Below are 57,671 nucleotides of genomic sequence, written 5' to 3' on the forward strand. Positions count from 1 at the left end.
CGGGGCCCCAGATGCCGACTCGGCAGTACTTCAGATGCCGGCTCGCCGGCGCGAATCGATGACCCCGGTGTCAAAGCCCGCCAGATGCAGTCCGCCGTGAAAGCGCGCATGTTCGATCTTGACGCACCGGTCCATCACCACGGTCAGACCCGCGTCCTGGGCGCGCCGAGCCACCGTTTCGTGCCACAACCCCAGCTGCAGCCAGATCGTCTGCGCGCCCACCGCGATGGTGTCGTCCAGCACGTCGGGAAGATCGTCGTGGCGGCGAAAGACATCGACCATGTCCGGACGCTCGGGCAGGTCGACCAGCGTGGGGTAGACCGCCGTGCCCTCCACCTCGGTGATCGTCGGATTCACCAGATACACGCGGTAGTCGGAGGTCGACGACAGGTATTTGGTGACGAAGTAGCTGGCCCGGGCGGGGTTGGCCGACGCGCCGAGGATGGCGATCGATCGGGTACTCCGCAGGATCTCGCGGCGTCGCTGCGCCGAGGGACCCACCCAGGTGCGCTCGGAACCACCCGCTGACACGGCCATCACCGCACTCCGTCCGTACCGGTCGCCACGCGCAGGGCCTGGTCCAGATCCCACAGGATGTCGTCAACGTCCTCGATGCCGACGCTGATCCGCACCAGCTCCGCGCCCACCCCCGCGTCGCGGAGTTGATCGTCGGTCAGCTGCCGATGGGTGGTGCTGGCGGGGTGGATGACCAGGGTGCGCACATCACCGATGTTGGCCACATGGCTGGCCAGCTGCACGCTTTCGACCAACTTCTGTCCGGCGTCGCGGCCACCGCGCACCCCGAACGCGAACACCGCACCCGGTCCGGCCGGCAGATACTTCGCGGCACGATCGTGGTGCGGGTGATCCGGCAGCCCCGCCCACCGGACGTACTCGATCCGCGGGTCGGAGTTCAGCCACTGCGCCACCACCCGCGCGTTGCCGACGTGGGCGTCCATCCGCTGGGGCAACGTCTCGACACCCTGCACCAGTTGAAACGCCGAGGTCGGTGACAGGCTGGCTCCGAGATCACGCAGCTGCTCGCTGCGCAGCTTGGTCAAGAACCCGTACTCACCGAAGTTGCCCCACCAGGTCAACCCGCCGTACGAGGCCACTGGTTCGGTCATGGCGGGAAACCGCGACGATCCCCAGTGGAAGCGGCCCGCCTCCACCACCACCCCGCCCAGGGTGGTGCCGTGACCGCCGAGAAACTTGGTCGCCGAATGAACCACCACGTCGGCACCGAACTCGATGGGACGGCACAGCCACGGGGTGGCCATCGTCGAGTCGACCACCAGCGGGAGACCATGTGCGTGGGCCATCTCCGCCAGACCCTCGAGGTCGGCGATCTCGCCCGATGGGTTGCCGATCACCTCGGCGTAGATCAGCTTGGTCTCGTCGGTGATGGCGGCGGCGTAGTCGTCGGGATCAGAACCTCGAACAAAGGTGGTCTGCACCCCGAAGCGCCGCAGGGTGACGTCGAGCTGAGTGACCGTGCCGCCGTACAGCCCGGCTGCGGACACGATGTGATCACCAGCCCCGGCGAGGGTGGCGAACACTGCGAACTCGGCCGACAAACCGCTCGCGGTGGCCACCGCCCCGATGCCACCTTCGAGGCTGGCCATCTTCTCCTCGAACGCGGCCACCGTCGGATTGCCGATCCGGCTGTAGATGTTGCCGTACTTCTGCAGGGCGAACAGGTCACCGGCATCCGCCGAATCGTCGAAGACGAAGCTGGTGGTCTGATAGATCGGCAGTGCACGCGCCCCGGTCTGCGGATCGGGGCGAGTTCCCGCGTGGATTGCTTTGGTACGCAATCCGAATTCGTGTTCGCTCACCTGCGCGACACTAGTCGATCTGCGGCACCGACCTCGCAGGGCCGAACGGAGCATCTCGACTGCCACGTCGACCCGTTCGCGGGCGGGAGCCCGGGCGCCTCACCTGACTTTCCGGGCTGCGGTGAGCAGAATGTCATCGCGCCCACACCACGGCGTAACCGCTCTCCACCCAGACTCGCCCATCCTGGGACACATGGTCCGATCGGTGTGTGCCTACTGCGGCGTGGGATGTGGCCTGCTGCTGCAGATCGGTCGGCGTCCCGACGGATCAACGCATGTGGCCCGGACCATCGGCGATCCCGAGCACCCGAGCAACCGCGGTCGGTTGTGCACCAAGGGCGCCACCACCGCCGACATGCTGGCCGCGCCCGGACGTCTGACCACCGCATTGCTGCGGACCGATCGCACCGGCGACGCCCACCCGGTCGACACCGACACCGCCGTGGCCGAGGCCGCCCAACGGATCCGTGCCGTCATCGACGAGCACGGCCCGCAGGCCTTCGCCATGTACGTCAGCGGCCAGATGTCGATGGAGGCGCAGTACCTGGCCACCAAGTTGGTCAAGGGATTCATCGGCACCAACCAGATCGAGTCGAACTCACGGTTGTGCATGGCCAGCGCCGGCACCGGCTACAAGCAGTCACTCGGCGCCGACGGTCCACCCGGCTCCTATGACGATTTCGATCACGCCGATCTGTTCTTCGTCATCGGCTCCAACATGGCCGATTGTCACCCGATCCTGCACCTGCGGATGCTCGACCGGATGGCGGCCGGGGCCCGGCTGATCGTCGTCGACCCCCGCCGTACCGCCACCGCGGACAAGGCAGATCTGTTCCTGCAGATCGCCTCGGGTACCGATCTGATGTTGCTCAACGGCATCCTTGCGCTGCTGGTGGCGGCGGGCACCATCGACGAGGAGTTCATCGCGGCCCACACCGAGGGCTGGGAACAGATGCCTGCGTTCCTGACCGAGTTCACACCCGAGCGGGTGAGCGCCACCTGCAGGATCGATGAGGCGGATCTGCGGACCGCGGCGCGGTGGATCGGGGAGTCCGGCAACTGGATGAGCTGCTGGACCATGGGCCTCAACCAGTCCACGCACGGCACCTGGAACACCAACGCGGTGTGCAACTTGCACCTGGCCACCGGCGCGATCTGCCGCACCGGTAGCGGACCGTTCTCGCTCACCGGCCAGCCGAACGCGATGGGCGGGCGCGAGATGGGCTACATGGGCGCGGGGCTGCCGGGGCAACGGTCGGTCACCGACCCCGCCGACCGTGCCTTCGTCGAACAGGTCTGGCGGCGCCCGGCAGGCACCATCAGCACCGATGTGGGCGGTGGGACCATCGACATGTTCACGCGGATGGCCACCGGGCAGATCCGCGCCTGCTGGATCGTGTGCACCAACCCTGTTGCCAGCGTGGCCAATCGTTCCACCGTCCTGGCCGCCCTGGCCGCCGCCGACGTGGTGGTCGTCCAGGATGCGTTCGTCGACACCGAGACCAACGCGCACGCCGACATCGTGCTGCCCGCGGCCATCTGGACCGAGACCGAGGGGGTGATGGTCAACTCCGAACGCACTGTCACGCTGTGCACCCCGGCTCTCGCGCCACCGGGTCAGGCACGCGCCGATTGGCAGTTGATCGCCGAGATCGCCTGTGCACTGGGCTATTCCGATGACTTCACCTATGCGTGCGCGGAAGAGGTCTTCACCGAGATCCAGCAGTTCGCCAACGTGACCACCGGATACGACCTGCGTGGGATGAGCTACGCAGCGTTGCACACCGGACCCATCCAATGGCCCTGCCCAACGCGTTCGGGGTCGCCGGCCGAGCCGAGACCGACGCGCACGCCAATCAGATACCTGCACAACGGATCTCCACGTTTCCCCACCCCGAGCGGCCGGGCGCGGTTCCTCGCCCGCCCCGCACTGGACCCCGCCGAGATGCCCGACGACGACCACCCGTTCCTGCTCAACACCGGTCGGCTGCCGCACCAGTGGCACACGATGACCAAGACCGGACGCGTCGCGAAACTCAACCGGCTCAACCCCGCACCGTTCGTCGAGGTGCATCCCGACGACGCCGACGCGTTGGGGCTCACCGCCGATCACCTCGTCGACATCACCTCGCGGCGCGGGCGGGCGCGACTGCCGGTGTCCATCACCGATCGGGTGCGGCCGGGAACGTGTTTCGCGCCGATGCATTTCGCGGACAGCTTCGGACCCGATCTCGCCATCAACGCGGTCACCAACGATGCCGTCGACCCCGAATCGGCCCAACCGGAGTTCAAGGTGTGCGCCGTGGCCCTCACCGCTGTGGCTGCGGCTCCGATGGCCCCGAGGCTCGGTCAGGACGCAACCGACCACGACACCCCGCTGGACCCGCGAACACACGGCGCACAGACACCAAGCGCACCGACGGACAGCCCAGAGCTTGTCGACCGATCAGACGATCACATCGATGCGCTGCGGGCCGCGGCGCGGATCGAGGCGCGCCTCCCTGCGTTCGACGCACACCACCGTGCCTACCTCGACGGGTTCTTCACCGGACTGCAGACCGCACCGCCGCAGCCCGGCGAGACCCCATGTCTGCCTGCGCAGGCCCCGTTCCCACCCGATCAGCGAGCGTGGGTTGATGGACTGTTGGCCGCGACGTACGGTCCGCGTCGGCGCGCGATCAACCCCGACCTCGGGTCGTCACCGGCGGTGTCGATTCTGTGCGCTTCCCAGACCGGCACTGCCGAAGAGTTCGCCACCCTCACCGCGCAGCGCCTGGGGGCCGCAGGCATCGCCGCCACGGTCCGCGAGATGAACGAGGTGGCGGTGGCCGAGCTGCATGCACACTCGCCGCTCCTGGTCGTCACCAGCACCACCGGCGACGGGGAGGCCCCCGACAACGGCCGTAGATTCTGGGCCGAGCTCGCCGCTGCCGATGCGCCCGCCCTCGATGGCCTCCAGTTCGCGGTGTTGGCCTTCGGCGACTCCAACTACGCCGACTTCTGCGCGCACGGCCGCAATCTCGACGCTCGCCTCGCGGAGTTGGGCGCGCAGCGCTTGATCGATCGGATCGACTGCGAACCCGACTTCGAGCCCGCAGCGAACCGCTGGCTCGATGCGGTCACCACCGCGTTGTCCTACGTCCACACCGATCCCGCCGGCACCGATCCCGGACCCGACCATCGCGGCTCCACGGGCAGCGCCCCTGCTGTCGCCAGCGGAGCCGCCATCACTTCGGTCACCCCCGAATCGTGGGGACGGAATCGCACGACGCCACTGACGACGCGGGTGTGCCGCAACGAGTTGTTGTCCGCGCCAGGCTCGAACAAGGAGGTGCGACAGATCGGCTTCGAGCTGCCCGAGGCAATCGACTACCGGGCCGGCGACGCTCTTGGAATCTGGCCGCGCAACCGGATCGAGCTGGTCGAGGAGTGGCTGCAGGTCACTGGACTCGACGGCGACACCGAGGTGCACACCACCCGCGCCGACACGACGCTGCTCGACGCCCTGACTCGCGACCTGGAGATCGCACGCATCACGCCTAGGTTGATGGAGTTCGTGGTCCACCGCACGGCCGATGTGGACCTCGAGGCCCTGTTGTTGCCTGGCAACGTCGAACGTCGCACCCAGTGGATGTGGGGGCGCCAGAGCGTGGACGTGCTGCGCGAGTATCCGACTCGTGCGTCCGCGCAGGAATGGGTTGATGTCCTGAGCGCACTGAGCCCGCGTCTCTACTCGATCTCCTCGAGCCCGCACACCAGTCCGGGCGAAGTTCAGATCACGATGTCGACGGTGCGCCATCGGGTGCATGGGGTGGCTCGGTTCGGGGTGTGTTCGTCCTACCTGGCCGACATCGCCCGTGAGGTGGAGGTGTTCGTCAAACCCACGACCCACTTCCGTCCGCCGTCCGACCCCGGCGCCGCAGCCATCATGGTCGGGCCCGGCACCGGGATCGCACCGTTTCGAGCGTTCCTGCACGAACGTCGGGCGCTGGGGCACACGGGCGCGAACTGGTTGTTCTTCGGTGAACAGCACGCGGCGACCGACTTCTATTACCGTGCTGAGCTCGAGTCGATGGTCGCCGAGGGTCTGCTGCGACTCGACACCGCGTTCTCTCGCGATGGGAATCGGGTGTACGTGCAGGACCGGATGCGCGAGCACGGCTCTGAGCTGGCGCGGTGGTTGCGCGACGGTGCGTCGCTGTTCGTGTGCGGGGCGCAGCAGATGGCACGCGAGGTCGATCTCGCGGTCACCGGCATCATCGCCGAGCACGCGCAGTTGGCACCGCACAGCGCTCAGAGTCACCTCGCCGCGCTGGCCGCCGATCATCGTTACCTGCGTGACGTCTACTGATCGCCGATTCGCGTCGGCCGAATCCGACTGACGGCCAACGATTGTGTGGCCGTCGGCTCGGGTTCACCCCGGAGACTACGATGGGTCATGTGTCGGTCTTCGTGTCGCTGGTCCTGATCGCGAGCGATCTCGCGATAGTCGGCGGCTGGATCTGGTCTCTGACGCGCGGCTGGACCGCAGCCGACGACCCCGACTTCGAGTTGGCCATCGAGGCCGCCCGCCAACTGGGCGTGGACCCCGACGGAGTACCCACCGGTGAGAGTGCTGCGAAGATGCGCGAGGACGCGGTCGCCTGGAAGCACCGGCTGGAGAACCGTGCCTCGCTTCCGGCGTTTGGATCGGCGGTGCTCAGCGGCACCGCCATGGGATTCAGCGGCAACGCCTACGGCCACGGCGTGGGGTTGACCGACACCTGGATCATCAGCTTCTTGGCGCTGATCGTGTCGCTGATCATCGCATTCGCCAGCCGACTCATGGTGGCCAAACGCATCCAGCGGCGGCTGCCTCGGCTGTTCGGTCACCTCCCGTCCTGAACCGCGCCGCGCGGGTCGCACTGTCATTTCCCGCACGAGTCCGACAGAGTGGTGTGGTGGGAAAACTCATCATCGTCGCTGCGGTTGTCTTCGCGCTGATCGTGCTGGCCGGTGGCCTGTGGTTTGCTTTCGATTCCTCAGCGCGGATCCGCCGGTTCGCACGGTCCACCGACCTGATCCCCGGCCGGCCTGGGCGCGCTCCCAAAGAATGGGCCACCTCCGACACCCGCGAAGCGATCCTGCATCGGCGGATTCGCTACGCGATCGCCACCGTGCACGAGAATCCTGCCGTCCACGCAGACGATGTCGTCGGTCGCGCCCGGGAGCGCCTCGATGAGGCGGTGTTCGCGCTCGACGATCGCTTGATCGCCGCAGCCGCCGCCGCCGACGACAAGGAGTTGACCCGCGTCGGTTACGCCGTGGACAACCTCGAGTCGTTGGCGGGCAAACTGATCTACGCCACGCCTGACGATGCGGCGTCGGCCGTCGACGCGAGCATCGCCTTCCTCGAGGACCCGCGAAAGCCGGTAGAGCCGGACGCCGACGAATCAGACTGAGTTCCACCATCACGCGCGGATGTGGTGCGCCTCCCATTTGCATCCATCACTCTATGCATTAGCCTCGCTAAGGAAAGGGTATGCCACGGCCCCACCAGGGCCACGACGAGGAGCGCGCGAATGACCGAGACGATCTCCACCCCCACTGCATCGCCCGTGCAACACCGCCCGAGTTCGCGTGAGCAGCGCAGTCAGCGCAGTCGGCGGCGCCTGGCCGAACTCATGGCCACCGATCCCCAGGTCCGTGACAGCACTCCACTGCCGGAGGTGACCCGCCGATTCGGCGACAACCGCCCGCTCAGTGAGATCATCATCGCGCTGATGACCGACTATGCCGATCGGCCGGCGCTGGGCCGTCGCAGCACACGCCCGGTCGCCGACTCGGCCACTGGCCGCACCACCCGCCGCCTGCAACCCGACTTCGAGACGATCACCTACCGCGAACTCGCCGACCGGGCCACGGCATTGTGCGCCCACTGGTTCGACAGCGGCCTGCGGGTCGGCGACATGGTGGCCACTTTGGGATTCAGCAGTGTGGACTACGCGGTGGTCGAAGTGGCAAGCACCCTTCTCGGGGTGGTGGGCGTTCCCCTGCAGACCAGCGCGTCGGCGGCTCGCTTGGCGCCCATCCTCGACGAGGTCGCGCCCCGGTCGATCGCAGTGTCGGTCGATCATCTCGCTGACATGGTCGCTCTCATCGCCTCGGGTCCACGCCCGATCAGCGTGATCGTCTTCGATCACGACGGCGCCGACGACGATCACCGGCAGACGATCACCGAGGCGCACGAGGTTCTCGACGCGCTCGGCGTGGACCTCATCACACTCGCCGACGCCATCGCCCACGGCGCTGAGTGCCCAGCGGCTCCGCTGCATCAGGCAACAGCTCGCTCGTCGGAGCTCGCCGGACTCCTCTACACCTCGGGCAGCACGGGCACACCCAAGGGCGCGATCTACACCGTCGGGCATGCGGCACGCCTGTGGGCGGGCAACTTCATGTCGACCTCCGCGGTACCCGAGATCACGATCAACTATCTGCCGTTGAGCCACTTGGCCGGTCGGGCAGCACTGATGCACACGCTCTCGCGCGGTGGCACAGCCTATTTCGTGGCTCGCGCCGATCTGTCGACACTCTTCGACGACATCGCGGCTGTGCGACCAACCGACCTGATGCTGGTGCCACGGGTGTGCGACATGATCTTTCAACGCTTCCGTGGCGAGCTCGATCGGGCCCAGACCTCCGGGGCTGCCGACAACATTCACGATCCCGACCACCTCGCACGCACGGTCAAAGAGTCGTTACGCACCAGCGTGTTCGGTGGGCGGGTCGTGTCAGCGCTGTGTGGGACCGCGCCACTGACCGACGACATCGCCGAATTCATGGCCGACTGCTTGGACACACCCATCGCCGACGGCTACGGCTCGACCGAGGCCGGGGCGGTCACCATCAACGGCAGACTGGCGGCCGCGGTCACCGAGGCCAAGCTGGTCGACGTGCCAGAACTGGGGTATCACACCACCGATTCACCGCATCCCCGCGGCGAATTGCTGGTCAAATCGGAGGCGGTGATCCCGGGCTACTACAAGCGGCCCGATCTCAACGCCGAAGTGTTCGACGCCGACGGCTTTTACCGCACCGGCGATGTGATGGCCCAGGTCGGCGATGACCAGTTCGTCTACCTCGATCGCCGCAAAAATGTCATCAAACTCTCGCAGGGTGAGTTCGTGGCGGTCGCCCAGCTCGAAGCCACCTACAGCGCCGCACCCGGCGTGCACCAGATCTTCGTGTACGGCAACAGCTCCCGCGCCTACCTGCTGGCTGTGGTGGTTCCGACCACCAAGGCAGTCGCGGCCGCAGGCGGGGACAATGCCCGCCTGCGGGCACAGCTGAGCGCAGCCATCGCCGACACCGCACGCAGCGCCGGGCTGAACTCCTATGAGATTCCGCGCGAGATTCTCGTCGAGAGGCAGCCGTTCACCGCCGAGGCCGGGCTGCTTTCCGGCGTGGGAAAACTGTTGCGGCCCAAGCTCACCGAGCACTACGGGCAGCGGCTCGAAGCCCTCTACGACGAGATCACCCGAGCTCAGGACGACGAGTTGTCCGGGCTGCGCGCCCACCTGGCGGATCGCGCCACCGTCGATACCGTCACCCGGGCGGTCGCCGCGACCCTCGGCGTGACGATCGATGCGGTGGCCCCCGAGGCCCGGTTCGCCGATCTCGGCGGTGACTCGCTGTCGGCGCTGTCGGTGTCCACACTGCTCACCGACCTGTTCGAGGTCGACATCGAGGTCGGGATGTTGATGAGCGCAGGCTCCGACCTACAGGCGATCGCAGATCACATCGATGCTCGACGCGGTGGCGCCGCACCCCGTCCGGTGTTCGCATCGGTGCACACCTCCTCGGCCACCGAGGTCACCGCGGCCGAGCTCACCTTGGACCGGTTCATCGACGAAGCCACCCTGGCCGCAGCCCCCACCCTGGCCCGAGCGTCGACATCGGTGTCGACCGTCCTGTTGACCGGAGCCAACGGCTACCTCGGTCGGTTCCTGTGCCTGGAGTGGCTCGAGCGGATGGCTGCGGTGGACGGCACCGTGGTGTGCATCGTCCGCGGCCGCGACGAGGCCGACGCCCGCGCCCGGCTGACGGCGGCCTTCGACACCGACTCCACACTGTTGCAACGGTTCCACGACCTGGCCGCCGGTCATCTCGACGTGCTGGCCGGCGACATCGCCGAGCCAGACCTTGGATTGTCGCGCGAGCGCTGGCAGCAGCTCGCCGACACGGTCGATCTCGTGGTGCACCCGGCTGCCCTGGTCAACCATGTGCTGCCATATCGACAGTTGTTCGGCCCCAACGTGGTCGGCACCGCCGAGCTCATCCGGTTGGCCCTCACCTCGACCGTCAAGCCGATCACCTACCTGTCCACCGTGGCGGTGGCCGGCGGGGCCGGTCCGCAGGTGCTCGGCGAAGACCTCGACATCCGCACCGCGTCGGCCACCCGCGCCATCGACGAGTCGTACGCCAACGGGTACGGGACCAGCAAGTGGGCGGGGGAGGTGCTGCTGCGCGAGGCCAACGACCTGTGTGGCCTGCCTGCGGCCATCTTCCGATCGGACATGATCCTCGCGCACAGCACATTCGCCGGGCAGCTCAACGCGCCTGACATCTTCAGCCGTCTGCTGCTCAGTCTCATCGAAACCGGGATCGCACCGGAAACCTTCTATGCCACCGACGCATCCGGCGCTCGACCACGAGCACACTACGACGGGCTGCCCGCAGACTTCACCGCCGCATCCATCGCCACGATCGGCGCATCGGTCACCTCCGGCGTGCACACGTTCAACGTGGTCAACCCACACGACGACGGCATATCCCTCGACGTGATCGTCGACTGGCTGATCGAGGCCGGAGTGACCATCACCAGGATCGGCCGCCACGGCGAGTGGGTGGACCGCTTCGAGCGCAGCCTGCGGGCGCTTCCCGAGCAGCAGCGGCAGGCGTCGGTGTTGCCGCTGCTACACGCCTACTCCCGACCTCAGCCCGCCGACGCGGGCTCACCATTCCCCGCGCAGCGCTTCGCGGCGGCGGTGGCCGCGACCGGGGTCGGCGACGATGGGCGCATCCCACACCTGACCGCCGACCTGATCACCAAGTATGTTCGGGATCTCGCCGCACTCGGTTTGACCACCCGCACCGGGTGATCCGGTTCAGCTGACGGCGCGCTGATCTGTCGACCGACCGAGGTGAACCGGCAACGAAGCCCAGCCGTTGAGGACACGGGTGTCGCGGCGCACCCCGCCACCAGCGAGCGAGAGATCAGGGAATCGGTCGAACAGCGACCGCAACCCCACCTCGGTTTCGGCACGCGCCAACGCCGCACCGAGACAGAAGTGGCGGCCCCCGGAAAACGACAGATGCCGTGCCGCGTTGGCACGGGTCACGTCGAAACGGTCGGGGTCGTCGAACACCTTCGGGTCGCGGTTGGCACCGGCGAGCACCAACACCATCACCTCCCCGGCCTGAAAGTGGTGCCCGCGCACGGTCACTGCGCGCCGAGCCACCCGCGCGGTCAGCTGCACCGGCGCCTGCAGCCGCAACAACTCGTCGGCGGCGTTGGGCCACCACGACGGGTCGGCCTCGAGCACCGCGAGCTGATCGGGGTGGCGGACGAACTGTTCGATCCCACTGCCCAGGATGTTCACTGTCGTCTCGAACCCGGCCGCCAGCACCAACCCGGCGATCCCGCGCAGTTCGGTGTCGCTGAGTCCCACCCCGTCCTCGGTGGCATGGATGAGTTGACTCATCAGGTCGTCACCGGGATGGCGGCGCAGGGTGGCGATGTGGTCGGTCAGCCACTCGTCGAAGGTGCGTAGACCGGACTCGACCATCTGGAACTGCGCCCAGGTCAACCCGATGTCGAGCGACGGCGCAGCCGCTTCCCCGAACGCGAGCACAGCCGGACGGTCAGCGTCGGGGACACCGAGGATATCGCCGATGACCGCCACCGGAAGCTGGGCGCAGTACCGCTCGATGATGTCGACCGGTCCTGTCTCGGTGGACAATTCGTCAAGCAGTCGATCAGCCACCAGCTGCACGTTGTCGCGCATCCCGGCCACCGCTCGCGCGGTGAACACCGACGACACCAGCTTGCGGTAACCGGTGTGTTCGGGCGGTTCGACCGCGAGCAGCGACGGTGGTCGAAGCGGGTGCAACGTCTGCGAACGGGTGAGGCTGTCGATCAGGCGCAGCGGCCCGGGCAACCTGGACCCGAGCACGATGCTGCGGAAGTCGTCTGAGCGCAGCGTCTCGTGCACGATGTCGTGTTCGACCGTCATCGACGAGATCATCGTCGACACCAGCGGACCGGCCGCGCGCAGTTCGGCGTAGACGGGCAGCGGATCGGCCTTGACTGCCGGATCGGCGATCAGCCGGGCCTGCGGGTCACCACGTGTGGCGGCGCGGGCAGCCAACACGCGGATGAAACCGTGCATCGCCGCCCAGCGCAGGCGCAGACGGAGCTGTTCGCGAGCGGAGGCGAGGAGTGTACGTAGCGAGCCCGATGCCATGGCGCTCACGCCCCAATGCGGTCGAGAACGGCCAGGTCATCCTCGGGCAGGTGCAACCCGGCCGCTGCGATGTTGTCGCGCAGATGCTTCGGCGACGACGTGCCGGGAATGAGCAAGATGTTCGGCGACCGCGCCAACAGCCACGCCAACGCCACTGTGCGGCTGGAGGTCTCCAGGCGAGCTGCGACCGCGTCGAGTTCGCCCGACTGCATCGGAGTGAATCCGCCGAGCGGGAAATAGGGGACGAACGCAATGCCCTCGGCCGCCAGATCGTCGACGATCTGGTCGTCCACCCGATGCACCACGCTGTAGTTGTTCTGAACGCAGACGATCGGCGCGATCGAGCGCGCCTCGGCGATCTGATCGGCGTCGACGTTGCTGACACCGAGGTGCTTGATCAGGCCATCTTGTTGCAGCTGCGCCAATGCGGTGAACGGCTCGGCGATGGAACCTGCTGTTGCGGAGTCGAATCCGCCGACCCGCAGATTCACCACGTCGATGGCATCGATTCCGAGGTTGCGCAGGTTGTCGTGCACCGCCGATCGCAACTCGTCGCTGGAGAGCGCCTGCGGCCAATTGCCGTCGGCGTCGCGACGCGCACCCACCTTGGTGACGATGCACAAACCAGCAGGGTAGGGGTGCAGGGCCTCACGGATGATCTGGTTGGTGATGTGTGGGCCGTAGAAGTCGCTGGTGTCGATGTGGTCGACGCCCAGTTCGACCGCCTCGCGCAGGACGGCGACCGCAGCGTCACGGTCAGCGGGCGGCCCGAACACGTGCGGGCCGGCCAGCTGCATGGCGCCGTATCCCATTCGGTTGACCACGAGGTCAGGCGCGAGGGCATAGGTGCCGGCGGCGGCAGCCGTGACGTTCATGTGGACTCCTGTCGGCGGGTGCAGGCTCACGGTTGACAGCCCTGCGATGGACTGCGCTACTTCTCAGCATGCCCTACGCCGTCAGTCACAGGTCTCGGCCAGCCGCTTGATGTTGCGCAGCTGCTGGCGCGCCATCATCAGATCGCCGATCGCCAGCAGCGGCGCGCCCACGCGTCCGACTCGGTCGGTGACGATCTTGAGCAGCAGCCGGGTGGACTCCTCCTGCGGGACAAGCACATAGGACATGATCGCGCCGAGGATCTCACCGGTGAACGCGCGCTGGGGCTCGACGGCGCGGATCGGTCCGAACCGTCGAGCCATGGCGGTCATGAACGGTTCGCCGACCTTCGGCTCGGGTAGTCCGAGAAGCCGCTGCGGCGACCGCCGTCCGAGGTTGTCCACAAGGTCATACGAGTACGGCGCCACCCGAACCTGGGTCACCCAGGGCCACAGCCGCTCTGGGGTGGTCGCGACGGTGATGCCGCGCCATGCCTGCAGGGTGGGTCGGGCGACCAGGTCATCGCAGGGGTAGCGGCGCGCCACCTCAGCGTCGGTCACGTTCCACCGATCACCGATCACCGTCGGGCCCACGCTGCGATCAACTCGAGTTCCTCAGATCGGGTGAGACCCGAGACCCGGTCGCGGTCGAGACCGCGAGCCTGCTCGTCGGCGAGGGTGTCACGCAACGTCTCGCGCAGGGGGCGCTCCTGCCCACCGGCGGCGCGGTAGGCAGTGTTGGCGCGGCGGGCAAAGCCGACCATCTCCCGCGGCAACCACAGCGGCAACGAACGCGGCCCGCCCCAGTAGGCGACGTCATGCGCGACCAACCAATCGTCATCGGCCACCACCCGCGGCCGCCGGTGACCAGCCACCTCGGCGGCGGCGTCGATCACCTCACCGAGCGGAACCGGGGTGCCCACCACGTCGACGACTCCGGTTGTCTGTGTGGCTGCGGCGTGGACCAACCACTGCGCGGCATCGCGCACGTCGATGACCTGTGCCCACAGGTCGTCGACCCGAGGGATCAGGACCTCTTCGTGCTCGGCATCGCCCGCCTGAGCCGCGAGAGCACAGCGTGCCACCCAGTAGCCGAAGCGGTCACTGCGGTCGCCGGGACCGACGATCAACCCAGGTCGCGCGATCAACAGTCGGTCGCCGAGTGCGTCCGCAGTTGCGCGTTCAGCGGCCACCTTCGCCTGCCCGTAGTCGGAGAGGTCGTCAGGCTGAACCGTCGAGGCCGTCTCGTCTGCGCCGATCGTCGTGTCGTCGTCGTACACCGAGATGGTCGAGACCAGCGTCCAGTGACGGGCGCGCGAAGCCAGCGCGGCCAACGCACCTGTCACCAACGCGAGTTCGTGGGACAGCTCGATCACGCTGTCCCACTCGTGTTCTCGGACGCTTGCGTACGCATTCGGCATGGTGCGATCGGCGTGTACAGCGGTAACGCCCGGCGGCATGGGACCCGCCTGTCCACGCGCCAGGCACGTCACGTCGTCGCCGCGTCGCAGCAGTGCCGCAGCGATCTCACCACCCAGCTGCGCAGTTCCTCCCAAGATCAGTGTCGAGGCCATGCCTTACAGCAGAACAGACTCGGCCAGGATGTACCCACCTCATCCGCTGTGAGCGTTGCTCGACCAGTGCGTGCGCTGTGCGGCCGATCGCGTGACAGAGCCGGTTCGGCACCGGGCGTCACAGCGGCGGGTTCACCCTGATGTTGCCGCTACTGGAGGGTGCGCGCCAGGAGGGCTTGGAGTTCGGCGAAGCTGCGCTCGGCACCCGCCTCCTGATACATGCTGGTGTCAGCCATCGAGTAGCCATGCGGCGCATCCGGGTAGATCTCGTTGGTGGCGCGCACCCCGGCAGCAGCCAGTGCCTCACCGAGGGCGGCGACGTTGTCCGGGGTCATCGACCCGTCGTTGTCGGCGTGGCCGTAAACGAACTCGGCCCGCGCGGTCGCCAGCGACAGATGCGGACTGTCGGGCTCGTCGGTCACCAGCCCGCCACCGTGGAAACCCGCGGCCGCCACCACCGATTCGGGGTGAGCACCCGCGTACCGGGTGATCAGACGAGCGCCCATGCAGTAGCCCACCGTTCCCACCGAAGTGCCCTGCACTGCAGGCAAACCCACCAATGTTTGGTGATAGACCTCGATGTCTGCGTTCACCAGATCGGCGGTCAGTCGGCTCAGGCGCGGACCGACCGCGGCGAAAAGCTTCTCCCGCTCTCCCGGTGCCCGCAGATCGGCGGTGGGCATCAGGTCAGCAACGGTGCCTTCGCGGTAGAAGGTGTTGGGAGACAGGACCACGTACCCCCATGTTGCGATGCGTTGAGCCATGGTGGCGATCTGGGGGCGCAGCCCGATGGCGTCCATGAACAGCAGCACACCAGGGCCAGACCCAGATGGGGGAGTGGCGACATGGGCTTCGACGGTGCCGCCGGGGGCGGCGAAGGTGATCAGATCCATACCCGACAACCTACGCGCGGCTAATCATCACGGGCTGGCGCAGGATGGTCCTCAGCTTCTCCGGCGCAGTTCGACGGGCATCACTGAGGTAGATCTCGTGGTGGCGCCCGGTCATGGTCAGACCGTGGTTCGGGATGTACTCATCATGCAGTCGACGCAGGGTCTGCGCCTCGTCGTCATAGGGTCCGACATGCAGCACCTGCACGCAGCGACCCTCAGACAAGATGTTGTGGCGCAAGCGGTCCAGCTGCGGTGCAGCACCTTTCGCGCGCACCGCGGCGATCGAATCGTCGATCAGACCGACCGATATCCAGTCGGGCACCATGCTGAGCAGCGTCCAATCCCATTCAGTCTTGTCGCGGTGCACGGTGAACGAGTCCATGTCAGCCGCCCACCACAGCGCTTCCAGTGGCGGGACCACATAGTCCCTGTCGAGAGACCGTTTGCTGGCGAACTTCACCGCGTAGGCGACGGGGTAGACCGCCGCGATCGCCTCTGCGTACGCCGCCGACGTGTTGGGGTCGCCGTGGCCGTCGATCATAAGGTAGCGACGGTCTGGAACCTCGATCTGGGCGAAACAGGTGGTGGCACGGTAGGTCTGACAGCTTCGCTTGAAGTCGATTGAGGCGCTCATGTCACTCCTGCGCAACCACGGCTGCGGTCAGAGTGCGCAGCAGCCCGGGCACCGCCTCCAGGAGTCGACGGTGCCGCGCGTCCAGCGATCGCGACGCCAGCGCGATGGCTCCCGCACGTGCAGTGCGTTCCGACTCGACGAGACGACGCCCGGCAGGAGTGAGCGATGTGCGGCTACCGCGAGCATCGGTGGGATCGGGGGCCCGCGAGACCAGTTCTGCAGCTTCGAGTTCGATGATCATCGACCGCATGCTCTGGTGGCGGACACCGCGTTGGCGCGCCAGTTCGGCGATGCTGCACGCATCGCTGCGCGCGAGCAGACCCAGCGTGTCCAGTTGGCCAGAACCGATGCGATCAGACCGATGACGGACCGCGCGAACGAACTCTCCGACGGCCTCGCGCAGCTCATCGGCCTGGTCGAGTTCGACTGCCGACACCGACGACTCACCAGTGCTCACACCCCACATCGTACAGCCAAACTGCATTTCCGCATATACAGTTATCCTGTACATCTAGCGAAAGTGGAACCCCTGCATGCGACTCACCAAACACACACATGCCACCGTCACCCTGAGCAAGGGTGACGCCACGCTGCTCATCGATCCGGGCGCGTTCACCAGCGACGCCGCGGAACTGATCGCGGCCGCCGAAGCCATCCTCATCACCCATGAGCATTTCGACCACATCGATGTAGACGCCGTGCGAGCAGGATTGCAGGCACGGCCGGAATTGCACATCCACGGTCCGGAGTCCGCACTCGGCGCACTGACCCAGTTCGGCGATCGCGTGCACGCTGTCGCCGCCGGAGATCGTTTCACCACAGCAGGATTCGATGTGCGCGTGTTCGGAGAGCAGCACGCAATGATCCACCCCGAGATCCCCTGCGTCCACAACATCGGCTACCTGATCGACAGCGCCGTGCTACATCCCGGCGATGCCTACCTCGTGATCGACGAGCCGGTGGACACGTTGCTGGTCCCGACCAGCGGGCCGTGGACCACGATGGGCGATGCGATCGAGTACGTGCGCAGCGTCAAGCCGCGCCAGAGCATCCAGATCCACGACGTGATGCTCAGCGAGGTCGGTATCCGCTCGGCAGGCATGTTCTTGGGTCAGGACAGCCTCACGCAAACCACGCTCCTCACACTGGAACCGGGCGAGTCGGTAACGATCTGACTGCGAAAAATGGTCAGTCCAAGCAGAATTCGTTGCCCTCGACGTCACGCATCACTATGCATGCCTCGTCGACGCCTGATGCGGGGAGCAGTTCCACCCGCTGCGCGCCCTGGTCGACCAGACGCGCACACTCGGCTTCCAATGCGTCAACGCGTTCCTGCCCGACCAATCCGGTGCCAACTCGGACGTCGAGGTGCAGCCGGTTCTTGACCACCTTTCCTTCCGGCACCCGCTGGAAGAACAAGCGCGGCCCAACACCGGCGGGGTCCTGGCATGCGAACGCGGACCCCTGGATGTCGAGCGGGAGAACCGCGTTGAACGCCGCCCACGAATCGAATCCGGACGGGGGAGCAGGGATCTCGTATCCAAGTGCGGCGCACCAGAATCGTGCCACCTTCTCGGGTTCGGCGCAGTCAAACGTCACCTGCACAGTTCGCGCTGCTGTCATCGAACGACGATAGCCCGACTCGCAGCGGCCGCGGCGACGATCGAAGCGATTACGGTGTCGGCGTGGAAATCATCGCGACCAGACAGCGAAAGCAACCCGCCCCCGCCTGGGTGGTCTTCGACGACCTGTCCAACCCTAATCGGACGTCCGGCCGCGAGTGGTTACACCTCCTCGACGACGAGATCGCACCGCGGATCCTGCAATTCCACCGACCCGACACGGTCACCTGGTCGTCGATCTGGATCAAGCGCCCCGACGCAAGGAGCGTTTTCGAACTGTCCGACGCCGGCGGCGAGACAGCGCTGCGCTGGTCGCTGCTGGTCATTCCGCCTACACCCGAGGAGCAGTTGTTCCGCAACATGTGCCAGCGGATCGGCGAGCTCATCAACGCCAACCTCCGCTATACCTACGGTCAATGAACCCCGGACGCCACAGAGGCAGAGAGGATTTCGCTTGGTGAAAGCATCGGGCGGCCAGAACGGGGCAGCGAGTAGCGTCATGCGGCATGGGAAACCTCACTTTCAGCCTCAACCTCACCCTCGACGGTTGTGTTGATCATCGGGAAGGTATCGCCGACGAGGAGACCCACGCCCACTTCACCCGCCTGATGAACGACGGGGGAGCGATGCTGTGGGGTCGCATCACCTACGAGATGATGGAGAGCTACTGGCCGGCGGTCGCGCGGGGCGACGTGGAAGCCTCCGACGCCGAGCGCGAGTGGGCGAGAAATCTGAACGTGAAACCGAAATACGTTGTGTCCACGACCCGAAGCACGTTTCCGTGGGCCAACAGCCATCACCTCAGCGGCGACCTGCGCACTGCGGTGCAGGCGTTGAAGGATGCGACTCCGACCGGTGTCCTGCTGGGTAGCGGGATGCTGGCAACTGAACTCGATCGCCTCGACCTCATCGACGACTACCAGTTCCTGATCCAACCGCGCATCGTCGGCCACGGCCCAACGCTGTTTCAACGCGGGCTGCCCAGCACTCGCGCACTAGATCTGGTCTCCGCAACCACGTTGAGGAGCGGGATCATCGCGGTGCACTATCGACGCGTCCGCGAGCGATGATCAATTGGCGATACCCAGCACCGAACCGATGAGTTCCGATTTTGCAGCGCTGTACGCCGCCGCATAGTCCGCGACCAACGAACCCGCCTCGCCCACCATGCACCTCCCCGACAATCACACCAGCATAGAACCTGTGTTCGAATTGCCTCCCTCAGGGCTCACGAGGCAAGGCAGGCAGCAGACCCAAAATGTTCATCGTTACGGCCCCCAGCCCAGCATGGATGCGAAGGCTGTGATCTCTTGTTCGATTGCCACGCGGTGCTGCGGTTCCCGCCACCACCGGCCCCACATTTCGCCAGCCGCGCTGAGAGCGGCTATCAGCGGACCACCAACGACCACGCGATCCTGGCTGTAACGACCAGCATTGTCGTGCCACAGGTAAGCGCCGACTGCTGGATGGACGAACCCGTCCGAGATTCGCGCCGACCACATACGGCTATGGACGCGCCAACCCGCGGCGGCACGCCCGTCACCAAGATCGCCACCGAGACTTGAGTACAGCTCATCGCGTAGCTGGGCCTCCTCACCAGGCAACTCCAAAGACCCCGGGATGGGCGGAATTCGCCGCCACCGAGACACGATTCGATCGACGTGGTCGGAGACCGAGGGCGGTATCAAAGTTACCGGCTGACCAATGGCAGCCGCGTCCCGTTGGCGCGCGGCCCTCAGGCGTTCACAAGCAAACGAAAACGAGTCCGCAGCCCCGTCATCCCTGGCCCACTGCGTTGCCTGGAAAACGAAGCTGTCGAACGCCTCTCGCTGGATCGGCACCTGGCGGCGCAGGGCCTCAACCGCCTCGGGAGACTGCCCCTTCGATAGCAGCGAAACGACCGACGTCTCCACTTCGGCGATATACACCCCGCTCTGGCTCACCAGCCGAGACTATGGCCAGATCCATGATCCCGCCTTTCACGTGTCCGTTCCCGATGTCGACATCGGCGACGAAGCGTTGCCGACGCCGTAAGCGGTCGGAGAAACGGGTCGACGCACGCGTCAACGAAATGTGTACTTATAGGCACCGATGAGTTGGTCCGCCTCGGGGCTCAGGAAGAACGCCCAGTGACCATCATCGAACTCGAAGCTTCCGGTCAGGACGTCGTCAGCGCAACCGCACGTTCACCAGCCACTTTCGACCACTACCTGACATAATGCATCTTATCGGCGATTGCCGTGACAGCGTCAAGCTAACTGGTCAGGACGAGATGCTCCTGCGTCTGCTGGCCGCGCCAGCGCACTTCGGCGAGGCCGACGTCGTGACGCAACTTTCGCCGATGCGCTGGCCCAGCGGGCTGCCCGCACCAACTGATCACCCCGATAAGGCGCTCCACCAGCGGACCGCGGTCGTCGAACCGGACGACGGTTACCCACCAGATGGCCTCGGCCATCCAACTCATGCCTCGCCAACATAACGTCGTCATGCGCACTCAAAACGTCACTGTGACGTTTCGAGCTAGGCGCTGAGGGGCAACCCATGGTTCTGCAAGCGTCGCCTTCTAGCAACGCCACGCCTCAAAAGCCCATTCGACTCAGAATATTTGCATTGCCCGCCGGCCTGTATGGCGGAAGCGCCCTATATTCCTCTTCACTACATTCACATTCTTGCCCCATCAGGTTGACCTTGTATCTACCACCTGACGAGCCATACACAAAAAAGACCTCCCGATACACTTTCTTTTCTTCAATATCAGCGCTGCCGACAATCCGCCAATCTCCTTCAAGTCTTCTATCAAAAAGTGAATAGCTGTCGAGCACGTCATAGAAAGAAACACCGGAATTTGCCCAGTTCTCCCAAAGAACGGGCTCGTCCAGGGGGGAGGGATAGAACTCCGCGGAGTGACCTACGCTTACCTTTGATATCACTCGTCCACAACCGAACTTACCGGACGGCAAAAGAAAGCAGAAGAAGTCTCCGGGCTTTATGAAACGCAGCATAGTCCGCTTTTTCTTCTCCCAGCTATAACGTTTTGCACCGTCGCTCATCCTCTGCCTCACGATACGGTTAACTCGGCTGATCAGATTATCGAGCACTTTATCACAACAATGCATATGCCTCGCAGCCAACACGCAATTTTGGCTGTAGACGCATCGATTCACTCATCCGTGTGCGACGCTCGCAGGAGGCACGTCGACCTACGGGAGGCACCATGACGCGACAACCCATCCAGATTGCGATCGTCGTCTATCCGGGGATGACGGTCCTCGACATCGCCGGACCCTATGAGGTCCTGCGCTTCATCCCGAGATCAGAGGTGCGTTTCGTCTGGACCGAGCCTGGGCCGGTCGTCGCCGACAGCGGCGTGTTGATCATGGCGGCCACCCATTCGTTCGACGAGACACCCACGCCGGACATCGTTCTGATCGGCGGGTCCGGCACCGCTAGCGCCAGCATCACCAAGAACACCGAGCTGATCGATTGGCTGACACGGGTCCACCAGCAGGCCACCTGGACCGCCGGCGTTTGTACCGGATCAATCGTCCTCGCGCACGCGGGTCTGCTGGCCGGTCAGTCGGCCACAACGCACTGGTCTCAGCTTGCAGTCCTCGACAGCCTCGGCGTCAGGGCAGTCGATGATCAGCGAATCGTGCAGGCGGGCAGGGTGGTCACCGGTGCAGGCGTGTCAGCTGGCATCGATCTCGCTCTGTGGCTGGTGGGCAAGGTGGCGGGCGATCCGGTCGCGCGCGCTGCGCAGCTGCTGATCGAATACGACCCGCAGCCGCCCTACGACAGCGGAAGCCTCGCGAAAGCAGATGCCACCACCCGTCGTGCTGCCGCCGCGATCGTCAGCCGCGAAGCGGCACAGCTCGCTCTCAAAGAACCGGCCGATCTACTCCGTGAATCGGCGGCCCTGTCGGGCACGGTCTGGCGCATCGCGATCAGCCGCGCACGCCGTCGATTCTCGGGTCGCCGTCGGATCCCGTAAACGACCTCCGTACCGAAGGCCGACGTGCTGCTGATACCTCGGTCAAGTGGTGCGATGCGCTGCACCTGTCACGTCCCACAGATGATGGATCGGGTCGTGCACAAAATAGCGGCCCAACGACTCCACCGTGAACACGCTGCCGTCGCCGCGTCGTCCGGTCCGCGAACGGGCACCCTCAGGTACCGCCTCGAATGCAGCAGCCGCGCCGCGTCCTTCGCTGATGAGTTGTTGCAGAACGACTTCCGGATCCTGATCGTTGTAACGCTCGGCAACGGCGGTCGCGTCCTGATCCCAGTTCTCGAACAACGGGTCGACCTCCACCGACATCAAGGCCAGCCGCCGAGCAAAGATGTGGAAGACATCGCGCACATGCGCCGCGTATTCCAGCGGCGACCACGTCGAATCGTTGGGCCGCACACGTGGATCCGATACCGACAGGGCTGACTCCCACCCGGAGACATTCGTCATCACCAGATCAGGGATATCTCTGAAATCGATCGCCGACGCATCGAATCCGCAGTCATCACAACCTTTTTCCAGGACCCAGGTCCAGTTCTTGGTGTCCGGCTCGATCGGCATGCGACGAACACTAATGATCGTTGTGCATCATGGACAAGTCCCATCGCGACGCCCGGGCTGATGCGATGATCCATCCATGACAGCCACGCCCATCACGGAGTTCCGACACGAGTCATTCATCTTCGACGTCACCGATTCCGGCCCGCTCGACAGCCCCGGATCCAACGGGATTCCCGTAGTCCTGCTGCACGGATTCCCCCAGAACCGGCAGTCGTGGCGACGCGTCACCGCAATCCTCAACGACTCCGGCATCCGCACATTGGCACCCGATCAGCGTGGGTACAGTCCCCGCGCCCGACCCCGCGGACGCTGGAACTACACGACACCCACACTGGCAGCCGACGTCGCCGCCCTCATCGACACCCTCGGCGGCCCGGTGCATCTGGTGGGACACGACTGGGGCGCATCGATCGGGTGGGCGGCCGCAGCCTCCTATCCGGAACGGATTTCGTCCTACACCGCAGTGTCGGTACCGCACCCCGGCGCATTCATCTGGGCTGTGCGCCACTCAGATCAGGCCCGACGATCGTGGTACATGCTGGCATTCCAGGTCCCGTTCATCCCCGAACTCCTCATGCCGCGTGGCACCACCTTCGAAAAGACCATGCATGCAAGCGGACTCGACGCCGAGAGCACCGCGATCGTGCGCGCCGCAGTGATGGACACCCCCGCGTTGGGCAAGGCGCTCAACTATTACCGGGCACTCCCCCTGTCCGGGAAGCCGATCGGCCGGGTTTGTGTACCCACCACCCATATCTGGGGTGAGCACGACACCTACCTCAGCCGCGCCGGAGCCGAGGCAACGGCACGCTTCGTCGCCGGCGACTACCGTTTCGTGGCCATCCCCGACGGCAACCATTGGCTACCCGAGAACAGTGCCACCGAGGTGGCAGCAGAGATCGTCAACCGCGTAAGGAACGAACAGCGCTGAACCACAGCTTGATTCGTCAGTTCTTCCGAACATCAGGCAGGCGCTCGAGCCAGCAGATATCCCGCCGGCCCCCTGGCGATGGAGTCGCCGCGGTGCGGCCCGTCCACCTGGAGTCCGGCTGCACGCAGCTCATCGACATGACGCGACACGCCCGGAAAATCGGCGATCACTGCGATGCCGCCCGGCCGCAGCACCCTGGCAATCTCACGGCACGCCACCGCCAGACCGCCGTCGACAGCAATGTTGTGCAGGCAGAACACACTGCCCACAACGTCGACCGAGTCATCCGGGAGCGGCAGAGCCACGGCATCAGCGGTCGTGACCACGATGCGCTCGGCCACCCCATGACGCCGAGCGTTGAGGCGCAGCGCAGCTGAGCTGTTGCCGGTGAGATCCTTGTCGCTCCACACATCCACTGCGACAACAATTCCGCTGCTCAGGCGCTTGTGCTGCCGTCACGGCGACGAGTCCGCGGCCTGACCCGATGTCGAGAACCACCTCACCCCCACGAAGCCAGCGAACACGCCAGGCGCGTCCAGTCCGAACTCCGGCTGCCGCATCACACCTGTGCTGCCGTCAGCTGTTGGGACCGGTGATCTCCAATGCGATGTTGTCCGGGTCGCGGAACTCGAGAATCGCGATCCCCGCGGCCCCGAGATCCTTCACGGGTTCATGGGCGATACCGAGCTCATCCAGGGTCGCCGCAGCTGCATGCACCTCGGCCAACGATGACACCGTGAAACTCACATGATCCAAACCCACACGGTTCTCGCTGAATGCGTCGTCACCCGGCGCCACCGGGCGCAGTCCCAACAGCCCGCCACCGAACGCGTAGATCACCCCGCCGAAAAGGAATCCCAACTGCTCACGGGTCGCTGCATCGGCGTCCGGCGCAATCTCGTAGGCGACGTCGAACCCGAACACCTCGTCGTAGAACTTCCGTGACACGGCAATGTCTTTCACGGTGAGTCGCACGTGGTTGTAGTCAGTCACTGGGATCGGCATGGAGGGCCTTTCGACGGCATCGCATCTCTGCATGCGCATCTGCGCATGCACCTAGAGGGTACGCCCCCACACTCGTACCATTGCCCGGCCACCGACCGACCGATGCGCTCACCTTGGGCGCTGCGGATGCCTCCGGTCCGCGGACAGGGTCCAACCCACCTGAAAAAGCCGTCATTGTGGACTGCCTCGTTCGCCCCCGAGCGCGCGGACATCGGGATCGCACGCGAAGGACGGCGTCGTGCCCAACCCTGGCATTCCTGATCGATGAAACCTGCGCGCGCCGACGTGGACATTGCCGGACAACCCCGATTTGGTCTGGCCGAAGAACCCCGCGAAGTATGTGGCGCGCATTCCGCGATCCCCAGCGTGAAAAGCACTCACTGGCAGTAGAACTCGTGCGCCGATACGATCCACCCCGTCGACGGCCAGCCTGCCGATCTCCACCGGGCGCAGCGAATCCTGGCCCGCTCACACGGTTTTGCCGGGTGGTCGGCGTTACGGGAGCACCTGGCGCTGCGGGAGCACGACACCCGCCCCATGGAAACGGCCGACGCTGCCGACTCCCCCGCCGAACGCCTTCCGGTCGCGAGCGCTTGCGTGCTGCTGCAGGCCGGTGCCGATCCCAACGTCGGGTTCCTGTGGAAGGGACTGCCATCGCCGTTCACCGCACTCACGGGTGCCTTCGGCGGCGACATGTGTCGGTGGCTCCTCGAACACGGTGCCGACCGCAGCGCCATCGACACCCGTTTCCATGCCACCGCGGCAGGCTGGGCGGCGCACGCCGGACACGCTGAACTGTCCGAGGAATTGTCACCCACCTGATTCGGCCAGGAAGCTGTCAGCGCGTCGCCAGCGCCACCCGCAGATCGGCGGTGCCGACACCCCGCGTCAGCGCCCGCAGCACCACGTAACAACCCAACCCGGACAGACCCAGACTCGCCGCGAACATCATCGGATATCCGAACCCCTGCGCCACCACGGCGGCCACCACACCTGCCACCCCCTGCGCCACCACCACCGCGCTGGCCAACAGGGTGAAATCGCTGCCGGCATAACGGGGCTCAGCCGCATCCATCATCAACGAGAAGACCACCACCGTGGCGGCCCCACCCAACACGTGTTCGGTGACGCTGGCTGCCACGATGAGACCTACCCCACCGATGCCGACCGAGGAGAGAATGTAAAGGCTCAGTGCCGCCGTCTGCGCCACCCCGCCCAGGAGCAATGCCCGGCGCCGCCCGTAGCGATGGGCCAGCCACGCACCCACCCCCGCACCGGCGATCGCCGATACCGACGACAAGCCGCCGTCGATGAATGCGATTGTGCCTATGGACAATCCCCGATCGGACAGGAAGGGCCCGATGAGCGCCGATCCCATCGAGTTGCCGAACTTGTAGCAGGCCACCAGCGCGACCACCGTCACCATCCCCGGGCGTCGCAGCCGGTGCCACCACATGACCGCCATCTGCGCGGGGCGCGGACGATCGGCGGACCTGCCTCCTGCATCAGCTCGCGCCGCATGCGATCGCAACAGCCACACTGGGATTATCGCCGCGAGCAGCAGCACGGCCATCACCACGAACAGTGGCCGCCATCCCGCAACACCATAGAGCCACAGCAACATTCCCCCACCGACCACCATCCCGATGCGGTAGGCACCCACCTGGATGCCGTTGCCGATGCCTTTGTCGGCCACGCCGAGCAGCCGCACCGCCATGCCGTCGGTCACCACGTCCTGGGTGGCTGAGAACAGGTTGATCACGGCCACACCCAGGAAGAGCCAGGCGAATGTCGTCGACACATCGGCTGCGGCCAACGCCAGCGCGGTGGCCGCACAGGCGAGTTGCAATCCGATGAGCCACCGACGACGGGTGCCGTACCGGTCGACGTAGGGCGCCCACAGGAACTTCAGCGCCCACGGCAAGAACAGCACGCCCGTGGCGCTGATGGTGATCAGCGAATATCCACTGCGCCGCAACACCACCGGCAGGGCTTGGGTGAAGAAGCCGAACGGAAGCCCTTGAGCGAAGTACAGGCCGCCGAGCAGCACAAACGTCCCCGCCGTGAACGACGCAGGTGGCCGCCACCTGCCCGGCCAGTTCACGGTGCGACCGAGTCGAGCCACCGGTAGGCGTCGTCGCGGGTTCGGCAGTGGATCAAGCGGACCCCCGGATTGGCCTGCACAGCGGCTGGTACAAGTCGACGGTACTTGTCACGGTGGCGCCACGCGTAGCGCAGGATGTGTTCGGAGTCGGTGAGCACCGATGTCAACGGCGGCTCGATGTTGCCGTTCCACAACACTTCTCGGCGCGCAGACCGCATCAAGGTGCGCCGCAGCAAGGCACCGTAGCTCTGCCAGATCGGCACATCGAGCCAGACGATGACGCTCGCGCGGGCAGCCACAGCATCGCGAACAGAGCCGTAGCCGTATTCGAACACCCAGCGCGGTCGCGCGATGAACGCGGCCACGTCGTCGACGAAGTCGCAGCGAGGAGTCCAATCAGGTCCGTGGAACAGGCTGTCGATCTCGACGAACGGGAGCTCGAGCCGCTGCGCAACAACGCGACACAACGTGGTCTTGCCCGAGCCGGAGCTACCGGCGACCACAATCCGCTCAGGACACTCGCTCACCGAAACCGCTGATCGATCGCCGCGAGGACTTCGCGCGCCATCGCCTGCTCGCCGGCTGCATTGGGATGCAGTTGCGCGGCCCGACCGTACGAGATCAGCGGTTCGATCCACCGCACGTTCTCGGGCGCACAACTGTCGCGCCCCCGTGAGGCAACCGACATGTCGACAAAGGTCGTCCCCGTCGCTGCTGCGGCGGCGCGGATCACCCCGTTGAGGGTGGCCTGCAGACGTTGCAGATACGGAAAGTCGCTAGGCGCAATGGGGTTGAGCAGACAGTTGCCGCCGGACGGAAGGATCCCGGGATAACCGACGACGAAAACTCGGGCACGCGGGGCGCGGGCGTGCACGGCGCGCAGCACTGCGGTGACCGCAGGTCCGGTCCGGGTGAGGACCGGTCGGGCCAGAGTGTCGCCGTAGCGACGCTCACATGGTGCCTGCGTGGTGGGCGCGGATACGAACGCTGCAACACACGCCTTCACCGAGTTGGCGAACACGTTGTCGTCATTCCCGCCGATCATCAGGGTCACCAGTTGAGTTGCTGGACTCAAAGCGTCGAGCTGCGGCCGCGTCCCCGGAAGCTGCCGCAGGTACATGTGTTTCGTCGCTGCGCTGCCACAGCTCACGTCGGTGAGCAGATAGCCGCGCGCAGCGGCGATGACGTGCGCGTAGTTGCGACTCGACTGGCGGCACTGGGCAACGAACCCGGCCCGTTTCGGGGGCACGAGGGCACCGGCACTGTAGCTGTCGCCGAGGTTCACGTATTGCACAGGAGCCGCCGATGCGGTCGGCGCGGCGACGATGGAGGCCACCACGGCCACAACTGTCGCGAGCACGCCGGCGAGATGTCGAGGCCGGGCGATCTGTGTGGGCACGGGCACGACGCTATCAATTCGCCCTCACCATGGTGACACCAGAAGACGACAGCTGCCCCCGACCGCAGTCGGGGGCAGCTGACCGTCAGGTCAAGACGTGTGGATCAGCCGATGCTGAACGGCTTGCCGTAGAAGGTGACCTGCTTGTCAACGTTCGAGGTACGCACCCGGATGACTGCGAACGAACGGGCCTGGGCGTAACCGGCGCAGCCGGTGAGCTGTAGCTGGCTGTTGACGTAGCTCAGCTTGGCGTTGGTGGTCTCGTAGTCCACGTTGGTGGTCTGCTGCTGCTGACCGAAGTCATCAGCCTTCTCCACGTTGTTGATGAAGTACGAGGTGGCCTGTCCGGCACCGAGGGTGATCGATCCGGCCGAGGTGGCGCCGCCGGTGATCGCGTTGACACCGGTGGCCGAGGTGATCGCATCCTGGCCCGAGACACCCGGGGTGACCGAGGTACCCGTGATCGACACCTGGCATCCGACGATGTAACCGGCGCCGATGCGGATCTTGGCCTTCTTGCTGGTGGTCACCTGGTACTTGGCCGACACCTGGGCGGCGCGGTGCAGCGGGGTGGCACCCAACGACGGAGCGATGATGGCCCGCTCGTTGACGCGCGAGATGGAGATCTTGGTGCCGTCGGGCAGGGTCTGGCTTTGCACCTGGGACGGCAGCTTGAGGAGTACGTCGGCCGAAGCCGAGCCCTGCGCCAGCAGGGCCGCGGCCACGGCGACAACAGCGCTGGAGCCCGCGACCGCGACGATGCGACGCGAACCGTGAAGAGAGGTGATCATTGAATCCCTTTGTTTCTCAGTGAGTCTGATGGAAGTGTCGGTCAGCCGATGGGGAAAGGCTTGCCGTACAGGGTCACCTTCTGGTGGTTGTCTCCGGTGGTCTCGATCACCGAGTACGAGCGGGCCTGGGCGTAGCCAGCGCAGTTCTGCACCTGCAGCTGGGCGCGGTCGTAGGACAGGTAGTAGGTGCCCGCCTTCTCGAGGTTGCGGGTGTTGAGCACCACGAAGTTGACCTGACCGGGAGCCAACGGAACCTGCAGGGTGGAGCCGCCGGTGATGGTCACACCGGTGGTGGTCAGGTTGAAACCGCTGGTTCCACCGAACACCAGGTTGTTGACCTGGATCTGGCAGCCGATGATGTAGCCGACGGTGACGGTCGCCGCCGCGCCGGTGGTCTCGGCACTGTTGGTGCCCGGCAGTGCGGTCTCGCCCGCGGCGCCGCGGTTGGGGCCTGCCTTCTTGGTGGGCAGCTTGGGGGCGTAGACGGTGATGTCGGCCGAGACCCACGCGTTGCGCCCGATCCCGTTGGCCGCCAACGACGGAGAGATCTGCACCTTCTCGTGCGTGCGGGTGATGGCGAGATCGTCGCCCTTGGCCGCACCGTTGGGCAGCTTGATGAAGGTATCGGCGTTGGCCGCACCCTGGGAGACCAGTCCGACTGCGGTGGCACCGACCATGGCCATCGTCCCCAGCGAAGCAGCTCGCCGCAACGCGGTGGAGTTCTTGCTCATTGATTCCTCTTTCGGACGTTCACGATCCCCGGGTGTGGCCCGGGAGATCTCCTCGATGCGTGACATGAAAGCGTCGGGCAACGCAGGTGCGCCGCCGACCAGGGAGCAGCGTCAGCGAGTGATGTGAACGCGGCGTTAATGGGAGCAGGTGGGTTCACCTCGTTCACCCGTCGCGCCGATGAATTCCGACTTTCGCCTCGAAGTTCTTGTCGAGGCTAGGAAAGCATTACTGTCCGTTGACTTTTCGTGTCTGCGTCGGCTGCGTCTCAGAAAGCCGACGTCTGTGTGTCAGACAGATGCTGTTCATCTGCGATGAGTACGCCATCATCCTTCGAGGCGGCCACCGCGGGCCGCGCTGAAGTCGTAAGCGGTCTCCGCGTGCTCGGCGTCGTCGATACCGTCGACCTCGTCCTGGGCGCCCGCGCGCAGTCCGATGGTCGCGCGCACCGCCAATGCGATCACCGCGGTCACCACGATGGCGTACCCGCCGACCGCGAGGACCGCGACCGCCTGGCGCCACAGCTGATCGATCCCGCCTCCATACAGCAGGCCGTCCACACCGGCGGGCGCAGCGCTGCTGGCCACCAGCCCGATCATCAGGGTGCCGATGACGCCACCTACGAGGTGAACACCGACCACGTCGAGCGAATCGTCATACCCGAAACGATATTTCAGCTCGATGGCCAACGAGCTCACTGCACCGGCGACGACCCCGATGGCGATCGCCCCTTCCGGCGCCACCGACGCGCACGACGGGGTGATGGCCACCAGGCCCGCGACAACACCGGAAGCTGCACCGAACGATGTGGCCTTGCCCTGGCGAACCTTTTCCACGACAAGCCAACTCATCATCGACACCGCACCGGCGCCGAGCGTGTTGACCAGCGCCATCGCCGCAGTGCCGTCAGCAGCCAAGGCCGAACCCGCGTTGAAGCCGAACCAGCCCAACCACAGCAGGCCCGCACCCAACATGACGGCGGGCAGGTTGTGGGGCCGCATCGGATCGCGTGGCCACCCGCGCCGAGCCCCGACAACAATCGCCAGCACCAGAGCCGATGCACCCGAGTTGATCTCCACGGCCGTCCCACCCGCGAAGTCGATTGCCTTGAGCTTGTTGACGATCCAGCCGCCATGCTCGGCGGCCAGACCGTCGAAGGCGAACACCCAGTGCGCCACCGGGAAATACACCAGCACCGCCCACGCCGCGGCCACGACCATCCACGCCGAAAAGCGCATGCGGTCGGCCACCGCACCGGCCAACAGTGCGACGGTGACCATTGCGAACCCGGCCTGGAACATCACGAACACCAGCGCCGGCACAGTACCGACCAGCGGGATCGCCGCCTTGGCCGGTTCGGCAGCCGAATAGTTGCCGCCGAACAGGCCGCGTAGACCTGCGAATTGCGTGGGATCGCCGACGAACCCGCCGAGGCTGTCACCGAAGGCCATCGAGTACCCGAACAGCACCCACAGCACCCACACGACCCCGATGGCCGAGAAACACATCATCATCATGTTGAGCACGCTCTTCGCGCGGACCATGCCGCCGTAGAAGAACGCCAGGGCCGGGGTCATCACCAACACCAGCGCGGCACTGATCATGACGAAGGCCGTGTTGGCCGCATCGGGTGTGTCGATGATCGGATAGCTCACCCAGAGCTCCTCTGCTCGTCGGTCGAAAGCGCGACCGTCAAGCTAGCAGGCGGCTCACACCACGACCCGAGCCAGCCGGTCGGCCAGCACCTTGCTGAACCGCGCAGGATCCTTGAGCTCGCCGCCCTCGGCGATCACCGCCATCCCGTAGAGCAGTTCTGCGGTGTCGGCGAGACCGGCTGCGGCCGGGTCCGCGTCGTAGGCGTCCTTCAACGCGGTGACCAGCTGATGTTCGGGGTTGAGCTCAAGGATCCGTTTGGTCGGCGGCAGGAACTGGCCCGACGCGCGGTAGAGCTTCTCCAGTTGCGGCGAGAAGCTGAAGGTATCGCCGACCAGACAGGCCGGGCTGTCGACCAAACGAGTGGACAAACGGGTCTCCGACACCTGCTCGGACAAGGTCTCGGTGAGCCAGGTGGTCAGGCCCGAGAACTTCTCCTCCAGCGCGGTCCGCTGTTCCTCGGCGGCCTTCTTCTCCTCGTCGGTCTTGCCCTCGTCGGAATCGAGGTCAACCTCACCCTTGGCGATGGAACGCAACGGCTTGCCGTCGAACTCCGGTACCGAGGTCACCCACATCTCGTCGACCGGGTCGCCGAGGAGCAACACCTCGATTCCCTTGGCGCGGAACGCTTCCATGTGTGGAGAGCTCTCCATCGCCGCGCGGGACTCGCCGGTGATGTAGTAGATCTCATCCTGGCCCACCGGCATCCGCGAGACGTAATCCGCCAGCGAGGTGGTCTTGTCCGGATCGTGGGTGGACTCGAAGGCCGAGATGCCCAGCAGCGCATCACGATTGTCGGGGTCGTTGAGCAGCCCCTCCTTGATCGCGCGACCGAACTCTGCCCACAGCTTGTCGTAGTCCTCAGGGCGAGTCGACCGGATCTCGCCAATGGTCGAGAGCACCTTCTTGGTCAGGCGGCGCCGGATCGCCCGGATCTGCCGGTCCTGCTGCAGGATCTCGCGAGATACGTTGAGCGACAGGTCAGCAGCATCGACCACACCCTTGACGAAGCGCAGGTACTCCGGGATCAGCTCCTCGCAGTCGTCCATGATGAAGACCCGTTTGACGTAGAGCGAAATACCCGTGGTGCGCTCACGCATGAAGAGATCGAACGGAGCCTGCGACGGGATGAAAAGCAGCGCTTGGTATTCGAAGGTTCCCTCGGCCTTGAGGGCGATCGTCTCCAGCGGCGTGTCCCACGCCTTGGCCACGTGACGGTAGAACTCGGTGTACTCCTCTTCGCTCACCTCGTCCTTCGACCGCGCCCACAACGCCTTCATGGAGTTGAGGGTCTGCGTCTCGACCACCACGGTCTCGTTGTCGTCGTCGTCGGTCTCGGTGCGAGTGACGTCCATGCGAATGGGCCAGGCGATGAAGTCGGAATACTTCTTCACCAGCTGCCGCAGGGTCACATCCGAGGTGTAGTCATGGACGGCGTTCTCGGTGTCCACCGGCTTGAGGGTCAGCGTCACTGCGGTGCCCTGTGGCGCGTCGGTGACGGTCTCGATCGTGTAGGTGCCCTCCCCCGTGGACTCCCAGCGAGTTCCCTCGGTCTCGCCGGCCCGCCTGGTGACCAGCGTGACCTTGTCGGCGACCATGAACGTCGAGTAAAAGCCGATGCCGAACTGCCCGATGAGGTCGGCCGAGGCGGCTGCGTCCTTGGCTTCGGCCAACTTCTGTCGCAGTTCTCCGGTGCCTGATCGCGCCAGGGTCCCGATGAGGCCGACCACGTCCTCACGCGACATCCCGATCCCGTTGTCGCGCACCGTCAGGGTCCGCGCGTCGATGTCGCGTTCGAGAGTTATGTGCAGATCGTCGGTGTCGACCTGAAGGTCCTTGTCCTGGAATGATTCCAAGCGCAGCTTGTCCAGCGCGTCGGAGGCATTGGACACCAGCTCGCGCAGGAAGCTGTCCTTGTTCGAATAGACCGAATGAACCATCAGGTCGAGCAGCTGGCGGGTCTCGGCCTGGAACTCACGTTCTTCGACTGATGCGCTCACGTCGTTCGTTCTCCTCTGTCACTTCTGTCCGGTCACCGACCCCGCGGCCCCTCGCCTCGTTGTCGACACCTGTGATCCGATGCGGGTGCGGCCGTGCGGGTCGGCTCTCGATGATAGCGGCTGTGAGCAGGCCCTCAGCCACAGTGACCGGCCGGCTGGGTCTGCACGAGGCAGGGTGGTCAGTAGGTCCTGCGTACCCCTGATCGCACCCGATGAAGGAGCTCTGTGTCGCATCCCAGCGTGCTGTTCATCCACGCCCACCCCGACGACGAGTCCCTGTGGACCGGCGGCACCCTGGCGCGTGCAGTCGACCTCGGGGCGCAGGTGTCCCTGCTCACCTGCACCTGGACGCCCGGCACTCTGCGCCACCGCGAGCTCGGCCGTGCTCTGCAGGTGTTGGGAGGACCGGAGGCGATCATGCTGGGATACGCCGACATCGGTTTCCCTGAATCCGCTCCGGCCGCAGCACCACTCGCGCAGGCGCCGGTCGATTCGGTGATCCGTCGCATCACCGAGACCATCCGGCGAATCAAACCCGAGGTCGTCATCACCTACGACGCGTTCGGCATCTATGGCCATCCGGACCACATCGCCACCCACCGGTTGGCGTTGGCTGCGGTCGAGGCCGCATCCTGCGCTCCGATGTATCGCGCCCTCGGCGATCCCTGGCAGGTGTCGTCGGTGTACCTCTCCACCCTTCCGACGTCGCTGACCACGTCACTGTGGGAGGTGCTGACCGGGACGGCGCCTCGGGCTGATCAGGTGTTACCCGGCACCCCCGACTCCGAAATCGACCTGGCGCTGGACGTGTCGCAGTGGCGGGACAAGAAGGTCGCCGCCATCGCCTCGCATCGGTCTGAGATCGAACGCAGCCCGGAGTTGACGGCGATGCTCAGCCTCGATCGGCAACGCCTGGACACCGCGCTGTGCACCGAGTGGTATCTACGCCGCGATGTCGTGGGATCCGGGGCCGACCTGGATCTCCGCTGACTGTGCTCCCCGGCCGATCAGCCCTCGACTATCGGGGTACGAAGCCCGCTGGCACGCAGGACCTTTCGTTCGATCCCAGCGCGCACACCCGCTTCAGTCCCGACCAACCGCACGCGATCGGTGGCCCGAGTGATGGCCGTGTAGAGCAATTCCCGGGTCAGCAACGCCGACTCGGCCGGCGGAACGATCACCGTGACGCCGTGATACTGGCTGCCTTGACTGCGGTGGATCGTCATCGCATATGCGCCGGTGACACCTCGCAGTCGGCCCGGCGCGATGCGCTGAGCCCCACCGGGCCGTTCGAACGCCGTGACCAGCCGGTCCCCTACCCCGACGACGATCCCCGTGTCGCCGTTGAAGAGTCGTTCGCGCTGATCGGTCTCGGTGAGCAGCAGCGGCCGTCCGGGATACCACGGTCGGTTCGCCTCCCCACCCAGCACACCAGCGCCTACCGCCCACTCCACCGCGGTGCGGCCCCACACCGACACCCCGGCCGGGCCTTCGCGGTGAGCACAGAGCACGCGGTGGCGGCGCAGGGCCTGCAACGCGCCGAGTGCGTCTCCGCCATCGGTCACCGCAGCGGCATCGGTCATGGCGGCCACCCACGCGACGACATCCTCGCGCACCTCGGTGATCTCCTCAGGTGCCACCAACGCGACGGTGGGATCGGCGTCGTGGAGCAGCGCCAGCGCGGTGTCGGCGTCCCCGTCGCGCACCGCATCGGCGAGAGCACCGATGGTGGTGCCAAACCGATGGCGCCGGCGCAGCCGCACCACGCCCCTGCTCATCTCGGCGCGCTCAGCAGCGTCGCATCCGGCCAGCTCCGGCACCGTGTCGATCACCTCGAGCACTTCATCGTCGGCGGCGCCCACGCCGCCGTCGCGGCCCACCAGGTCGGCGAGCACCGCGCCCGCGTCGACCGACGCCAACTGGTCGGGGTCACCGATCAGAACCAGTCGCGAATGTGGTGCCATCGCGTCGAGCAGATGTCGCATCAGGGTCAACGACACCATCGACGCCTCGTCGACGATCACCACGTCAAAGGGCAACGGACGATCGGCGTTGTGGCGGAACGCATTCGACCGTCCCCGTGATCCGAGAAGGCGGTGGAGGGTCACCGCCGACACCGGCGGTAATGACAGGCGTGCGGCCTGCGCGGTCACCGCGGCCTGCATCGAGGCGGCGGCACGACCGGTCGGAGCAGCCAACGCGACGCGGATACCCTCGCCGTGCAGGGTGGCCAACAAGGCGATGATCCGCGCTGCGGTGTAGGTCTTACCGGTGCCGGGTCCGCCGGCCAGGATCGACGTCCACGACAGCGCCGCCACCACTGCGGCCGCCCGCTGACGATCAGGGCGTTCGACGACGACATCGACAGCGCCGGCACCTGTCTCGCCACCCGTGGTCCCATCCTCTGGAGTGCCATCGTCAGCTGAGAAGACTTGGGCCAAGGATTGCAGTAGTGCCGCATGATCGACGTCGGGTCGGCCCGCGGCTCGCTCGGCCAGGATCTGACGGATGCGTTGCTCCTGGCGAAAGTATCGGTCGAGGTACATCAGCACGGCGCCTTCGGCGCTGGTGGCCAACCGGACCGGCGCCAGACCGCCGTCGGCGCTCGGGCGCGTCAGTGGTCCGGCTCGCAACGCGTCGAGCAGCGCCGCCGGATCGGGCCACGGCAGGTCATCCGGATCGACGCCGGACTCGACATCGGGTGGGATGTCGCGCAGGCGATGAAGATCCACGCACACCGAGCCCGCACGTACGGCGCGCACCGTCAACGCAACCGCGAGCAGGCTGTCGGAGTCGACGGCAACACCGCACAACTGCGCCACCCGGGTGGCGACGTGCACGTCGGGGGCACCGATGATCCCGGCCTCGTTGAAGCGCGCCATGAGCCCGGTGGCGTGGCGTGCGATACGCACGCCGGCCGACTCCTGCTCGACGCTCATCACATGCCCCCCAGCAGATCCGACACGGCCACCACGGCCGCCGGCGGCAACGACCAGCTGAACACCCCACGCCCCGAGGGGGTCTCGGGGCCGATCATGGCCCGCACGAACAGGTACTTGATCGGACCGAGATGCGTATCGGGTCGGTAACCGGCCAGCCGCCATCGCAAGAAGCGATGCACCGCAACCGAATACAGCAACGCCTGCAGCGGATAGTGCGATCGGCGCATCTCTGCCGCCATCGCCGCAGGGGTGTAGTGCTCCACCGTCAGATCACCCGCGCCCAACCGGTTGGTCTTGTAGTCGATCACCAGATGCCGCTGTCCCACCCGCAGCACGGCATCGATGCTGCCGGTCAGGAACCCGGCCAGGTCGGTGGGTGGCAGCGACCGCAGGTCGTCGGGGTAACCGGCGAGCAGGTCGTCGGCAGGCAGGTGTTCGGTGAGAACTGCGGCGATGCCCGACAGCGCACTCGCTTGGGCCCGCGGGGCGAGTGGAAACTCGAACTCCATCTCTGCCAAACGATCTCGCCGAGTGATCGCGGCGAGATCGACCAGCTCGAGATCGTCGGGATCATCGGGTCCCGACAACGGGGTGTGCACCACGGCCGAGATCGCGGTGGCGAGTTGTGCGAGATCGAGCGTCAGACCCGAGGCCGTCACGGCGTGCGTGCACGCTGTCAGCACCTCGGCGTCGAGGTCGGCGGCTGCGGGATCTATCCGTTCGAGCGCCTCATGGACCACCGTGCCGAACGCGGCTCCGCCGGGCAGGCCGTTCATCAACGACTCCGCTGCCGCCGGTGCCGGTTGCGATGTGGACGTGATCAGCCCGGTGTCGTCTGGGTCGTCGGGCTCGTCGACGGTGAACCGCTCTGGTTCAGCCACCACCGCGGCGGCAGGGATGTGGTGATCGCCCACGATGGCCGAGTACGAGGTGCGTCGCCAGGAGTGGTCGACGGTCCCGTCCCAGCGGGCCGCCTGCAGATCACGCCGGCCTTGGGAGGGGGTGGTCAGGTCCACATCGATCGGCGGGATCACCCCGGCCGGTTCGACCGAGATCAACCCACCGGCACTGCGAGCCCAATCGTGCATCGCCGCATCGAGTTCGGTATCGGCAGGGACCCGGCCGCGTCGGGCGGGGTCGTCGAGCCCATGTCCACCTGCGGCCCGACCGAACATGAGGCGGGTCAGCGGTCCGGCCGCCGTCGAGTGTCCCGGCGCCCACCAGGCCACCACGTGCGATCGCGCCCGGGTCACCGCGACGTAGAACAGGCGTAACTCCTCGCCGGCATCCTCGGCATCGGCGGTGTTCTGGTTGCGTCGGAAGTCGGGATGTTCGGACCCACCGACGTCGATGACGCGGCGGCCCTGCCCGTCGTGCAGATCGAGTGTGGCCGGGTACGGGTTGCGGGCGGCGTCCCAACCGAACGGTACGTAGACGATCGGGAACTCCAAGCCCTTGCTGCCGTGCACCGTCATGATGGTCACCGCCTGGGCGTCCCGATCGAGGCGTCGGCTCTGTTCACTCTGATCGCCGACGCGCGGGTCGGCAAGCCGGTCGAGAAACCACCGCAGCAGCAGGGTGATCCCTGCCGAGGCGTCCACGGCGTGGCGGTTGCACAGACCGGCGAGGTGGGCGATGTCGGTCATCGTGCGTTCACCGTCGCGCGTGGACAGGATTCGCGCCTGCAGATCGGTTCTTGCACAGAGGGTCTCGTACATCGCCGCGAAACCGGCGCGCACCAGGATCTCCGCGAGCTCGATGACAAGGTCGGCCGTCTGCGCCAGCACCTCGTCGGTGTCGGCGTCGAGTTCGGCTGGGGTACGGCCGATCAGGGGGCCCACCGCGACCAACGCCAAGCGATCCGATCGGGTGGGTTGTTCCACCGCGCGCAAAAGGTGGAACCAGTCGCGCGCACTGTCGGTGGCGAACACGCTGTTGCCCGCACCGACCACCGAAGCGATTCCGCGTGCGGCCAGAGCTGATTGGACGAGATCGATGGTGGATCGGGTACGCACCAACACCGCAACGTCAGACGGTCGCACCGGTCGGACGGCCGCGCCATCGGTGTGCTCCGGCGGGTCGTGGAGCAGTCGGGCGATGTCGTCGGCCACATCGGCTGCGACCGCCTCCCGCAGGGCGGCCACCGCGGGGAACCCGGAGTCGCTGAGAGGACCGTGTCCGGCTCGTCGCAGGTAACGCACCCGCAGTGGAGTGAGCGCAGGGATCCGCGGGTCCTGTTGGGCCGCATGCACCCGGCCGACAGTGATCTGCCGATGACCGAGCTGAGCTCCGCCGTACAGGTGATGCAGGGCCGCGACGAGACCAGAGTCGCTGCGCCAGTTGACCCCCAGCGCTTGCCGACTGTCGGCCGCACCTGCGGCGTCAAGGTAGCTCAACACCTCCGCGCCACGGAACTTGTAGATCGACTGCTTGGGATCACCCACCAGTATCAACGTGGTGTGTCCGTGGAAACAGCGACGCAGGATGTCCCACTGCATGGGGTCGGTGTCCTGGAACTCGTCGACCAAAACCACCGAATACCGCGCGCGGATGCGACGGCACGCGGCCTCACCGTGTACCGGATCGGCGATCACTGCGGCCAGCATCGACTGCAACTCATCGTAGTCACGGATCCGACTCATCCGCTTGCGCCGCAACACTTCTCGACGCACGGCCGCGACAAATCGCACCCGCTCGGCGGGCTCGGAGCCGGCAGCGGCGTCAGTCGGAGCCACGATCGCGTGTGGTTGACGTACCGCGGCACGAGCGATCGGGGACGCGTGCCGGAAGGGAAACGGCGGGCGCTGAGACCCGCTGTACCACTTCAGGTAGACATCGCCGGCCACGTCATCGACGAGGTCGTCGACCTCCTCCACCAAGGTCAGGCCGCGTTCGCGTTCACCGGCGACACCGAGGCCGTCGAGCATCCGCGAACAGAAGGTGTGGGTGGTACACACCGTGGCGGAGTCGAAATCCGACAGCGCCCGCCTGATCCGATCGCGCCGGAGTGCGACCGTGGCGGCGTCACCGGACGCCAGCGACCGCGCGAGCTCATCTGTGTCCGAACGGGTCTGGCCACCCATAGCTTTGTCCCCGACGCCTACCAGCCCGGCCAACCGATCGCGAAGCCGCTCCCGGAGCTCAGCGGTCGCCACCCGGCTGAACGTCACCAACAACAGCTGATCGATCGGCAGCCCTTCGGCGATGTGTCGGGCTGCCAATCCGACGATCGCGAAGGTCTTCCCGGTCCCCGCACTGGCCTCCACCACAGTGGTCCCCGACGGTAGTTGCGCGGTCAGGGAGAAGGTGTCGCTGATGGGTCCGGTCATCGGCGGATCACCTCGGCGGCGAGCATCGGCGCGAACACCATCCCGGTCACCTTCTCCAGATCCCAGCCCAGCGCATCGGGTCCCGTTGTCATGCCGTCGAATCCGTCGGGGAACACCAGGTGCAGATGCGCGTCCGCGTGTTCCCCGAAGGTCGAAAAGAACTGTTCGCGCGCGGCGGCGAGTGCGTCGGGGATCGAGGCACCGGCCGCCCGACGCGTGGCGTATTCACTTCCCGCCCCGGGCGGCAACGGCAACGGCACCCGTAGGCCGTGATCACGGACCTCGACCAGGGTTGTCAGGACCGCCGACGGATCGGGCGGCGTGCTGAGCTCGGAGCGCAACACCGAGCGTCCCCGTTGCGATCGACCGATGGTCACCGCGGTGACCGGTTGCGACGAGCCCGCCACCGCCAGCGATGCGATCCAGGCTGCCAGCCGGTGTTTGACGCCAAGCCGTGAGTAGTGGGCCCGGAACACCACCGAATCGTGCACTCCGTCAACGGAACCGACGATACGTCGGCCGTCGGCAAGGGGAACATCGATCGGCACCACGGTAGCCGCGGTGACCGTGATGTCGGCGGCCCGATCGACGATGCGTCCGACGTCGGCATCGATGTCGTCGTAGGCGTGAGCGCCCAGCGCGAACGGCGGCAGTGTCCCGCGCCTCAACTCGGCTCCGCGCAACGCAGCCGGGTCGGCGCCTGCGAGCCGTTCACGCAGCAGCCGATCCCCGATCGACCACCGGTCCAGCGGCGGTAGGTCAGGGTGCATCTCGTCATCGAGGGCTTCGTCGGCCGACGGGATCCAGATGCCCAGCCGTTGGCGACAGAACGCTTTGATCGGGTGGTCGAAGAACGCGATGAGCTCGGCCACGTCGACGTCGGCGAGCGACGCCGGCGGCAAGGGATCACGGGGGAACTCCAGCCGTTGCACAGGTGGGCCGATCATGGCGCGCGCCCCTGCGAGGGCCCCGCGGTCGAAGCTGAACGGTTGGGCCGGATCGAAGTTCGCGGGATCGAAGCCGTGCAGCGGATGTCGCGTCACCACAGTGTCCGACGGTGCGCCGACGATGTCGGCCGCCGCGTCGGCGATCTCGCTGACCGGCACCGATGGGGGCCGGCGCAGGCCCGAGATGGGGTCGGCACCGGTGTAGCAGATCGCGAGCCGTTCACGGGTGGACATGATGATGTCGAGCAACAGTTGTCGGTCCTCGGCGCGCGGATCACGTTCACCCACACAGGGGTCGACGGCCAGCACGTCGTCGCCGTCTTCGTGGGTGATCCTCGGGAACACGTCGTCGTCGAGGCCCAGCAGCACCACCGCCCGGTGCGGAACAGCCCGCATGGGCACCAGCGAACAGACGGTCAACTCACCGGTCCGGAAATTCGAGCGGGTGGGTCGAGCCTGCACCACCTGCTCGAGGATCGCGACCAGGTCGGCGCGGCGCAACACGGTCTGTTCGACCCCCGCCATCGCTCCGGCGATCGCCGCCACCGCCTGGGCCTGCTGCCAGGCGTCAGCCCGCGCGACCTCGCACAGACCGGTGATCACCGCGATCAGACGATCAGTCCACTGCGCTGCGGTGGCCACACCACCGAGATCGTCGAGGCTGCCTTGCAACCGAGCGACGAACTCGGCCAGCCGACCGGCCAGATCGATGTCGGCACTGTCGATGCCGGCCAGCGGAAGTGCACGTCCGATCCAGCGGGGTTCGGAGTCGTCGGCCACCGCGCCCAGCAGGATGCGGTCGAGCCCGGTGGTGACGGTGTTCTGCGGAAAACCCTTCAACCCGAACGCAGATCGCTGTGCCTCCCCGATCCCCCACCGCACGCCCGAGTCGGCCAACCACGTCCCGATCTGGTCGAGGTCGTCGAGGTCGAACCGGAATCGGCGCGCCACCGGCGCTCGTTCGGCAAGGTCGACGATGTCGCTGGCGGTGACCCGCGATCCCGCCAACCCCAGCACCACCATCACCGTGTCCAGGACCTGGTTGGTGGCCGTCAGCGACCGATCGGCCAACCTGACCCGGAGCCGATGCGCCGGATGTCCAGAACCGTCCGGACCGAACGCGGCCCGGATGAGCGGCGCGTAGGCCTCGATGTCGGGACACATCACCACCACGTCGCGAGGGGTGAGAGTGGGATCGTCACGGAACATCGCGGTGATCAGCTCGCGGGCCACCTCTACCTGGCGGGCCGGACCATGGCACGCGTGCAGGGTGAGGGAGCCATCAGGCGGGGTGGGTCCGTGGTCGGCCGGCGCGGTCCCCGTGCGCAGGCTCTCCTGCAGGCGGGCCAGGACCGACTCCCCCGCTCGTGCAGATGATTCCGTCGGCGATGCGACCAGCTCCGAATCCAAGATCCCGTCGCCGGATCCGATCAGCCGGATCTGGGTCTCCCGGATCTCCCGAGACAGACTGATCAGCAACGGGTTTCGGGCCTCCGGCGAGGCCACGTCGGCACGTCGGGTCCACCGCGATCCGGTCACCAGGGTCGAGTCCGCCGTGCGGTCCCACAGCGCTGCGCTCGGATGCGGCAGGAACACGTGCACCGCTCGGGTCTGCGCCACCGCTCGCAACACCGCCAGCTCGACCACCGACAGCCGGGTGGCACCGAAGATCGAGATCCGCTCCGGGAGTTCCTCACCCATCTCTCCGTGGGCGATTCGCGCACAGATCTCGTCGAGTTGCTCGGATGGACACCTCGATCCGATCTGGGCCCGTACCCGCCGGAAGATGTGCGGCTGCCACCGATGGTGCGGCGCCAACGGTGATCCCAGGCCGTCGGTGTCCTCGCCGCCCGCCCAGTCGACGAGCATCTGTGGGCGCTGCGCCCCATAGCTGCGCCACAGGCGGGTGAGGTCGTCGGCGGTACTCCACCGGCGCCCCTGGCGGTGCCGGTCGACGACCTCGCCTGCCGCGTCGAAGCCGAGATGGCGTGCCAGCATCACGCATTCGGAATCGGTCACCGCGGCGTCGATAGCCGTGAGTACAGCCCACCGCAAGCGAGCGGGCGACCACGGGTCGACATCGGGGTGCACGCCGCGCGCAGCGGACAGGATGCGGTCGACGAGGTCGCTCGGGGATCGGAAGTCGATGTTGGCTGCGATCCCATCGCCGAGCGCTGCCGAGCTGACACCCAGCCGCAGCGCCAAACTCTGCGACAGCCACCGTTCGACTCCCTTGGCCGGCACCGCGACCACCTCGGGAACGAAGGGATCCGACAGTGGCTGAGCCAGAACCACACCGAGGGCATCGGCGAGCAGGTCGGTCCTCTCCGCGCGATGCACCCGCATCTCGGCCACCTCGACTCAGCTACGGCGCAGTGGCAACGGGGGCTGCGCGCGCGACCGCATCACCGCAGCGACCTCGGCGGGCAGGGCGACCGATGATCCGTTGGGGCCTACCCCGACCAGGGTCGATTCGGCCTGGGCGAAGGGCGTGCCGTCGGTGCCGTGGAGAACGGCCGACACGTCGAACGACGATCCACCCACCCGACTGAGCCACACCGTCGCGGTGACGTCATCCGGCGTGTAGGGCGCGGTGGCCAAAAACTCGATCACTTGGCGCACCACCACCAGGCCACTCACTGCCGAGCCGTCTGCCTCGCGCAGTGGAATCGAGGCACCATCGACCGCGATCAGTTGCGGCATGGCCCGCACTCGGGACTCCTCGAACAGCCGCGCGATGGAGACGTTGTTGATGTGACTGTTCGTGTTCATGTCACCCCAGCGCAATTGCAGGGAGACCGAGACGGTGTGTGCCGACATCCGCCCATGCTAACGACCGACCCAGACAGGCGGCGCACCCCGCACCCAGGGTCAGGGCCGCGTGAACCGCAGCTGACTGACCTGCAGGTAACCCGATTCGAATCCCGCCTCACAGTACGCCAGGTAGTACTCCCACATGCGACGGAAGGTCTCGTCGAATCCCTTGTGCGAGAACGCACCCCACGAGTCGTTGAACCGGTGCCGCCAGCGGCGCAGGGTCTCGGCGTAGTGCTTGCCGATCTCGATTCGGTCGTCGCGGCGCAGCGTGGTGTGCTCGACGACAGTGGAGTCGATCGCCTCCAGCGACGGGATGAGCCCACCCGGGAAGATGTACTTCTGGATCCACCCCCACGACCGCCGCGTGGCCATCATCCGCGCGTGCGCCATGAGGATGGCCTGAATAGCGACGATCCCACCCGGGGCGAGCAGTTCGTCGATCTTGGCGAAATAGGTGGGCCAGTACTCCTCGCCCACGGCCTCGATCATCTCGACGCTGACGATCGCGTCGAACTGCCCGGTGACGTCGCGGTAGTCCTGCAGGCGGATGTCGATGCGATCGGTCAGGCCCGCCTCGGCGATCCGCAGGCGAGCCAGTCCGAGTTGTTCCTCGGAGAGGGTCACCGTGGTCACGTGGGCACCACGCTGAGCCGCGCGGATCGCCAATGCACCCCAGCCGCTGCCGATCTCGAGCACGCGGCTGCCGACGCCGACTGCCGCCATGTCCAGGATCGAGTCGATCTTGCGATACTGCGCCTGCTCGAGATCCTGTTCAGCGAAGGCTGCGGAATCATCGAACATCGCCGAGCTGTAGGACATGGTGGAATCGAGGAAGGACGCGAACATCTCGTTGCTGAGGTCGTAGTGAGCACCGATGTTCCGCTTGGAACCCTCCACCGAGTTGCGCTGACTCTTGGGAATTCGCTTGTCCACCACGGCCCGCAGCTTCCAGATGCGTTCAGGGACCAGCGTCGTCATGCGTTCGGCGAACGGGGTGAGTGCGGCACCGAGGTCGCTGCCCTCGGCGGCGCGCCAGTCACCGGCCATGTAGGCCTCGCCCAGTCCGATCTTGGGATTGTGACTGAGGCGCTCATAGAACACCTTCGGACGCACGATCTCCAGGGTCTCGCTGTCGGGGCCACCGTTGCCGCCGACGGTGCCGTCGGGGAACAAGACGTTGACCGGAGCCCTGTTGAGCGCATAGTCGACCAACCGCCTGGCGATCGGGGCCTTGAACCAGGTGCCCGCCAGAACGGGGCGCCGGACGGCGAACGGGTCAGCGACGTTGGTCATCTCAGACCTCCTGTGGGGGCGTGTGGGGTGGACGTGGGATGACGGGAAGTCGACGCAGCCACAACCAGACACCGTGTGCGGCGATGAGTCCGGTCACCCGTTGCGGCATGAGCGGCATGGTGAGGACCGCGCGAAGGACCCGACGTGGGGTGGCCGCAGTCGGCGCGCCCATGAACGAGGCGCTGAACGGCGGCATGCCGGGACGGTCAAGGGTGATGGTCACCACGACCTGATCACGATCGAGCCGAAAGACCATCCGGTAGCGACCCGAGACGTCGTTGAACGGGGAGACGTAGAAGCTCTTGTCGGCCTCTGCGCGTCCGTGCGCATCGGGGCGCAACAGGTAGGCGGTGCGCTCGCCGTACGTGTTGTGTACCTCGGCAACCAGGCATTCTGGGGTGCCATCGTGACGCAGACACCAGAACACGCTCAACGGATCGAAGACGTAGCCGAGCACGCGCGCGTTGGCCAGCATCAGAATGCGCGGCTGTGGCCCGAGATCGACATCGTTGGCCGCGAGGTAGCGCAGGACGTTGTCCTTGATCTGCGGCGCACCACCGTCGGCGATCGAGCCGAGGTGATCGCCGGATCGAAACCGGGCGAACGGCCGCAACGGGCGCGGCAGTCGCGGAGGTGCGTCGAGATCGATCAACCACTGGTAGACGCGGTGCCGGAATCGGTGGGCCGATCTACCCCGCCGCGCGTGGGCCACGGTGCCGGTGACGATCGCCGGCAACGGCGGCAACTCGAGTGCGGTGCTCATGAGCTCACCACCGGGCCCCGAAGTGTTCGGCCGCCGCCGCGCCCGATCGGCAGCCGTCCTCGTGGAATCCCCAGCCGTGATAGGCCCCCGCGAACGCGGTGGTCTCGGTGTTGAGCTCGGACAGGCGTGACTGAGCGGCCACCGATTCCGGCGTGTAAGTGGGATGGGCGTAGTCCATCACCGCGATGATCGAGGTTGGGTCGATCAATTCGCGAGCGTTGAGCGTCACCAGGTAGTCGCGCTCGCTGTGCAGGGACTGCAACCGGTTCATCCAGTAGGTGACCACCGGCGGCTTGTCCTGGTCGGTGTCGGCGCGTGGCGTGAGGTAGTTCCATGAGGCCCGAGCCCGCCGATTGGTCGGCAACAGCGACGAGTCGGTGTGCAACACAGCTTCGTTCGGAGTGTAGGTGAACGCCGAGAGCAGCGATTTCTCGGCCTCGGTCGGATCGGCCAGCAGCGCGAGCGCCTGATCGGGATGCGTGGCCACCACCACCCGATCGAACCGGGTGGTGACACCGTGGACGTCGGTGACCCGCACCCCGTCATCGTCACGCAGGATTCCCGACACCCCGGTGGACAACCGGATGTCGTCGATCGCGGCAGCGACCCGGTCGACATAGGTGTGTGAGCCGCCGGTGACGGTGAACCACTGCGGCGAGCCCTTCACCGTCAACATCCCGTGGTTGCGCAGGAACGCGAACAAGTAACGGGCCGGATAGTCCAGCGAGGTCTGCGCACCTGACGACCACACACACGACACGAGCGGGATCGCATAGTGCCGCCGAAAGAATGCGCCGAACTTGTTGCGCCGCAGGAACTCTGCAAACGTTGTGAGATCGTCCTCGGGTGCGGTGTCGAGGTAGGTCGCAGCAGTTCGGTGAAAACGCTTGACCTGCAACAGCATCCCGACAAAACGAGGAGAGAGCACCTGCACCGGACGGGCGAGGATCCCACCCATCCCACGCCCACCGGCGTACTCGAAGCCCGACACCTCATCGCAGATGCTCATGCTCATCTCGGTGGGTTGAGTCGGTACGCCGAGTCGGCCGAAGAGCCGCCGCAACAGTGGATAGGTCTTCTCGTTGTGCACGATGAAGCCCGAGTCGACCGATACGACGGCATCACCGTCGGGGATGCGGTGGGTGTGGGCGTGGCCGCCCAGCCGATCATCGGCTTCGAAGATCGTGACGGCGTGGGTGTGCGACAGCAGGTAGGCCGCGGTAAGCCCGGACACCCCGGACCCGACGATCGCGACCGTGGGCGACGAGCCGCCCGTAGATCCTGTTGTCATCCGTTGTCACCTCGAGAGTTTCTGTGGTCGGACTGTGCAGCGAGCCTCCGGATCGGGCTCGCGCCGACGACACGGTCCTCGGCTCGCTCATTATCGCCGCGGGCGTCGGGTCTGATCAGCTACCACCTACTGTTCGGAGCGTTGCGGCCCTCAGATGGGCAGGTCGACGTCACGGCAGTCAGTGGCCGACGGCGCTCGGGCGCGGTCTGCGTAGTGGCGCACCCTGCGCGCCACCGACCCACCGAGCGGGCCGCCTACTGTGGAGGGCATGGGAATCACGCGCACGTCGGTGGTCGCCGACTCGATCGACGAAGTCTTCCGCTGGCACGAGCGTCCGGGGGCCTTCCACCGCCTGACGCCGGGTTTCGCGCCGATGAAGTTGCGATCGGAGACCGACTCGCTGGCCGACGGTCAGGCCGTCCTCGCCGTCGGCGGCTTGATCCCCTGGGTGGCCTCCCATCAACGCGACGGCTACTCCCCGCCCAATCAGTTCGTGGACAAGCTGACCTCGGCGCCACTGCGGTTCGTCACCCCATGGACCCACACGCACCGTTTCGACGCCGTGGATTCTGGCCACACCCGCATCACCGACACCGTGCGCACGCCGGTTCCAGCGCGGGCACTGGCCTCGATGTTCGACTACCGACACCGACAGCTCGCCGCTGACATCGAGACCCAGAAGTGGGCGCGCGCCCTGCAGCCGACACCGCTGACGATCGGGATGACCGGAGTGTCGGGGACCATCGGGACGTCGCTCTCGGCCCTGGCCACCACCGGAGGTCACCGAGTGATCTCGCTGGTCCGGCACGCACCGACCGGGCCTGACGAGCGCCGATGGGATCCGGCCGCACCGGCGGCCGACCTGCTCGACGGTCTCGATGTGCTGATCCACCTCGCCGGGGCGAGCATCGCAGGCCGGTTCACCGATCGCCACGTGGCGGCGGTCCGTCACAGTCGGGTGGAACCCTCTCGTGCGCTCGCCGAGGTGGCCGCAGCCGCCGCCCGCGATCAACGGGGACCATCGGTGTTCGTATGCGCCTCGGCGATCGGGTTCTACGGGGACTCCCGCGGGGACGAAGAACTCACCGAAGACGCCGTGGCCGGCTCAGGTGCCATCGCCGACATCGTCAAGGACTGGGAGTCGGCGTGCACGCCCGCCGCCGAGGCCGGGATACGGGTGGTCAACATCCGCACCGGCGTGGTTCAGTCCAGCTCCGGCGGCATGCTCAAGGCGCTCTACCCGCTGTTCTTCCTCGGCCTCGGCGGGCGCATCGGCAACGGTCGTCAGTGGCTGGCGTGGGTCGGCGGCGATGACATCGCCGACATCTTCTATCGGGCCGCGCTCGACAAGCGTCTGGTGGGACCGGTGAACGCAGTGGCGCCGCGACCGGTACGCAACGCCGAGTGGACCTCGACCCTGGGCCGCGTGCTGTCGCGTCCGACGGTTCTGCCGGTCCCTGAGTTCGCACCGGGTCTGCTGCTCAAACCGGAGGGATCTCGAGCGCTGGCGCTGGCCGATCAACGAGTCGTGCCTGCCGCCCTGACCGCGATCGGGCACCCGTTCCGGACTCCTGCACTCGAAGACACCCTGCGACACCAGTTCGGCCGATACCGCTGAGCGTTCCGGTTCGACGGGAGGCCGCGAACGCAGGCGACGAAGACACGAACGCCACGAACACTCCGGCGCCCCGATGCGCGCCGTATCATCGGTGCACTGATCGGTACCCTCTCGCGGTGCCGTGATCCGGGGTGGACGACCACGAGCTGTGAGGGTGGCATCGCATGATCATCGAGACACCGCACCTGGTGTTGCGGCCGATCATGGCCGCAGATGCTCGCGCGCTGATCGATCTCGACAGCGACCCGTCGGTCATGCGCTATGTCTCTGGTGGCCGCCCCACCCCGGCACACATCATCTCCGACTGGGTCATCCCACGGGCCATCACCGCGATGTCAGCGCATCGCGGGGACGGGATGTGGGTGGCGATCGACCCGGCCCAGCGCGCTTTCTTGGGCTGGTTCAGCCTGCGCGCACCGCGCCACAGCCCGCAGCATGAACTCGAACTCACCTACCGGCTGCGGCAGGCGGTGTGGGGGCGTGGATTTGCCACCGAGGGCTCGCGTGCGCTGGTCGCGACCGCCTTCGATCACGGCCGTGCCGAGCGGGTCTTCGCGGGCACGATGGCGGTGAACACCGCCTCACGCCGCGTGATGGAGAAATCCGGGATGCGACTGGCCGCTCTTCATCTGGCGGCCGACCCGGGCATCGACGGTCACGAACGCGGCGAGGTCGAGTACGAGATCCTGCGCACCCAGTGGACCGCCGAGGAGTTCCCCTGGGCTGGTTCGGTGCGCCACCTGAGCAACCTGATCGCCTGATCTGCCTGGATGCAGGTGCCGCACGAATCCATGGGGTTTCGGGGCATCACCGGGGTCGTTCATTGACTACGGTTATCCCAGACGCCGTGGCTCCAGAACACCGCACTGGAGACCGCGCTTTCAAGAACGAACAGGAGATGCCCATGAGCCCCACGTCAGGTGGACAGGCCCCCCATCGTGTCGTGGTGATCGGATCGGGGTTCGGTGGGCTGTTCAGCACCCAGCGTCTGCGCAAATCCGATGTCGACGTCACCTTGATCGCGCGCACCACACACCATCTCTTCCAGCCCATGCTGTATCAGGTGGCCACCGGCATCGTGTCCGAAGGTGAGATCGCCCCGACCACCCGGATGATCCTGCGACGTCAGAAAAACGCTCGCGTGCTGCTCGGCGACGTGCAGACCATCGATCTCGAGCGCAAGGTGGTGGTCTCGCGGCTGCTCACCCGGATCACCGAGACACCGTTCGACAGTCTTATCGTGGCCGCCGGTGCCGATCAGTCGTACTTCGGCAACGACCACTTCGCTGAGTTCGCCCCGGGTATGAAGACCATCGACGACGCGCTGGAACTGCGCGGACGAGTGCTCGGCGCGTTCGAGCAGGCCGAGTTGTCCAACGACCCGGTCGAACGGGAACGACTGCTGACCTTCGTGGTCATCGGGGCCGGTCCGACCGGGGTGGAGTTGGCGGGACAGATCGCCGAGATGTCGGACAAGACGCTCAAGGACACCTTCCGCAACATCGATCCCACCAGCGCCCGGGTGATCTTGCTCGACGCTGCGCCCGCGGTTCTGCCACCGATGGGACCCAAACTGGGCGTCAAGGCCGCGCAACGGCTGGAGAAGCTGGGCGTGGAGATCCAGCTGAACGCGATGGTCGTCGACCTGGACTACGACAGCCTCACCGTCAAGGAGAAGGACGGGACCACGCGCCGTATCGAGTCGCAGTGCAAGGTCTGGTCGGCCGGTGTGGCCGCCAGCCCCCTGGGTAGACAGCTCGCCGAGCAGAGCGGGGTGGAACTCGACCGCGCCGGACGCGTCAAAGTGGGGCCCGACCTGGCGCTTCCCGGCCACCCCAACGTGTTCGTGGTCGGCGACATGATGTCGGTGGAGAACGTCCCCGGTATGGCACAGGGCGCCATCCAGGGCGGACGGTACGCGGCCGACGCGATCACCGCTTCACTGGCTGGGCAGAAGCCGGAGGATCGCTCGCCGTTCAAGTACAAGGACAAGGGCTCGATGGCCACCGTCGCCCGGTTCAGCGCGGTCATGAGCGTTCCGATCCCGTTCACCAACAAGCGATTCGAGACCGAGGGCTTCTTCGCGTGGGTGGGCTGGCTGGCCCTGCACCTGGTCTACATCGTCGGATTCCGCAATCGGTTGTCGACCATCCTGGACTGGCTGGTGTCGTTCACCACGCGCGGTCGGGGCCAGCTGACGGTCACCGAGCAGCAGGTCTACGCGCGCACCGCGATGAGGAACTTCGGCAGGCAGGCCACGATCCCCGACGCCACCTCCGAACCCACCGCCCCCGAACCTGTGGCCGCCCCCGCGTCCGCCGCCGTCGCCGCGGCTCCAGCGCAGAAAGCTGCCGCCGAGTAGTCCCGGTCGCAGCATCTCCGGCACGGAGGTGGCAGCCATCTCAGCGGTCGCACCCTGGGTGCCGAATCGTCACCCATCGATCAGCGAGTCGGCGGCTGTACTCGCCGCCGACACCGAATCAGCCAGTGCGGTCGTCAGACTCGCGTCGCCGGCCAACGCCATACGCACCGCGAGATGCGTCGTGGACACCACACCGGGTCGGTCGTCGGGGTAGCGGAATCGACTGACCAGGCCCCGACGTCTGTTGTCCAAGTCCACCCGATGGGCCAGTACCGGACGGCTTCCGACGGTGACGGCCACAGCGCCACACCAGGTTCCTGCGGTCTCGCCATGCCGCCCGATCTGCACGGCCTCGTCGAGATGCACGACTGCGGTGGGTGCGGCAGCCACCGTCATCTCGGTGAGGTGACGTGCGTCGGCGGCCACCACCGTCGGCAGCGGGGAGACGGTGAGTCTGCCCCCATCGCCGATCTCCAGATGCCACCGCACCCGCGAGACCCGATCGGCGAGCGACGGCAACGCCAGGGTCGCCGCTACCGAGCCGAGCCAGAGCGTGGCACCAGGCTCCACGATCACCCGGATGTCGATCGTGTCGCCGCCCAGCGGGGTCGCCGCCGTCGAGATCAGGTGCAGCGCATCACGTCCCGTTCGACGCACCGCCAATCCACCGCCGGCGAGGATCCTCGGCGACCGTTCGATCGCAGCGACGATCTCGATGGTGGTCTGCATCAGTGGCTGACGCCGACCTCGGCTGCCAGCTGCTCACGGACCCACCACACGACGTCGGTGGCGGCGGGGTCGTCGGTGAGGGAGATGAGCGCAGTCGGCCGCCCTTCGCGCACCCGCGCGGCGTCACCCGACATCACGGCCAGATCGGCACCGACGAGCGGCGCGAGATCGGTCTTGTTGATCACCAACAGGTCGGAGAATGTGACGCCCGGCCCACCCTTGCGAGGCACCTTGTCGCCGCCGGCCACGTCGATGACGAAGATCTGGACGTCGATGAGGCCGGTGGAGAACGTCGCCGTGAGGTTGTCGCCGCCGGACTCGACCAGGATGAGATCCAGCGGCGGGTTCGCGGCGACGAGGTCGTCGATGGCGTCGAGGTTGGCGGTGATGTCGTCACGGATCGCGGTGTGGGGGCAGCCGCCGGTCTGCACGGCGGTGATGCGCTCGTCGGGCAGCACTGCATTGCGTCGCAGGAAGTCGGCGTCCTCGGTGGTGTAGATGTCGTTGGTCAACACCGCGACCGAGAGTTCCTGGCGCAGTTGACGACACAGTGCGGCGACCAACGCGGTCTTGCCTGATCCGACCGGGCCGCCGATGCCGATCCGCAACGCCTCCCCGGCCGATCGCTCCCGCCGCGGTCGATCGTGGTGATGGTGGTGCGGTGCTCCGTCGATCAGATGCGGGGGCATCGGTCTGTCCTTCTCTCGTGGGGTGGATGCTGGTCGGTAGAGTTCAGATGTTGTGCACTCGGTGGTGGTGCTGTGGACGTCACGACGCGAACAGCGGCATGTCGCGGATCTGGTGACGTTCGGCGAGGACGTCGAACAGCGGATCGGACAGATCGGCGAGTCCGTCGCGCGCCGCGCGCGCTGCCACCTCGGCGCACAGCGGCGCGAGATCGAGGGTGACTATCGCGACCTCGGCGGGGTCGAGAGCCAAGAGCCGCTGTCCGGCCGTCGCCATCCCGGTCATCGCGGTGTAGGTGAAGACCAGGGCGCTCTGGTGACCGTCGAGTCCACTCATCCGGCCGACCGTACCGGTGATCACCGGCAGGTGTGAACGTGGGACGTGAGCGGTGTAATCGGCTGCGGGCCAACGACGTCGGGCCAGGCGGAGCAGACCGCGTCCCTGCGCGAGAGAAGCCGCCCGTGCGGCCGCCGACGGGGTGCGGGCATCGACCTCCACCTGCGCTCGCGTCTCGTCGAGGACCCCATCGGCCACCGACGCCGCCACCGACGCCCCCACGAGCGCACTGGAGTGGAGACGACGATGGACGAAATCACGCAGACTCGCCGCGTCGGTCACCATCCGATCGGCGATGGCCTGCTCGATGCCGCCGGAGTGCACGTGGCCTCCGATCGGTAGACGAGAGTCGGCCAACGTCAACATCAGGGCGACCGCATGGCCCGTACCTGTCAACCCCGCGTGGTCGCCCATGTCAGAACAGGAAGTACCGCTGCGCCATCGGCAGCACTGTGGCGGGCTGTTCGTCGAAGATCTCGCCGTCGATGCGCACGGTGAACGTGTCGGGGTCGACCACGATCTCGGGCATCGCGTCGTTGCCGGGCATGTCGGTCTTGCCCACGGCACGAACGTCTTTCACCGGTGCCAGCCGACGCCGTACGCCCAGCCGTTGCATCAGTCCGGCCTCGAGGGCGGCAGGCGCGACGAAGGTGAGAGAGGTGTCGGCGGCCACCGGTGCTGCAGCACCGAACATCGGGCGCGGCAACACCGGCTGCGGGGTGGGGATCGAGGCGTTGGCATCCCCCATCGCCGCCCAGGCGATGGCCCCACCCTTGACCACCACATCGGGTCGCACTCCGAAGAACGCGGGATCCCACATCACGAGGTCGGCGAGTTTGCCCGGTTCCACCGATCCGATCTCGTCGTCGAGACCGTGGGCCACGGCCGGACAGATCGTGTACTTGGCCACGTAGCGCCGTGCCCGATTGTTGTCTGCAGCGGCGTCGCCCGACAACGATCCGCGGCGGCTCTTCATGACGTGGGCGGTCTGCCAGGTGCGTAACACCACCTCACCGATCCGGCCCATCGCCTGCGCATCGGACCCGATCATCGAGATGGCGCCGAGGTCGTGCAACAGATCCTCAGCCGCGATGGTCGTCCCGCGGATTCGACTCTCGGCGAACGCGAGGTCCTCGGGCACGCTCGGGTTGAGATGGTGGCACACCATCAGCATGTCGAGATGTTCGTCGAGGGTGTTCACCGTGTGCGGGCGGGTGGGGTTGGTGGAGCTGGGGAGAATGTTGGGATGGCTTGCGACGGTGATGATGTCGGGTGCGTGACCGCCGCCGGCACCTTCGGTGTGATACGCGTGGATCCCGCGCCCGGCGATGGCACCGAGGGTCTGTTCGACGAATCCGGCCTCATTGAGGGTGTCGGAGTGCAGAGCCACCTGGAGCCCGAACTCGTCGGCGATCCGCAGGCAGGCATCGATCGCGGCCGGTGTGCTGCCCCAGTCCTCGTGCACCTTGAACCCCGACGCGCCGGCCAACACCTGCTCACGCATCGACTCGGCACCGACGGTGTTGCCCTTGCCGAGCAGCGCGATGTTCAGCGGCCAGTGGTCGGTGGCGGCGATCATCGAGGCAAGATGCCACGCCCCGGGGGTGACGGTGGTCGCCTTGCTGCCCTCCGCCGGACCGGTCCCCCCACCGATGAGGGTGGTGATCCCATTGCCCAGCGCTTCGTCCATGATCTGCGGGCAGATGAAATGCACATGACAGTCGATACCGCCGGCGGTGACGATCTTGCCGTTTCCGGAGATGATCTCGGTGGAGGGACCGATGACCAGGCCCGGGTGCACCCCGTTCATGGTGTCCGGGTTGCCGGCCTTGCCCAGAGCCACAATGCGTCCGTCACGAATTCCGATGTCGGCCTTGATGATCCCCCAATGATCGAGCACCACGGCTCCGGTGATGACGGTGTCGGGTGCACCGTCGGCACGGGTGGCCCGAGACTGGCCCATCGACTCTCGGATCACCTTGCCCCCACCGAACACGGCCTCCTCGCCCGCGAGGCCGGGTCCACCGCAACGATCTTCGGTGATCTCGATGAGGAGATCGGTGTCGGCCAGTCGAATTCGATCCCCAGCGGTCGGACCGTAGAGCTCTGCGTAGCGCTGTCTGCCCAGAATGGCCATGTCAGTCCAACGTTCCGGGCGGGGTCAGCGACAAACCGGGCACGATGCGGGCGCCTGCGATGGGCACCAGATCGACGGTCATGCTGATTCCCGGCTCGAAGCGCACCGCGGTCCCGGCCGGGATGTCGAGCCGTTGTCCGTGCGCCTGCTCGCGGGCGAAGGCCAGGCCGGCGTTGGCCTGCGCGAAGTGGAAGTGACTTCCCACCTGGATCGGTCGGTCGCCGGTGTTGACCACCTCGACGGTGGTGCGGGGGGCGCCGGCGTTGATCTCCACCTCGCCTGGGGCACAGAGCACTTCACCGGGCACCATGCGCGCGGTCATGCGATCGGCTCGTGCACGGTGACCAATTTGGTGCCGTCGGGAAACGTGGCCTCGACCTGTACGTCGTGGATCATCTCGCCGACGCCCTCCATGACCTGCTCGCGCGTGAGAACCTCACGGCCACTGGCCATCAGCTCGGCCACCGACCGTCCGTCCCGCGCGCCCTCGAGGACGTGGTCGGTGATCAGAGCAACCGCCTCGGGATGGTTGAGCAGCAGTCCGCGGTCCTGCCGACGGCGAGCCAGTTCGGCTGCGTACGAGATCATCAGCCGTTCCTGCTCATGGGTGGAGAGTCGCACCTGCTGCCTCCTGTACCGACGCCGCCGTGAATCTGGCCGTCCGCCATCGGATGCCGGGCGGACGCGCTCTCATAGTGCCACGGTGCACGCGCCTCGGCGCGGTTACTCAGGGCGTGGGTGAACCCGACGCCAGTGCCGCGACATGGGCCGGGGTGAGCGCATCGCCGTGCGTGGCGACGGCCTGCTCGTCGAATGCGTTCACCGCCCAGCCGCGTACGAGGACGGCGGCCAGGGCCCGCGCGGTGGCGGGCTCGTCGATCACGCCACCGGACTCGCCACCCTCGGCGGCGAGGTAGCGCTGCAACCGGGTGGCGGCCGCGGGCATGGCGTCGGCGAAGAAGCTCTGGGTGGCCAACCATCGGGTGATCAGATGCCCGGGATGCATGTCCCATCCCTGATAGACACCGAAGTCCAGCGACCGTCGCACCAGCCGGTGATGCCGACGTAGGGCCGTGGCGATCTGCTCGGCGTCGCCGACCGGCACCACTTGCGTGGAACCGTCGCTCACCCACACCCCGGTCTGCGCAGCCGAGGTGACCATCACGGCCTTTGCATGATCTGCCAACGGGTGTTCCAACGACTGTTGGGCTGCGACAACCCCACATGCTGCGCTGTAATCGTAAGTGCCGTAGTGCAATCCAGTCAGACGCGGACCGGACCGGTGAATGGCGGCCGCCACGGTGGCCGTACCGTCGGCGCCGACCACGGCTTGCGGTGATTCGATCTGCAACTCGAACCGCAACACGCCTGCGCTCAGCCCGTGCGCGCGTTCGATCTCCTCACACAGCGCGAGGACTGCGTCCACCTGTCCGACGGCCCGCAGCTTGGGCACCGTGAAGACAAAACCTTCTGGCACCCCACCGGCCCCGTCGAGCACCGCCTCCAGCGATCGCAGGCCGCGACGGCGTTCGACCGGTCCGAGACCTTTGCATCGCACCCCGGCCGCGATGGTCGGATACAGGCCGGGCTCCCCCGCGGCCCGCTGCTGCGCCCACGCTGCCAACACCGCACCGGCAGCGCGAGCGTGCGCGTCCTCCACCTCGTCGGAACGGCTGCCGTAGCCGTCCTCGAGATCCACGCGCAGGTCGACGATAGGCGCGGTCTCCAACTGCGCCAGGACGGATCGAACAGCCCCGACCGGGGCCATCTCGACCAGCACATCCATTGCTCCCGTGGCGATCTCGATTGCACGCTGCGACCATTCGCCGACAGTTCCCTCGTGCACGACGTCGGCGGATACGTAGACGGTGTGCAGGGGTTGGACCCCACGGCTGCGGTCGGGGTACTGCGCGGTCAAGGCCGCATCGGTCTCGGCGAGAATGGCGTCGAGCCGACGATCGGCGGCGGCGGCGAACCGCACACCTGACGGTCGTTTCGACATCCCGTCCGCACCCGTGCGCTCGCGGGTCAGGTCGTCCCGAATCATTTCGTCCCCAGTCAGGTCGTCCCGAGTCAGGTCGTCCCCAGTCAGGTCGTCACGGTTGCCGGCCACGAGGCGCTCAGGACGTGCGTGCGTCGAGGTTCTGCAGCCGCACGCGGCCCTGTGCCACCACGCGACCCTCGGCGTCGGTCATGTCGACCTGCCAGAGTTGCTGCAGCCGTCCGCGATGGATGGGGGTGGCCGTGCCGGTGATGCGTCCGGAACGAACCGCCCGCAGGAAGTCGGTGGAGTTGTTGACCCCGACCACGTTGCCGGTCACGCCACGTTCGCGCAGCCACATGGCCGCCGAGACGCTGGCCAGCGATTCGACGAGGGCGCAGTACGTACCACCGTGCACGATGCCGAAGGGCTGGAGGTGCTGCGGACCCACCTCGAACGACGCCGACGATCCGTCACCGCTGATCACGTCGTATTCGAAACCGAGCGCGGTGTCCAGCCCGGTTCCCATCTCGGCGATCATCTGTGCCTGGTCGACCATGTCATCGCACCTTTCGTAGCCGTCAGCTGACGATAAGCCACGCCACCGCCGCCATGCGCGCGAGGACATCCGAGGCCAGGAGCACGGGCACGACACAGCAGCAGGTCCCACGCCGGGGGTTGGCGTGGGACCTGCCGTGACGTGGATCGGGGGTCGCTGCAGCCCTCAGGACACTCGCTCGATCCGACGCTGATACCAGCTTAGGCTAAGCTAACTAAGAAGGCAAGGCAGCGTGGTCTCCGACCGTTCAACGATCGCGAACCGAATGACCAGCAACGACGGTGATCACCGATCCCTGCGACCGAACAGCGCACAGTAGGATCAGAAGGATGTTGAGTGGTTTGGGTGATCTGGAACGTGCAGTCATGGACAACCTGTGGGCGTCGGACTCGCCGCAGACCGTACGGCAGGTCCACGAGGCCATATCGCGTGACCGCGAACTCGCGTACACCACCGTGATGACGGTCCTGCAGCGGCTGGCGAAGAAAAAGCTGGTGTCGCAGATCCGCGACGACCGGGCTCACCAGTACACCCCGACGCGACGTCGAGAGGACATGGTGGCCGGCCTGATGGTCGACGCGCTGCGCGAGGCCGACGAAACCACATCGCGGCACGCCGCACTGGTGTCCTTCGTCGGTCGAGTCGGGGCAGACGAGGCCAACGCGTTGCGTCAGGCCCTCGACGAGTTGGAGGCGGCGCGCTCGGTCGGCGATCACTGACCTCGGCTCACCCCGCGCCCGCTACCCAGACTCCCCGCCCA

Annotated in this window: 53 protein-coding genes; 15 read left to right on the forward strand and 38 right to left on the reverse strand. The window is 66.5% G+C overall.

Translation table 11 applies throughout. The annotated features are described in order from the left end of the window. Positions 1-30: 30 nt before the first annotated feature. The gene (locus KIK15_RS15395; protein WP_214245563.1) at positions 31-537 is read right to left on the reverse strand and encodes a CoA-binding protein; all 507 of its coding nucleotides are present in this window, start codon (positions 535-537) and stop codon (positions 31-33) included. Then, the gene (locus KIK15_RS15400) at positions 537-1,838 is read right to left on the reverse strand and encodes an O-acetylhomoserine aminocarboxypropyltransferase/cysteine synthase family protein (RefSeq protein WP_214245564.1); all 1,302 of its coding nucleotides are present in this window, start codon (positions 1,836-1,838) and stop codon (positions 537-539) included. The genes KIK15_RS15395 and KIK15_RS15400 overlap by 1 nt, the downstream gene beginning before the upstream one ends. Positions 1,839-2,031: 193 nt before the next feature. Between KIK15_RS15400 and KIK15_RS15405 the strand changes: the two genes are divergently transcribed. From KIK15_RS15405 to car, 4 genes are all read left to right on the forward strand, one after another. Continuing rightward, on the forward strand, positions 2,032-6,189 hold the full coding sequence (locus KIK15_RS15405; protein WP_214245565.1) for a bifunctional nitrate reductase/sulfite reductase flavoprotein subunit alpha: 4,158 nt from the start codon (positions 2,032-2,034) through the stop codon (positions 6,187-6,189). An 89-nt stretch (positions 6,190-6,278) separates the two neighbouring features. Next, on the forward strand, positions 6,279-6,722 hold the full coding sequence (locus KIK15_RS15410) for a hypothetical protein (RefSeq protein WP_214245566.1): 444 nt from the start codon (positions 6,279-6,281) through the stop codon (positions 6,720-6,722). A gap of 53 nt (positions 6,723-6,775) precedes the next feature. Then, complete coding sequence (locus KIK15_RS15415) at positions 6,776-7,279, forward strand: hypothetical protein (protein ID WP_307851919.1); 504 nt, start codon at positions 6,776-6,778, stop codon at positions 7,277-7,279. Positions 7,280-7,399: 120 nt separating this feature from the next. Continuing rightward, positions 7,400-10,978, forward strand: a complete 3,579-nt coding sequence (car, locus tag KIK15_RS15420; RefSeq protein WP_214245568.1) for a carboxylic acid reductase — start codon at positions 7,400-7,402, stop codon at positions 10,976-10,978. 6 nt (positions 10,979-10,984) lie between these two features. On the opposite strand, the gene KIK15_RS15425 is transcribed toward car, so the two are convergent. The 7 genes from KIK15_RS15425 to KIK15_RS15455 all read right to left on the reverse strand — a co-directional run bounded on the left by KIK15_RS15425 (position 10,985) and on the right by KIK15_RS15455 (position 16,773). Further along, positions 10,985-12,343 carry a cytochrome P450 gene (locus KIK15_RS15425; protein ID WP_214245687.1) on the reverse strand — a complete coding sequence of 453 codons (1,359 nt, stop codon included), beginning with the start codon at positions 12,341-12,343 and terminating at the stop codon, positions 10,985-10,987. A 5-nt stretch (positions 12,344-12,348) separates the two neighbouring features. Beyond that, entirely contained in the window at positions 12,349-13,218 is an 870-nt protein-coding gene (locus KIK15_RS15430) for an oxidoreductase (RefSeq protein WP_214245569.1), read from the reverse strand. Between the two features lie 81 nt (positions 13,219-13,299). After that, positions 13,300-13,809, reverse strand: a complete 510-nt coding sequence (locus tag KIK15_RS15435) for a polyketide cyclase (RefSeq protein WP_250324695.1) — start codon at positions 13,807-13,809, stop codon at positions 13,300-13,302. Further along, a complete protein-coding gene (locus KIK15_RS15440; RefSeq protein ID WP_214245570.1) occupies positions 13,794-14,789 on the reverse strand; it encodes an NAD-dependent epimerase/dehydratase family protein in 996 nt (331 codons plus the stop codon). Before KIK15_RS15440 ends, KIK15_RS15435 begins: the two co-directional genes overlap by 16 nt. A gap of 149 nt (positions 14,790-14,938) precedes the next feature. Continuing rightward, a complete protein-coding gene (locus KIK15_RS15445; protein ID WP_214245571.1) occupies positions 14,939-15,682 on the reverse strand; it encodes a dienelactone hydrolase family protein in 744 nt (247 codons plus the stop codon). 10 nt (positions 15,683-15,692) lie between these two features. Further along, the gene (locus KIK15_RS15450; protein ID WP_214245572.1) at positions 15,693-16,316 is read right to left on the reverse strand and encodes a GyrI-like domain-containing protein; all 624 of its coding nucleotides are present in this window, start codon (positions 16,314-16,316) and stop codon (positions 15,693-15,695) included. Between the two features lies 1 nt (position 16,317). Further along, positions 16,318-16,773 (reverse strand): MarR family winged helix-turn-helix transcriptional regulator, encoded by a 456-nt coding sequence (locus KIK15_RS15455; protein WP_214245573.1) that lies wholly within the window; start codon positions 16,771-16,773, stop codon positions 16,318-16,320. 76 nt (positions 16,774-16,849) lie between these two features. Here KIK15_RS15455 and KIK15_RS15460 point away from each other — a divergent pair, with 76 nt between their 5' ends. Beyond that, a complete protein-coding gene (locus tag KIK15_RS15460; RefSeq protein ID WP_214245574.1) occupies positions 16,850-17,491 on the forward strand; it encodes an MBL fold metallo-hydrolase in 642 nt (213 codons plus the stop codon). A 13-nt stretch (positions 17,492-17,504) separates the two neighbouring features. On the opposite strand, the gene KIK15_RS15465 is transcribed toward KIK15_RS15460, so the two are convergent. Continuing rightward, entirely contained in the window at positions 17,505-17,939 is a 435-nt protein-coding gene (locus tag KIK15_RS15465; RefSeq protein WP_214245575.1) for a VOC family protein, read from the reverse strand. 62 nt (positions 17,940-18,001) lie between these two features. Between KIK15_RS15465 and KIK15_RS15470 the strand changes: the two genes are divergently transcribed. Together KIK15_RS15470 and KIK15_RS15475 are read left to right on the forward strand one after the other, a co-directional pair. Beyond that, positions 18,002-18,358 (forward strand): hypothetical protein, encoded by a 357-nt coding sequence (locus tag KIK15_RS15470; RefSeq protein ID WP_214245576.1) that lies wholly within the window; start codon positions 18,002-18,004, stop codon positions 18,356-18,358. 86 nt (positions 18,359-18,444) lie between these two features. Continuing rightward, positions 18,445-19,008, forward strand: a complete 564-nt coding sequence (locus KIK15_RS15475; RefSeq protein ID WP_214245577.1) for a dihydrofolate reductase family protein — start codon at positions 18,445-18,447, stop codon at positions 19,006-19,008. Between the two features lie 198 nt (positions 19,009-19,206). Here the strand turns inward: KIK15_RS15475 and KIK15_RS15480 are convergent, their stop codons facing one another. From KIK15_RS15480 to KIK15_RS15490, 3 genes are all read right to left on the reverse strand, one after another. Beyond that, positions 19,207-19,881 (reverse strand): hypothetical protein, encoded by a 675-nt coding sequence (locus KIK15_RS15480; RefSeq protein WP_214245578.1) that lies wholly within the window; start codon positions 19,879-19,881, stop codon positions 19,207-19,209. Positions 19,882-20,192: 311 nt separating this feature from the next. After that, complete coding sequence (locus KIK15_RS15485; RefSeq protein ID WP_214245579.1) at positions 20,193-20,393, reverse strand: hypothetical protein; 201 nt, start codon at positions 20,391-20,393, stop codon at positions 20,193-20,195. Between the two features lie 124 nt (positions 20,394-20,517). Continuing rightward, a complete protein-coding gene (locus tag KIK15_RS15490; RefSeq protein ID WP_214245580.1) occupies positions 20,518-20,988 on the reverse strand; it encodes an Imm26 family immunity protein in 471 nt (156 codons plus the stop codon). A gap of 164 nt (positions 20,989-21,152) precedes the next feature. Here KIK15_RS15490 and KIK15_RS15495 point away from each other — a divergent pair, with 164 nt between their 5' ends. Beyond that, positions 21,153-21,929 carry a DJ-1/PfpI family protein gene (locus tag KIK15_RS15495; RefSeq protein WP_214245581.1) on the forward strand — a complete coding sequence of 259 codons (777 nt, stop codon included), beginning with the start codon at positions 21,153-21,155 and terminating at the stop codon, positions 21,927-21,929. Positions 21,930-21,971: 42 nt separating this feature from the next. Here KIK15_RS15495 and KIK15_RS15500 read toward each other — a convergent pair whose 3' ends face one another. Then, the gene (locus KIK15_RS15500) at positions 21,972-22,508 is read right to left on the reverse strand and encodes a DinB family protein (RefSeq protein ID WP_214245582.1); all 537 of its coding nucleotides are present in this window, start codon (positions 22,506-22,508) and stop codon (positions 21,972-21,974) included. A 76-nt stretch (positions 22,509-22,584) separates the two neighbouring features. Between KIK15_RS15500 and KIK15_RS15505 the strand changes: the two genes are divergently transcribed. Then, the gene (locus KIK15_RS15505; RefSeq protein ID WP_214245583.1) at positions 22,585-23,439 is read left to right on the forward strand and encodes an alpha/beta fold hydrolase; all 855 of its coding nucleotides are present in this window, start codon (positions 22,585-22,587) and stop codon (positions 23,437-23,439) included. Between the two features lie 32 nt (positions 23,440-23,471). Here KIK15_RS15505 and KIK15_RS15510 read toward each other — a convergent pair whose 3' ends face one another. Beyond that, the gene (locus KIK15_RS15510; RefSeq protein WP_214245584.1) at positions 23,472-23,855 is read right to left on the reverse strand and encodes a class I SAM-dependent methyltransferase; all 384 of its coding nucleotides are present in this window, start codon (positions 23,853-23,855) and stop codon (positions 23,472-23,474) included. Between the two features lie 160 nt (positions 23,856-24,015). Continuing rightward, on the reverse strand, positions 24,016-24,444 hold the full coding sequence (locus KIK15_RS15515) for a VOC family protein (protein ID WP_214245585.1): 429 nt from the start codon (positions 24,442-24,444) through the stop codon (positions 24,016-24,018). Between the two features lie 537 nt (positions 24,445-24,981). On the opposite strand from KIK15_RS15515, the gene KIK15_RS15520 reads away from it, so the two are divergent. Then, the gene (locus tag KIK15_RS15520) at positions 24,982-25,266 is read left to right on the forward strand and encodes a hypothetical protein (protein WP_214245586.1); all 285 of its coding nucleotides are present in this window, start codon (positions 24,982-24,984) and stop codon (positions 25,264-25,266) included. A gap of 16 nt (positions 25,267-25,282) precedes the next feature. Here KIK15_RS15520 and KIK15_RS15525 read toward each other — a convergent pair whose 3' ends face one another. The 7 genes from KIK15_RS15525 to htpG all read right to left on the reverse strand — a co-directional run bounded on the left by KIK15_RS15525 (position 25,283) and on the right by htpG (position 33,120). Then, positions 25,283-26,569 carry an MFS transporter gene (locus KIK15_RS15525; protein WP_307851920.1) on the reverse strand — a complete coding sequence of 429 codons (1,287 nt, stop codon included), beginning with the start codon at positions 26,567-26,569 and terminating at the stop codon, positions 25,283-25,285. Then, entirely contained in the window at positions 26,545-27,075 is a 531-nt protein-coding gene (locus KIK15_RS15530; RefSeq protein ID WP_214245587.1) for an AAA family ATPase, read from the reverse strand. The genes KIK15_RS15525 and KIK15_RS15530 overlap by 25 nt, the downstream gene beginning before the upstream one ends. Further along, positions 27,072-27,947: an SGNH/GDSL hydrolase family protein gene (locus KIK15_RS15535; RefSeq protein WP_307851921.1), complete on the reverse strand. Its 876-nt coding sequence runs from the start codon at positions 27,945-27,947 to the stop codon at positions 27,072-27,074. The genes KIK15_RS15530 and KIK15_RS15535 overlap by 4 nt, the downstream gene beginning before the upstream one ends. A gap of 104 nt (positions 27,948-28,051) precedes the next feature. Then, entirely contained in the window at positions 28,052-28,738 is a 687-nt protein-coding gene (locus KIK15_RS15540) for an MspA family porin (protein WP_214245588.1), read from the reverse strand. 41 nt (positions 28,739-28,779) lie between these two features. Then, positions 28,780-29,469, reverse strand: a complete 690-nt coding sequence (locus KIK15_RS15545) for an MspA family porin (protein WP_214245589.1) — start codon at positions 29,467-29,469, stop codon at positions 28,780-28,782. 324 nt (positions 29,470-29,793) lie between these two features. Next, positions 29,794-31,122 carry an ammonium transporter gene (locus KIK15_RS15550; RefSeq protein WP_307851922.1) on the reverse strand — a complete coding sequence of 443 codons (1,329 nt, stop codon included), beginning with the start codon at positions 31,120-31,122 and terminating at the stop codon, positions 29,794-29,796. Between the two features lie 54 nt (positions 31,123-31,176). Further along, a complete protein-coding gene (htpG, locus tag KIK15_RS15555) occupies positions 31,177-33,120 on the reverse strand; it encodes a molecular chaperone HtpG (RefSeq protein WP_214245590.1) in 1,944 nt (647 codons plus the stop codon). A gap of 225 nt (positions 33,121-33,345) precedes the next feature. Between htpG and KIK15_RS15560 the strand changes: the two genes are divergently transcribed. Then, a complete protein-coding gene (locus tag KIK15_RS15560) occupies positions 33,346-34,110 on the forward strand; it encodes a PIG-L family deacetylase (RefSeq protein ID WP_214245591.1) in 765 nt (254 codons plus the stop codon). Between the two features lie 17 nt (positions 34,111-34,127). Here the strand turns inward: KIK15_RS15560 and recD are convergent, their stop codons facing one another. From recD to KIK15_RS15595, 7 genes are read right to left on the reverse strand one after another with little or no spacing between them, the layout of a single operon-like run. Beyond that, complete coding sequence (recD, locus tag KIK15_RS15565) at positions 34,128-36,059, reverse strand: exodeoxyribonuclease V subunit alpha (RefSeq protein ID WP_214245592.1); 1,932 nt, start codon at positions 36,057-36,059, stop codon at positions 34,128-34,130. Then, positions 36,059-39,391, reverse strand: coding sequence for a UvrD-helicase domain-containing protein (locus tag KIK15_RS15570; protein ID WP_214245593.1), 3,333 nt, complete (start codon positions 39,389-39,391; stop codon positions 36,059-36,061). Before KIK15_RS15570 ends, recD begins: the two co-directional genes overlap by 1 nt. Then, complete coding sequence (gene recC, locus KIK15_RS15575; protein ID WP_214245594.1) at positions 39,388-42,684, reverse strand: exodeoxyribonuclease V subunit gamma; 3,297 nt, start codon at positions 42,682-42,684, stop codon at positions 39,388-39,390. Before recC ends, KIK15_RS15570 begins: the two co-directional genes overlap by 4 nt. Before the next feature lie 15 nt (positions 42,685-42,699). Continuing rightward, on the reverse strand, positions 42,700-43,158 hold the full coding sequence (locus tag KIK15_RS15580) for a thioesterase family protein (protein ID WP_214245595.1): 459 nt from the start codon (positions 43,156-43,158) through the stop codon (positions 42,700-42,702). A gap of 51 nt (positions 43,159-43,209) precedes the next feature. Then, the gene (locus tag KIK15_RS15585; RefSeq protein WP_214245596.1) at positions 43,210-44,448 is read right to left on the reverse strand and encodes a cyclopropane-fatty-acyl-phospholipid synthase family protein; all 1,239 of its coding nucleotides are present in this window, start codon (positions 44,446-44,448) and stop codon (positions 43,210-43,212) included. Position 44,449: 1 nt separating this feature from the next. Further along, on the reverse strand, positions 44,450-45,211 hold the full coding sequence (locus KIK15_RS15590; RefSeq protein ID WP_214245597.1) for a DUF1365 domain-containing protein: 762 nt from the start codon (positions 45,209-45,211) through the stop codon (positions 44,450-44,452). Positions 45,212-45,215: 4 nt separating this feature from the next. Further along, complete coding sequence (locus KIK15_RS15595) at positions 45,216-46,502, reverse strand: NAD(P)/FAD-dependent oxidoreductase (RefSeq protein WP_214245598.1); 1,287 nt, start codon at positions 46,500-46,502, stop codon at positions 45,216-45,218. A gap of 268 nt (positions 46,503-46,770) precedes the next feature. Between KIK15_RS15595 and KIK15_RS15600 the strand changes: the two genes are divergently transcribed. From KIK15_RS15600 to KIK15_RS15610, 3 genes are all read left to right on the forward strand, one after another. Continuing rightward, positions 46,771-48,120 carry a TIGR01777 family oxidoreductase gene (locus tag KIK15_RS15600; protein ID WP_214245599.1) on the forward strand — a complete coding sequence of 450 codons (1,350 nt, stop codon included), beginning with the start codon at positions 46,771-46,773 and terminating at the stop codon, positions 48,118-48,120. Positions 48,121-48,284: 164 nt separating this feature from the next. Then, entirely contained in the window at positions 48,285-48,881 is a 597-nt protein-coding gene (locus KIK15_RS15605) for a GNAT family N-acetyltransferase (RefSeq protein WP_214245600.1), read from the forward strand. A 143-nt stretch (positions 48,882-49,024) separates the two neighbouring features. Continuing rightward, positions 49,025-50,482 carry an NAD(P)/FAD-dependent oxidoreductase gene (locus tag KIK15_RS15610; RefSeq protein ID WP_214245601.1) on the forward strand — a complete coding sequence of 486 codons (1,458 nt, stop codon included), beginning with the start codon at positions 49,025-49,027 and terminating at the stop codon, positions 50,480-50,482. A 69-nt stretch (positions 50,483-50,551) separates the two neighbouring features. Here the strand turns inward: KIK15_RS15610 and KIK15_RS15615 are convergent, their stop codons facing one another. The 8 genes from KIK15_RS15615 to KIK15_RS15650 form a co-directional block, all read right to left on the reverse strand. Continuing rightward, positions 50,552-51,211, reverse strand: coding sequence for an urease accessory protein UreD (locus KIK15_RS15615; RefSeq protein WP_214245602.1), 660 nt, complete (start codon positions 51,209-51,211; stop codon positions 50,552-50,554). Then, on the reverse strand, positions 51,211-51,900 hold the full coding sequence (gene ureG, locus KIK15_RS15620) for an urease accessory protein UreG (RefSeq protein WP_214245603.1): 690 nt from the start codon (positions 51,898-51,900) through the stop codon (positions 51,211-51,213). The genes KIK15_RS15615 and ureG overlap by 1 nt, the downstream gene beginning before the upstream one ends. A gap of 79 nt (positions 51,901-51,979) precedes the next feature. Further along, positions 51,980-52,648, reverse strand: coding sequence for an urease accessory protein UreF (locus KIK15_RS15625; protein WP_250324697.1), 669 nt, complete (start codon positions 52,646-52,648; stop codon positions 51,980-51,982). Position 52,649: 1 nt separating this feature from the next. Continuing rightward, positions 52,650-54,371, reverse strand: coding sequence for an urease subunit alpha (locus KIK15_RS15630; protein WP_214245604.1), 1,722 nt, complete (start codon positions 54,369-54,371; stop codon positions 52,650-52,652). Position 54,372: 1 nt separating this feature from the next. Next, positions 54,373-54,681, reverse strand: coding sequence for an urease subunit beta (locus KIK15_RS15635; RefSeq protein WP_214245693.1), 309 nt, complete (start codon positions 54,679-54,681; stop codon positions 54,373-54,375). Between the two features lie 8 nt (positions 54,682-54,689). After that, positions 54,690-54,992, reverse strand: a complete 303-nt coding sequence (locus KIK15_RS15640) for an urease subunit gamma (RefSeq protein ID WP_214245605.1) — start codon at positions 54,990-54,992, stop codon at positions 54,690-54,692. Between the two features lie 106 nt (positions 54,993-55,098). Beyond that, positions 55,099-56,373 (reverse strand): aldolase/citrate lyase family protein, encoded by a 1,275-nt coding sequence (locus tag KIK15_RS15645; RefSeq protein WP_214245606.1) that lies wholly within the window; start codon positions 56,371-56,373, stop codon positions 55,099-55,101. 118 nt (positions 56,374-56,491) lie between these two features. Beyond that, positions 56,492-56,911 carry a PaaI family thioesterase gene (locus KIK15_RS15650; RefSeq protein ID WP_214245607.1) on the reverse strand — a complete coding sequence of 140 codons (420 nt, stop codon included), beginning with the start codon at positions 56,909-56,911 and terminating at the stop codon, positions 56,492-56,494. Positions 56,912-57,240: 329 nt separating this feature from the next. Between KIK15_RS15650 and KIK15_RS15655 the strand changes: the two genes are divergently transcribed. After that, positions 57,241-57,630 (forward strand): BlaI/MecI/CopY family transcriptional regulator, encoded by a 390-nt coding sequence (locus tag KIK15_RS15655; RefSeq protein WP_214245608.1) that lies wholly within the window; start codon positions 57,241-57,243, stop codon positions 57,628-57,630. Positions 57,631-57,671: the final 41 nt, after the last annotated feature.

Origin of the sequence: Williamsia sp. CHRR-6 (assembly GCF_018474015.1) — a bacterium.
Taxonomy (GTDB): domain Bacteria; phylum Actinomycetota; class Actinomycetes; order Mycobacteriales; family Mycobacteriaceae; genus Williamsia_A.

Coding starts and splice junctions, on each gene's coding strand:
- KIK15_RS15395 (WP_214245563.1), bottom strand. CDS start 537: ATGGCCGTGTCAGCGGGTGGTTCCGAGCGCACCTGGGTGGGTCCCTCG.
- KIK15_RS15405 (WP_214245565.1), top strand. CDS start 2,032: ATGGTCCGATCGGTGTGTGCCTACTGCGGCGTGGGATGTGGCCTGCTG.
- car (WP_214245568.1), top strand. CDS start 7,400: ATGACCGAGACGATCTCCACCCCCACTGCATCGCCCGTGCAACACCGC.
- KIK15_RS15425 (WP_214245687.1), bottom strand. CDS start 12,343: ATGGCATCGGGCTCGCTACGTACACTCCTCGCCTCCGCTCGCGAACAG.
- KIK15_RS15430 (WP_214245569.1), bottom strand. CDS start 13,218: ATGAACGTCACGGCTGCCGCCGCCGGCACCTATGCCCTCGCGCCTGAC.
- KIK15_RS15440 (WP_214245570.1), bottom strand. CDS start 14,789: ATGGCCTCGACACTGATCTTGGGAGGAACTGCGCAGCTGGGTGGTGAG.
- KIK15_RS15445 (WP_214245571.1), bottom strand. CDS start 15,682: ATGGATCTGATCACCTTCGCCGCCCCCGGCGGCACCGTCGAAGCCCAT.
- KIK15_RS15450 (WP_214245572.1), bottom strand. CDS start 16,316: ATGAGCGCCTCAATCGACTTCAAGCGAAGCTGTCAGACCTACCGTGCC.
- KIK15_RS15460 (WP_214245574.1), top strand. CDS start 16,850: ATGCGACTCACCAAACACACACATGCCACCGTCACCCTGAGCAAGGGT.
- KIK15_RS15465 (WP_214245575.1), bottom strand. CDS start 17,939: ATGACAGCAGCGCGAACTGTGCAGGTGACGTTTGACTGCGCCGAACCC.
- KIK15_RS15475 (WP_214245577.1), top strand. CDS start 18,445: ATGGGAAACCTCACTTTCAGCCTCAACCTCACCCTCGACGGTTGTGTT.
- KIK15_RS15485 (WP_214245579.1), bottom strand. CDS start 20,393: ATGGCCGAGGCCATCTGGTGGGTAACCGTCGTCCGGTTCGACGACCGC.
- KIK15_RS15490 (WP_214245580.1), bottom strand. CDS start 20,988: ATGAGCGACGGTGCAAAACGTTATAGCTGGGAGAAGAAAAAGCGGACT.
- KIK15_RS15495 (WP_214245581.1), top strand. CDS start 21,153: ATGACGCGACAACCCATCCAGATTGCGATCGTCGTCTATCCGGGGATG.
- KIK15_RS15500 (WP_214245582.1), bottom strand. CDS start 22,508: ATGCCGATCGAGCCGGACACCAAGAACTGGACCTGGGTCCTGGAAAAA.
- KIK15_RS15505 (WP_214245583.1), top strand. CDS start 22,585: ATGACAGCCACGCCCATCACGGAGTTCCGACACGAGTCATTCATCTTC.
- KIK15_RS15515 (WP_214245585.1), bottom strand. CDS start 24,444: ATGCCGATCCCAGTGACTGACTACAACCACGTGCGACTCACCGTGAAA.
- KIK15_RS15520 (WP_214245586.1), top strand. CDS start 24,982: ATGGAAACGGCCGACGCTGCCGACTCCCCCGCCGAACGCCTTCCGGTC.
- KIK15_RS15540 (WP_214245588.1), bottom strand. CDS start 28,738: ATGATCACCTCTCTTCACGGTTCGCGTCGCATCGTCGCGGTCGCGGGC.
- KIK15_RS15545 (WP_214245589.1), bottom strand. CDS start 29,469: ATGAGCAAGAACTCCACCGCGTTGCGGCGAGCTGCTTCGCTGGGGACG.
- recD (WP_214245592.1), bottom strand. CDS start 36,059: ATGAGCGTCGAGCAGGAGTCGGCCGGCGTGCGTATCGCACGCCACGCC.
- KIK15_RS15570 (WP_214245593.1), bottom strand. CDS start 39,391: ATGACCGGACCCATCAGCGACACCTTCTCCCTGACCGCGCAACTACCG.
- recC (WP_214245594.1), bottom strand. CDS start 42,684: ATGCGGGTGCATCGCGCGGAGAGGACCGACCTGCTCGCCGATGCCCTC.
- KIK15_RS15580 (WP_214245595.1), bottom strand. CDS start 43,158: ATGTCGGCACACACCGTCTCGGTCTCCCTGCAATTGCGCTGGGGTGAC.
- KIK15_RS15585 (WP_214245596.1), bottom strand. CDS start 44,448: ATGACCAACGTCGCTGACCCGTTCGCCGTCCGGCGCCCCGTTCTGGCG.
- KIK15_RS15590 (WP_214245597.1), bottom strand. CDS start 45,211: ATGAGCACCGCACTCGAGTTGCCGCCGTTGCCGGCGATCGTCACCGGC.
- KIK15_RS15595 (WP_214245598.1), bottom strand. CDS start 46,502: ATGACAACAGGATCTACGGGCGGCTCGTCGCCCACGGTCGCGATCGTC.
- KIK15_RS15600 (WP_214245599.1), top strand. CDS start 46,771: ATGGGAATCACGCGCACGTCGGTGGTCGCCGACTCGATCGACGAAGTC.
- KIK15_RS15605 (WP_214245600.1), top strand. CDS start 48,285: ATGATCATCGAGACACCGCACCTGGTGTTGCGGCCGATCATGGCCGCA.
- KIK15_RS15610 (WP_214245601.1), top strand. CDS start 49,025: ATGAGCCCCACGTCAGGTGGACAGGCCCCCCATCGTGTCGTGGTGATC.
- KIK15_RS15615 (WP_214245602.1), bottom strand. CDS start 51,211: ATGCAGACCACCATCGAGATCGTCGCTGCGATCGAACGGTCGCCGAGG.
- ureG (WP_214245603.1), bottom strand. CDS start 51,900: ATGCCCCCGCATCTGATCGACGGAGCACCGCACCACCATCACCACGAT.
- KIK15_RS15625 (WP_250324697.1), bottom strand. CDS start 52,648: ATGGGCGACCACGCGGGGTTGACAGGTACGGGCCATGCGGTCGCCCTG.
- KIK15_RS15630 (WP_214245604.1), bottom strand. CDS start 54,371: ATGGCCATTCTGGGCAGACAGCGCTACGCAGAGCTCTACGGTCCGACC.
- KIK15_RS15635 (WP_214245693.1), bottom strand. CDS start 54,681: ATGGTGCCCGGTGAAGTGCTCTGTGCCCCAGGCGAGGTGGAGATCAAC.
- KIK15_RS15645 (WP_214245606.1), bottom strand. CDS start 56,373: ATGTCGAAACGACCGTCAGGTGTGCGGTTCGCCGCCGCCGCCGATCGT.
- KIK15_RS15650 (WP_214245607.1), bottom strand. CDS start 56,911: ATGGTCGACCAGGCACAGATGATCGCCGAGATGGGAACCGGGCTGGAC.
- KIK15_RS15655 (WP_214245608.1), top strand. CDS start 57,241: ATGTTGAGTGGTTTGGGTGATCTGGAACGTGCAGTCATGGACAACCTG.